The 56,239-nt window shown below is 68.6% G+C and carries 49 protein-coding genes and 1 tRNA gene (1 of these 50 running past the window's edge); 28 read left to right on the forward strand and 22 right to left on the reverse strand.

Annotation, left to right across the window (positions count from 1 at the left end; genetic code table 11):
- From ROJ8625_RS05840 to ROJ8625_RS05850, 3 genes are all read right to left on the reverse strand, one after another.
- On the reverse strand, positions 1 to 1,321 hold the 5' portion of the coding sequence (locus ROJ8625_RS05840; protein WP_085790945.1) for a cytochrome P450. Its footprint begins 71 nt before the window's first position; the window shows 1,321 of its 1,392 coding nt (coding positions 1-1,321); it begins with the start codon at positions 1,319 to 1,321; its stop codon lies off the left edge, out of view.
- Positions 1,318 to 2,571 (reverse strand): hypothetical protein, encoded by a 1,254-nt coding sequence (locus tag ROJ8625_RS05845; protein ID WP_085791342.1) that lies wholly within the window; start codon positions 2,569 to 2,571, stop codon positions 1,318 to 1,320. Before ROJ8625_RS05845 ends, ROJ8625_RS05840 begins: the two co-directional genes overlap by 4 nt.
- A gap of 70 nt (positions 2,572 to 2,641) precedes the next feature.
- Positions 2,642 to 3,394: a cytochrome c biogenesis CcdA family protein gene (locus tag ROJ8625_RS05850; RefSeq protein ID WP_085790946.1), complete on the reverse strand. Its 753-nt coding sequence runs from the start codon at positions 3,392 to 3,394 to the stop codon at positions 2,642 to 2,644.
- Between the two features lie 93 nt (positions 3,395 to 3,487).
- Between ROJ8625_RS05850 and ROJ8625_RS05855 the strand changes: the two genes are divergently transcribed.
- On the forward strand, positions 3,488 to 3,709 hold the full coding sequence (locus ROJ8625_RS05855; RefSeq protein ID WP_085790947.1) for a sulfurtransferase TusA family protein: 222 nt from the start codon (positions 3,488 to 3,490) through the stop codon (positions 3,707 to 3,709).
- 74 nt (positions 3,710 to 3,783) lie between these two features.
- Here the strand turns inward: ROJ8625_RS05855 and ROJ8625_RS05860 are convergent, their stop codons facing one another.
- Positions 3,784 to 6,549: an Rne/Rng family ribonuclease gene (locus ROJ8625_RS05860; RefSeq protein ID WP_085790948.1), complete on the reverse strand. Its 2,766-nt coding sequence runs from the start codon at positions 6,547 to 6,549 to the stop codon at positions 3,784 to 3,786.
- A 549-nt stretch (positions 6,550 to 7,098) separates the two neighbouring features.
- Complete coding sequence (locus ROJ8625_RS05865) at positions 7,099 to 7,971, reverse strand: NAD(P)-dependent oxidoreductase (RefSeq protein WP_085790949.1); 873 nt, start codon at positions 7,969 to 7,971, stop codon at positions 7,099 to 7,101.
- A gap of 131 nt (positions 7,972 to 8,102) precedes the next feature.
- On the opposite strand from ROJ8625_RS05865, the gene ROJ8625_RS05870 reads away from it, so the two are divergent.
- Complete coding sequence (locus ROJ8625_RS05870) at positions 8,103 to 10,571, forward strand: penicillin acylase family protein (RefSeq protein ID WP_085790950.1); 2,469 nt, start codon at positions 8,103 to 8,105, stop codon at positions 10,569 to 10,571.
- 10 nt (positions 10,572 to 10,581) lie between these two features.
- Here the strand turns inward: ROJ8625_RS05870 and ROJ8625_RS05875 are convergent, their stop codons facing one another.
- Together ROJ8625_RS05875 and ROJ8625_RS05880 are read right to left on the reverse strand one after the other, a co-directional pair.
- The gene (locus ROJ8625_RS05875) at positions 10,582 to 11,637 is read right to left on the reverse strand and encodes a hypothetical protein (RefSeq protein ID WP_085790951.1); all 1,056 of its coding nucleotides are present in this window, start codon (positions 11,635 to 11,637) and stop codon (positions 10,582 to 10,584) included.
- Positions 11,638 to 11,866: 229 nt separating this feature from the next.
- Positions 11,867 to 11,950 (reverse strand) — tRNA-Leu (locus ROJ8625_RS05880).
- A 150-nt stretch (positions 11,951 to 12,100) separates the two neighbouring features.
- Here ROJ8625_RS05880 and ROJ8625_RS05885 point away from each other — a divergent pair.
- Both ROJ8625_RS05885 and ROJ8625_RS05890 read left to right on the forward strand, forming a co-directional pair.
- Entirely contained in the window at positions 12,101 to 12,679 is a 579-nt protein-coding gene (locus tag ROJ8625_RS05885) for a YqaA family protein (protein WP_085790952.1), read from the forward strand.
- A 23-nt stretch (positions 12,680 to 12,702) separates the two neighbouring features.
- Entirely contained in the window at positions 12,703 to 13,170 is a 468-nt protein-coding gene (locus tag ROJ8625_RS05890) for a disulfide bond formation protein B (protein WP_085790953.1), read from the forward strand.
- Positions 13,171 to 13,181: 11 nt separating this feature from the next.
- Here ROJ8625_RS05890 and ROJ8625_RS05895 read toward each other — a convergent pair whose 3' ends face one another.
- Positions 13,182 to 13,625: an Lrp/AsnC family transcriptional regulator gene (locus tag ROJ8625_RS05895; protein ID WP_085790954.1), complete on the reverse strand. Its 444-nt coding sequence runs from the start codon at positions 13,623 to 13,625 to the stop codon at positions 13,182 to 13,184.
- Positions 13,626 to 13,745: 120 nt separating this feature from the next.
- Here ROJ8625_RS05895 and rocF point away from each other — a divergent pair, with 120 nt between their 5' ends.
- Genes rocF through ROJ8625_RS05910 form a run of 3 tightly spaced genes read left to right on the forward strand, consistent with a single transcriptional unit; the run spans position 13,746 to position 16,164 of the window.
- Entirely contained in the window at positions 13,746 to 14,669 is a 924-nt protein-coding gene (gene rocF, locus ROJ8625_RS05900; RefSeq protein WP_085790955.1) for an arginase, read from the forward strand.
- A gap of 8 nt (positions 14,670 to 14,677) precedes the next feature.
- A complete protein-coding gene (gene ocd / locus ROJ8625_RS05905) occupies positions 14,678 to 15,748 on the forward strand; it encodes an ornithine cyclodeaminase (RefSeq protein WP_085790956.1) in 1,071 nt (356 codons plus the stop codon).
- Entirely contained in the window at positions 15,745 to 16,164 is a 420-nt protein-coding gene (locus ROJ8625_RS05910) for a PPC domain-containing DNA-binding protein (protein WP_085790957.1), read from the forward strand. Before ocd ends, ROJ8625_RS05910 begins: the two co-directional genes overlap by 4 nt.
- A gap of 85 nt (positions 16,165 to 16,249) precedes the next feature.
- Here ROJ8625_RS05910 and der read toward each other — a convergent pair whose 3' ends face one another.
- The 3 genes from der to ROJ8625_RS05925 form a co-directional block, all read right to left on the reverse strand.
- Complete coding sequence (der, locus tag ROJ8625_RS05915) at positions 16,250 to 17,707, reverse strand: ribosome biogenesis GTPase Der (protein ID WP_085790958.1); 1,458 nt, start codon at positions 17,705 to 17,707, stop codon at positions 16,250 to 16,252.
- 79 nt (positions 17,708 to 17,786) lie between these two features.
- Positions 17,787 to 19,124, reverse strand: coding sequence for a PQQ-like beta-propeller repeat protein (locus ROJ8625_RS05920; RefSeq protein WP_234984181.1), 1,338 nt, complete (start codon positions 19,122 to 19,124; stop codon positions 17,787 to 17,789).
- Between the two features lie 74 nt (positions 19,125 to 19,198).
- The gene (locus tag ROJ8625_RS05925) at positions 19,199 to 19,852 is read right to left on the reverse strand and encodes a tetratricopeptide repeat protein (protein WP_085790959.1); all 654 of its coding nucleotides are present in this window, start codon (positions 19,850 to 19,852) and stop codon (positions 19,199 to 19,201) included.
- Between the two features lie 263 nt (positions 19,853 to 20,115).
- Between ROJ8625_RS05925 and ROJ8625_RS05930 the strand changes: the two genes are divergently transcribed.
- From ROJ8625_RS05930 to ROJ8625_RS05940, 3 genes are all read left to right on the forward strand, one after another.
- Positions 20,116 to 21,456, forward strand: a complete 1,341-nt coding sequence (locus ROJ8625_RS05930; protein ID WP_085790960.1) for an efflux RND transporter periplasmic adaptor subunit — start codon at positions 20,116 to 20,118, stop codon at positions 21,454 to 21,456.
- On the forward strand, positions 21,453 to 25,271 hold the full coding sequence (locus ROJ8625_RS05935) for an efflux RND transporter permease subunit (RefSeq protein ID WP_085790961.1): 3,819 nt from the start codon (positions 21,453 to 21,455) through the stop codon (positions 25,269 to 25,271). The genes ROJ8625_RS05930 and ROJ8625_RS05935 overlap by 4 nt, the downstream gene beginning before the upstream one ends.
- A 149-nt stretch (positions 25,272 to 25,420) precedes the next feature.
- Positions 25,421 to 25,681, forward strand: coding sequence for a VPEID-CTERM sorting domain-containing protein (locus ROJ8625_RS05940; protein ID WP_085790962.1), 261 nt, complete (start codon positions 25,421 to 25,423; stop codon positions 25,679 to 25,681).
- Between the two features lie 18 nt (positions 25,682 to 25,699).
- Here ROJ8625_RS05940 and xrtE read toward each other — a convergent pair whose 3' ends face one another.
- Complete coding sequence (gene xrtE / locus ROJ8625_RS05945; RefSeq protein ID WP_159456731.1) at positions 25,700 to 27,271, reverse strand: exosortase E/protease, VPEID-CTERM system; 1,572 nt, start codon at positions 27,269 to 27,271, stop codon at positions 25,700 to 25,702.
- A gap of 193 nt (positions 27,272 to 27,464) precedes the next feature.
- Here xrtE and ROJ8625_RS05950 point away from each other — a divergent pair, with 193 nt between their 5' ends.
- Positions 27,465 to 28,349: a DMT family transporter gene (locus ROJ8625_RS05950; RefSeq protein ID WP_085790964.1), complete on the forward strand. Its 885-nt coding sequence runs from the start codon at positions 27,465 to 27,467 to the stop codon at positions 28,347 to 28,349.
- On the opposite strand, the gene ROJ8625_RS05955 is transcribed toward ROJ8625_RS05950, so the two are convergent.
- The 3 genes from ROJ8625_RS05955 to ROJ8625_RS05965 all read right to left on the reverse strand — a co-directional run bounded on the left by ROJ8625_RS05955 (position 28,346) and on the right by ROJ8625_RS05965 (position 31,424).
- Positions 28,346 to 28,687: a hypothetical protein gene (locus ROJ8625_RS05955; RefSeq protein WP_085790965.1), complete on the reverse strand. Its 342-nt coding sequence runs from the start codon at positions 28,685 to 28,687 to the stop codon at positions 28,346 to 28,348. The genes ROJ8625_RS05950 and ROJ8625_RS05955 overlap by 4 nt on opposite strands.
- Complete coding sequence (locus tag ROJ8625_RS05960) at positions 28,684 to 30,522, reverse strand: ABCB family ABC transporter ATP-binding protein/permease (RefSeq protein WP_085790966.1); 1,839 nt, start codon at positions 30,520 to 30,522, stop codon at positions 28,684 to 28,686. Before ROJ8625_RS05960 ends, ROJ8625_RS05955 begins: the two co-directional genes overlap by 4 nt.
- Positions 30,523 to 30,650: 128 nt before the next feature.
- The gene (locus ROJ8625_RS05965; RefSeq protein ID WP_085790967.1) at positions 30,651 to 31,424 is read right to left on the reverse strand and encodes a 3-hydroxybutyrate dehydrogenase; all 774 of its coding nucleotides are present in this window, start codon (positions 31,422 to 31,424) and stop codon (positions 30,651 to 30,653) included.
- Positions 31,425 to 31,709: 285 nt separating this feature from the next.
- On the opposite strand from ROJ8625_RS05965, the gene ROJ8625_RS05970 reads away from it, so the two are divergent.
- The gene (locus ROJ8625_RS05970) at positions 31,710 to 33,533 is read left to right on the forward strand and encodes an extracellular solute-binding protein (protein ID WP_085790968.1); all 1,824 of its coding nucleotides are present in this window, start codon (positions 31,710 to 31,712) and stop codon (positions 33,531 to 33,533) included.
- Positions 33,534 to 33,671: 138 nt separating this feature from the next.
- On the opposite strand, the gene ROJ8625_RS05975 is transcribed toward ROJ8625_RS05970, so the two are convergent.
- Positions 33,672 to 34,295 carry a helix-turn-helix domain-containing protein gene (locus ROJ8625_RS05975; protein ID WP_085790969.1) on the reverse strand — a complete coding sequence of 208 codons (624 nt, stop codon included), beginning with the start codon at positions 34,293 to 34,295 and terminating at the stop codon, positions 33,672 to 33,674.
- Positions 34,296 to 34,362: 67 nt separating this feature from the next.
- Between ROJ8625_RS05975 and ROJ8625_RS05980 the strand changes: the two genes are divergently transcribed.
- The 10 genes from ROJ8625_RS05980 to ROJ8625_RS21160 all read left to right on the forward strand — a co-directional run bounded on the left by ROJ8625_RS05980 (position 34,363) and on the right by ROJ8625_RS21160 (position 44,379).
- Complete coding sequence (locus tag ROJ8625_RS05980) at positions 34,363 to 35,874, forward strand: class I adenylate-forming enzyme family protein (protein ID WP_085790970.1); 1,512 nt, start codon at positions 34,363 to 34,365, stop codon at positions 35,872 to 35,874.
- A 66-nt stretch (positions 35,875 to 35,940) separates the two neighbouring features.
- Positions 35,941 to 36,579 (forward strand): DsbA family oxidoreductase, encoded by a 639-nt coding sequence (locus tag ROJ8625_RS05985; protein WP_085790971.1) that lies wholly within the window; start codon positions 35,941 to 35,943, stop codon positions 36,577 to 36,579.
- Between the two features lie 218 nt (positions 36,580 to 36,797).
- Positions 36,798 to 38,015 carry a multidrug effflux MFS transporter gene (locus ROJ8625_RS05990; RefSeq protein ID WP_085790972.1) on the forward strand — a complete coding sequence of 406 codons (1,218 nt, stop codon included), beginning with the start codon at positions 36,798 to 36,800 and terminating at the stop codon, positions 38,013 to 38,015.
- Between the two features lie 170 nt (positions 38,016 to 38,185).
- The gene (locus ROJ8625_RS05995; protein WP_085790973.1) at positions 38,186 to 39,415 is read left to right on the forward strand and encodes an NADP-dependent isocitrate dehydrogenase; all 1,230 of its coding nucleotides are present in this window, start codon (positions 38,186 to 38,188) and stop codon (positions 39,413 to 39,415) included.
- A 118-nt stretch (positions 39,416 to 39,533) separates the two neighbouring features.
- Complete coding sequence (locus tag ROJ8625_RS06000) at positions 39,534 to 40,154, forward strand: YitT family protein (RefSeq protein WP_085790974.1); 621 nt, start codon at positions 39,534 to 39,536, stop codon at positions 40,152 to 40,154.
- Between the two features lie 56 nt (positions 40,155 to 40,210).
- Positions 40,211 to 41,554 carry an NADP-specific glutamate dehydrogenase gene (gene gdhA / locus ROJ8625_RS06005; RefSeq protein ID WP_085790975.1) on the forward strand — a complete coding sequence of 448 codons (1,344 nt, stop codon included), beginning with the start codon at positions 40,211 to 40,213 and terminating at the stop codon, positions 41,552 to 41,554.
- 103 nt (positions 41,555 to 41,657) lie between these two features.
- Positions 41,658 to 42,641: an aldose epimerase family protein gene (locus tag ROJ8625_RS06010; RefSeq protein ID WP_085790976.1), complete on the forward strand. Its 984-nt coding sequence runs from the start codon at positions 41,658 to 41,660 to the stop codon at positions 42,639 to 42,641.
- 89 nt (positions 42,642 to 42,730) lie between these two features.
- Positions 42,731 to 42,874 (forward strand): hypothetical protein, encoded by a 144-nt coding sequence (locus tag ROJ8625_RS21155; RefSeq protein ID WP_200813290.1) that lies wholly within the window; start codon positions 42,731 to 42,733, stop codon positions 42,872 to 42,874.
- Between the two features lie 117 nt (positions 42,875 to 42,991).
- Complete coding sequence (gene gap, locus ROJ8625_RS06015; RefSeq protein ID WP_085790977.1) at positions 42,992 to 43,996, forward strand: type I glyceraldehyde-3-phosphate dehydrogenase; 1,005 nt, start codon at positions 42,992 to 42,994, stop codon at positions 43,994 to 43,996.
- Positions 43,997 to 44,223: 227 nt separating this feature from the next.
- Positions 44,224 to 44,379: a hypothetical protein gene (locus ROJ8625_RS21160; protein WP_200813291.1), complete on the forward strand. Its 156-nt coding sequence runs from the start codon at positions 44,224 to 44,226 to the stop codon at positions 44,377 to 44,379.
- On the opposite strand, the gene coaD is transcribed toward ROJ8625_RS21160, so the two are convergent.
- The 3 genes from coaD to ROJ8625_RS06030 all read right to left on the reverse strand — a co-directional run bounded on the left by coaD (position 44,370) and on the right by ROJ8625_RS06030 (position 46,337).
- A complete protein-coding gene (coaD, locus tag ROJ8625_RS06020; RefSeq protein ID WP_085790978.1) occupies positions 44,370 to 44,870 on the reverse strand; it encodes a pantetheine-phosphate adenylyltransferase in 501 nt (166 codons plus the stop codon). The two genes, ROJ8625_RS21160 and coaD, sit on opposite strands and share 10 nt — an antisense overlap.
- Before the next feature lie 75 nt (positions 44,871 to 44,945).
- Positions 44,946 to 45,383: a CBS domain-containing protein gene (locus ROJ8625_RS06025; RefSeq protein WP_085790979.1), complete on the reverse strand. Its 438-nt coding sequence runs from the start codon at positions 45,381 to 45,383 to the stop codon at positions 44,946 to 44,948.
- 60 nt (positions 45,384 to 45,443) lie between these two features.
- On the reverse strand, positions 45,444 to 46,337 hold the full coding sequence (locus ROJ8625_RS06030) for a LysR family transcriptional regulator (protein ID WP_085790980.1): 894 nt from the start codon (positions 46,335 to 46,337) through the stop codon (positions 45,444 to 45,446).
- 172 nt (positions 46,338 to 46,509) lie between these two features.
- Here ROJ8625_RS06030 and ROJ8625_RS06035 point away from each other — a divergent pair, with 172 nt between their 5' ends.
- The gene (locus ROJ8625_RS06035) at positions 46,510 to 48,009 is read left to right on the forward strand and encodes a CoA-acylating methylmalonate-semialdehyde dehydrogenase (protein ID WP_085790981.1); all 1,500 of its coding nucleotides are present in this window, start codon (positions 46,510 to 46,512) and stop codon (positions 48,007 to 48,009) included.
- Positions 48,010 to 48,094: 85 nt separating this feature from the next.
- On the opposite strand, the gene ROJ8625_RS06040 is transcribed toward ROJ8625_RS06035, so the two are convergent.
- Both ROJ8625_RS06040 and ROJ8625_RS06045 read right to left on the reverse strand, forming a co-directional pair.
- Positions 48,095 to 48,544 carry a hypothetical protein gene (locus tag ROJ8625_RS06040; protein ID WP_143535058.1) on the reverse strand — a complete coding sequence of 150 codons (450 nt, stop codon included), beginning with the start codon at positions 48,542 to 48,544 and terminating at the stop codon, positions 48,095 to 48,097.
- Between the two features lie 167 nt (positions 48,545 to 48,711).
- Entirely contained in the window at positions 48,712 to 49,371 is a 660-nt protein-coding gene (locus ROJ8625_RS06045; RefSeq protein ID WP_085790983.1) for a hypothetical protein, read from the reverse strand.
- Between the two features lie 287 nt (positions 49,372 to 49,658).
- On the opposite strand from ROJ8625_RS06045, the gene ROJ8625_RS06050 reads away from it, so the two are divergent.
- The 5 genes from ROJ8625_RS06050 (at position 49,659) to ROJ8625_RS06070 (ending at position 54,300) form a co-directional block, all read left to right on the forward strand.
- Positions 49,659 to 50,801, forward strand: coding sequence for an acyl-CoA dehydrogenase family protein (locus ROJ8625_RS06050; protein ID WP_085790984.1), 1,143 nt, complete (start codon positions 49,659 to 49,661; stop codon positions 50,799 to 50,801).
- A complete protein-coding gene (locus ROJ8625_RS06055) occupies positions 50,798 to 51,850 on the forward strand; it encodes an enoyl-CoA hydratase/isomerase family protein (RefSeq protein WP_085790985.1) in 1,053 nt (350 codons plus the stop codon). The genes ROJ8625_RS06050 and ROJ8625_RS06055 overlap by 4 nt, the downstream gene beginning before the upstream one ends.
- Positions 51,847 to 52,719 carry a 3-hydroxyisobutyrate dehydrogenase gene (gene mmsB / locus ROJ8625_RS06060; RefSeq protein ID WP_085790986.1) on the forward strand — a complete coding sequence of 291 codons (873 nt, stop codon included), beginning with the start codon at positions 51,847 to 51,849 and terminating at the stop codon, positions 52,717 to 52,719. Before ROJ8625_RS06055 ends, mmsB begins: the two co-directional genes overlap by 4 nt.
- A gap of 244 nt (positions 52,720 to 52,963) precedes the next feature.
- The gene (locus ROJ8625_RS06065; RefSeq protein ID WP_085790987.1) at positions 52,964 to 53,419 is read left to right on the forward strand and encodes a c-type cytochrome; all 456 of its coding nucleotides are present in this window, start codon (positions 52,964 to 52,966) and stop codon (positions 53,417 to 53,419) included.
- Positions 53,419 to 54,300: a cytochrome c gene (locus ROJ8625_RS06070; RefSeq protein ID WP_085790988.1), complete on the forward strand. Its 882-nt coding sequence runs from the start codon at positions 53,419 to 53,421 to the stop codon at positions 54,298 to 54,300. The genes ROJ8625_RS06065 and ROJ8625_RS06070 overlap by 1 nt, the downstream gene beginning before the upstream one ends.
- A 30-nt stretch (positions 54,301 to 54,330) precedes the next feature.
- Here the strand turns inward: ROJ8625_RS06070 and ROJ8625_RS06075 are convergent, their stop codons facing one another.
- The gene (locus ROJ8625_RS06075) at positions 54,331 to 56,160 is read right to left on the reverse strand and encodes an ABC-F family ATP-binding cassette domain-containing protein (protein ID WP_085790989.1); all 1,830 of its coding nucleotides are present in this window, start codon (positions 56,158 to 56,160) and stop codon (positions 54,331 to 54,333) included.
- Between the last annotated feature and the right edge of the window lie 79 nt (positions 56,161 to 56,239).

The raw sequence follows: 56,239 nt of genomic DNA on the forward strand, positions 1-56,239 counted from the left end.
GGTGCGCGACCGGCGCCGGGACCTTGCCCGGAACGGGCGCGACGGTGATGTCGCGCAGGATCCGCGCCAGCAGGAGGGGTCCCTCCGCCATCGCGAATCCCGCCCCAGGACAGACCCGTGCCCCGCCTGAGAACGGGATGAACGCATAACGCGCCGCGGCCCGTCCGGCGTCGGTCGACCAGCGCGCGGGATCGAACCCGTCGGGGTCAGGCCAGTGCCGGTCGTTGCGATGCAGGTGCCACGGGCTCAGCACGATCTGCGCGCCGCGCGGCACGGCGCGGTCCCGGAACCGCTCCGGGCAGGCCGCCTGCCGCACCATCATCGGCACCGGCGGATAGAGACGCAGCGCCTCGCGAAAGACGTCGCGCGCAATGCGCAGCCGGCCGAGATCGTCCGGGGCGCCGGTGACCGCCGTAGCCTCGGCCGCCACCTTGGCCTGCCACTCGGGATGGGTGGCGAGGAGGTAGAGCGCCCAGGACAGCGCCGAGGCCGAGGTCTCGTGCCCCGCAAGAAAGAAGATCGCGACCTGGTCGACCATCTCTTCGGTGGTGAAGGTCTCGCCGGTTTCGGGATCGGCCGTGGTCATGATCTTCGTCGCGAGATCGTCGGGCGCCGTGCCGGCCCGGATCTCGGCCATCCGGCGCGCGGTCAGCTCGGTGATCCGGGCCCGGATCCGGCGCGCGGCGCGCTTCGTGTCGCGCCGGAAGAACCGCGGGATGGCGCGCGGCAAAGGAATGAAGGCGGCAAGGTTCAGGATCGGCTGGCTGCGCTGATAGGCGCGGAACTCGGTGAACACGGCCTGCGCCAGATGATCCTCGATCGGGATCGAGAACAGCGTGCGAAAGATGACGTCGGCGGCGGCATGGCTGGCCTCGGCCTCGATCTCCACCTCCGCGCCGGCCGCGGCCCGGTCGGCCAGCCGCTCTGCCGCGGCCTCGGCCGCCGCCCACATTGCCGGCCATGTGTCGCGCAACCGCCCGCCCTCAAAGGCCGGGTCGATGATCCGGCGCTGCCGTTCCCACAGCGCGCCATTGGTCAGGAACACGCTGTTGCCCAGAAGTGGGCGCAGCCCCTCGCCGATCCTGTCGGATTTCGGAAAGTCGCGGGGCCGCTCCTTCAGCACCGTGCGGATCAGCGCGGGCTCGTTAACCATGAAGGAACGGAAGAACGGCGTTCGGAACTCGGCCATTTTCGCGCGATAGAGACGCTCTGGCTGCGCCGACAGGATATCGGCGCGAAAGAGCCGCGCATACCGCCAGAGCGACACTCGTTCGGCGCGCGATGGCGGCTTCGGCGGGCGCGGCCGGTCGGCGTCGCTCATGCCGCCATCGAGGTGAACTTGGACACCGGCACGTCGATCCGGCTCGCCGACGGCGGCCGGTCGGCATAGCGTGTCCCGAGGCTGAGCGGGCCAGCGGTGATCTGGAAATAGTCGTAGTCCAGCGGGCGATCGAACGCGCAGAGATACTGGAAGTGCAGCCGGAAGAAGCGCCAGCGCAGGCTCCGCCACAGCTCGGGGCTGAGCGAGCGTGTGAACTGCGCCGAGAAGACCAAAGGCCAGCGCTTGCGCTCCGGCGCGACGCCCGACACCGCGACCGGGTCGCAGAGCGCGAAGGCGCAGCCGTCGCCGGGCGCCGTCACGTCGACCCACGTGATCTCGTCGCGCGTCGAGAGGAAATGCAGATCCGCCCGCAGGCGATGAGCCCCGGGCAGGAACGACACCATCGGCACCACCTGCCCGAGCGAGAGGAAGGCGAGGCGCGGACCGTTGGCCGGCGCGCGGCCCGCGCGGATCAGGTCGGCGAGGATCGACACAGCGAGATGCGCGCCGGACGAATGGCCCACGATCAGCACCTCGTCCACGTCATCGGCCAGCGCGGCAGCGATCTCGGCGCCGAATACGGCCATCCGCGCCTCGAGCGCGGGCGGGTTCGCCCCCCGGCAACTCGCCGAATAGGCGTAGTCGTGCATCAGGTAGTAGGCGAACAATCGGTTGTCCTTCGCCCGGAACCAGCGCAGCGCGGCGACCGCCGCCGCCCCCCCGGCGCCGTAGCCGACGATCCGGGCGAGAACGCCCGAGACAGGGCCGAGGAGCGCGCCAGCGACCGCGACCGCTGCCCAAAGGAGACCCAGCGCCACGCAAAGCTGCAGCAACAGCATCCCAACCGGATAGAGCGCGGCGATCACTGGGCCCTTGCGCAGCAGCATCAAGCGGCGCAGCGCGCCCGAGGCGATGTAGATCCACGCCGTCCGGACGAGCTGCAGGTAGGTGCCGGGGATGCTGTTCGACATGCTGTCGCGCACGATGTCCGACCAGACCAGAACCTCGATCTCCGCAGCAGTGCGCGCGCCGGCGATATCGGTCTCGACATGCCAACCGTAGCGCCCGCCGCCGTTGCGCGGCCGAAGCGCGAGCGCGTATCCGGAGATCCCGGCCTGCGCCGCGCCCTCGCGGCGATAGAGCTCGCGATAGCGCCGGGGATGGATCGGGTCGTAGCCCGGGATGTAGAACACCCGGCGCCGCCGCACCTCCTGCGCAGTCTTTTCGCTGTCCGGTGTCGTCTCGGTCATCGCCGGATCGTAGCCCGGCAAGCCGGCCAGTTTAAGGCGCCAAGCAGGGCGAAAATCCGGCGTGCGCCGCTCAGCCCAGCATCGCCAGCGCAGGGAACGTCTCGAGCAGCCAGAACGAGAAGGCGGAGAACGCCCCGGTCAGAAGCGCGAGCCCGACCCCGACGAGCAACAGGCCCATGACCCGCTCGATCGTCTTCATGTGCCGCTTGATACGGTTCATCACGCCCATCGCGCGGCTGAGGAAGAATGCTGCGAGCAGGAACGGTATGCCGAGGCCCGCCGCATAGACCCCCAGAAGAACGGTGCCGCGCGCGACGTTGGCCTCCGATGCCGCGAGCGACAGGATCGCGCCGAGCTGTGGACCTATGCAGGGCGTCCAGCCGAAGGCGAAGGCCAAGCCCAGAAGGTAGGCGCCGAAGGCGGAGCCGCCGCTTTCGCCGGCGTCGATCCGCGCCTCCCGGTCGAGGAACGGGATCCGGAAGACCCCGAGGAAATGCAGGCCGAACACGATCACCACGACGCCCGCGGCCCGCGCCAGCCAGATCTGGTTCTGCAGGAAGAACGCGCCGAAGGCCGACGCGGTGAACCCCAGGAGGATGAACACGGTCGACAGTCCGAGAACGAAGAACAGCGCGGCGATCCCGGCCTTGGCGCGCGCCGAGCCGCCGGCGCGCATCTCGGTCACCGACACGCCGGACATGAAGGCGAGATAGGGTGGCACGATCGGCAGGACGCACGGGCTGAGAAAGGAGATCACGCCCGCGGTCAGCGCCACGAACATGCCGGGCAGCAGACCCGCATCGATGATCTCGATTCCGAACATGGCCAAGGCTTAGGTCATCCGTGGCGGCGCGTCACGGCTCTACCGGTCACAGGAGCGTGGACAAGCTGACATAATCGCCCTAGCCCTTCGCGCATGACACGTGAACTCGATGCCACCGGCCTGCTCTGCCCCCTGCCCGTTCTCAAGGCGCGCAAACGTCTTTCGGCGCTTGCCGCGGGCGAGATCCTCGTGGTCACGACGGACGACCCGGCCGCGATCGTGGACATGCCGCACTTCTGCACGGAGTCCGGCCACGCGCTGGAGGACAGCCGAGAGGACGGCGCCCGCATGATCTGGACGATCCGCAAGGCCTGAGCCGGCAGATACGCAGACGCCCCGCGACGGGGTCGCGGGGCGCTTGATCGTGTCGCTGTATCTTGGTCGGGCGCTCAGAGACCGAGCGACCACCAGCCACGTTTCTTGGGCTTGCGCGCCTCGTCGGCCTCCGAGTTGTCGTCCGCGGACGAGCCGTCCTCCGTGCCGGCACGCTCCTCCGTTGCGACGGCGGCGCCGTTGCCGGACTGGGTTTCGGTCGTCGGTGCGTCGCCCGGCTCGGTAGGAGCATCGGTCTCGACTTCGGCCTGCGTCGCCGCGGCTTCGGCCGGTGCGGGCGTCGGCTCCGGCGCGTCGGCCGGGGCGTCAGGCTCCGGCGTTGCCACCTCGGCCGCGGTCGCGGCGGCCGCCGCTGCCGGCGCGGCATCGGTCTCAGCCGATTCTTCGGCCTTCGCAGCGTCTTCCGATGCTTTCTTCGACGCCGAAGAGCGGCTGCGCGACCGGCTGCGCGTGGGCTTCTTCTTCGGCTTCGGCGCCGCGTCTTCGGACGCCTCGACGTCCGTCGCGTCCTCCGCTGCCGCCGCATCGGCGGGCTCGGCCGCCTCGGCATCCTCCGTATCGGCGGCCTTCTTCGCAGCAGCGGGCTTCGCCTTCGGCTTGGCCGGTGCGCTGTCGTCATCCTCGTCGGACGCGTCCAAGGTTCCGGTGTCCTGCGACTCGGCCGATTGAGTTTCGCCATTGGCGGACTTGGACTTGCGCCGCCGGCGGCGACGGCGCTTTTTGGGCTTCGGCGCCTCGTCCTGGGTGTCGGCCTCGGCCGAGACCTCGGAGTCGGTATCCGCGCCGGGCGCTTCGGGGGCCTCCTCCTCGTCGACCTCGTCAGGCACGTCGGAGTCGATTGCGTCCATGATCGCGGCATCGCCCACGACCACCGGTGCCGCCACTTCGGGCACAGAGCGGGTCGCTGTCTTGAACTTTTCCATCGAGAAGTCGGGGCTCACCAGCGCGGTGTCGCCCTCGACCCGAACGGCCATGCCATAGCGCAGCTCGATACCAGCAATGTGCTCGCGCTTCTGATTGATGAGGAAGTTCGCGATGCCCACAGGGCACTTGACCAGCACCTCGCGAGAGCGGTTGCGCACGCCCTCTTCCTCGATCTGGCGCAGCACCTGCAGCGCCATGTTGTCGTCCGAACGGATCAGGCCGGTGCCATGGCAGGACGGGCACGGCTGCGTCGTCGCCTCGATCATGCCTGGACGCAGGCGCTGCCGGCTCATCTCCAGAAGGCCGAAGCCCGAGATGCGGCCCACCTGGATCCGCGCGCGGTCGGTCTTCAGCTTTTCCTTCAGCTTCTTCTCGACCGACGCGTTGTTCTTGCGCTCGTCCATGTCGATGAAGTCGATCACGATCAGGCCGGCAAGGTCGCGCAGACGCAACTGGCGGGCCACCTCCTCGGCGGCCTCGAGGTTGGTCTTGAGCGCCGTCTCCTCGATCGAGCCCTCCTTGGTGGCGCGGCCGGAGTTCACGTCGATCGCCACCAACGCCTCTGTCACGCCGATCACGATGTAGCCGCCCGACTTCAGCTGAACCGTCGGGTTGAACATCGAGGACAGGTAGCTTTCGACCTGATAGCGCGCGAAGAGCGGCATCGGGTCGGCGTAGTGTTTCACGTTCTTCGCGTGGGACGGCATGATCATCTTCATGAAGTCCTTGGCGATGCGGTAGCCGCGGTCGCCCTCCACGAAGACCTCGTCGATGTCGCGATTGTAGAGGTCGCGGATCGACCGTTTGATCAGGTCGCCTTCCTCGTAGATCTTGGCGGGCGCGATCGACTTGAGCGTCAGTTCGCGGATCTGCTCCCACAGGCGCTGCAGATACTCGTAGTCGCGCTTGATCTCGGTCTTGGTCCGCTTTGCGCCGGCCGTCCGGATGATGAGCCCCGCACCGCGCGGCACGTCGATCGACGTCGCGATCTCCTTGAGCTTGGAGCGGTCGGCGGCATTGGTGATCTTGCGCGAGATGCCGCCGCCTCGTGCGGTGTTCGGCATCAGAACGCAGTAGCGCCCGGCGAGCGACAGGTAGGTGGTCAGCGCCGCACCCTTGTTGCCGCGCTCTTCCTTGACGACCTGCACCAGCAGGATCTGCCGGACCTTGATGACCTCCTGGATCTTGTACTTCCGCGGCCGCGGCTTGCGCGGCGGGCGGATGTCCTCCTCGGTATCGTCGTCGGCGACGGACTCGATGCTGTCGTCCTGGGCGCGGGTCGGCTCGGACGGCGCGTCGTCCTCCGTTTCTGCGGACGCGTCGGCATCGCCGGACGCGGCGTCGTCGGTCGGCTCCTCGACGGGCGTTTCCGGCACCGTCTCCATCGGCGACAGGCCTTCGCCGGTCTCGTCGGCTTCGGCCACGGTGGTGTCGGCACCGCCGTCGTCTTCGCCCTCGCCATCGCCGAGATCAATCGTTTCCATCCCGGAGATCGTGTCGGGATCCTTCGACGCGACCTGATCGTCAGCCTTCGCGGCCTGCGCCTTGGACGACGACCGCCGCGAGCGCGAGGTTCGCTTGGGCTTTTCGTCCTCTTCCTCGGCGCGGGCCTGCCGCTCCTCTTCCTCCATCAGCGCCTGACGGTCGGCGACGGGGATCTGGTAGTAATCCGGATGAATTTCCGAGAAGGCGAGGAAGCCGTGCCGGTTGCCGCCGTAATCGACGAACGCCGCCTGAAGCGACGGTTCGACCCGCGTCACCTTTGCGAGGTAGATGTTCCCCGCAAGTTGCCGCTTGTTCTCGGATTCGAAGTCGAATTCCTCGACCTTGTTGCCGTCCACCACCACGACGCGGGTTTCCTCCGCGTGGGTGGCGTCGATGAGCATCTTCTTTGCCATGTAATCCGTGTGCACGCGACGACGCCCCCCGGCCCTGGCGGGTGGATGGCGCGGTCTGCATGTCTTGTCAGGGCGATGCGCGGCAATCTGTCGGCGACAGGAACGCACCGGGCTCTGGGCCGGTCGGTCCTTTGTCGCTGTGTCGTCGCGGGCGTCATCGCGGTTCTTCTCCGACGCGAGCCGCGGCACCGTCCGGAGCCTGCGTTCGCGCCCGTTTCATGCCCGTCGCGATCGCGCGGTCCGGGCGGGTCTGCTGGCCCCGAAAGCGGAGCCGGATCGGTCTGGCGAGGGGCGGGAAAGGGTCGCTTTCTCCGGGCCGAACGCCAGCGAAACTCGAGAGGCCATGCGCAACTCGGACGGATGGCGCGGCCTGACGGTGACCTTAGCCCGCGTTAGCGGCCAAACACAATGGGAAATCGCGTGTCCGGCGAGCGCCAGGTCCGGGTCGTCGCATCCTCGTTCGCCGCCCGGTCGAAGCCGGGCGCTCGATACAGTTTTCCCAGGAAATCCCGATACCTGTCCCGCACGCTTGATGTTTGTCGATCCCGGTCAGCCGAGCTTGCGCAGCCGCGCGAACAGGCTGGATGTGTCCCAACGACCGCCGCCCATTTTCTGCACATCCTTGTAGAACTGGTCGACCAGCGCCGTCACCGGCAGCGACGCGCCGACGCGATCGGCCGCCGACAGGCAGATGCCGAGGTCCTTGCGCATCCAGTCCACCGCGAAACCGTGCTCCCACTTGTCGTCCAGCATCGTCTCGTAGCGGTTCTGCATCTGCCACGACCCCGCGGCGCCCTGGCTAATGACCTCGACCACGGCCCGGCCGTCGAGGCCGGCCTTCTCGGCCATGTGGAGCGCTTCTGACAACCCCTGCACGAGTCCGGCAATGGCGATCTGGTTGCACATCTTGGTGGTCTGGCCGGCGCCGCTTTCGCCGATCCGGCGGCAGAGCTTGGCGTAGATGGACATGATCGGCTCGGCCGCATCGTAATGCGCGGCATCGCCGCCGCACATGATCGACAATTGCCCGTTCTCGGCACCGGCCTGACCGCCCGAGATCGGCGCGTCGACGAAGCCGGCGCCCTTTTCGGCAAAGGCCGCGTGCAATTCATGTGTGACCTCGGCCGATACGGTGGTGTGATCGACGAAGATCGCGCCGTCCTCCATGCCGGCCAGCGCGCCGTCCTCCCCGAGACAGACCGCGCGCAGGTCGTCGTCGTTGCCCACGCAGGCCATCACGAACGCGCTGCCGCTCGCGGCCTCGCGCGGGGTGGCGGCGTGCGCTCCGGCGTTTTGCGCGACCCAGTCCTTGGCCTTGGCCTCGGTGCGGTTGTAGACCGTCACCTCGTGTCCCGCCTTCGCGAGATGCCCGGCCATGGGATAGCCCATCACCCCCAGCCCCAGGAACGCCACTTTCGCCATGTCCGTCTCTCCCTCGCGATCTCTTCGGATCGTGTTGTGGCAGGGGCCGCAACGGCTTGGCAAGGGCGCGCCGGCCGGGTTAGGTCCGACGGACAGCACAGGCACGGAACGGCAAGAGAGGTGAACGCGGCATGCGGCTGGTCTTTCGCTGGCTGGTGAGGCTCGCCTCGGCAGCGATCCTGCTGACGGTTCTCGCCGTCGCTCTCGTCTACTACCTCGCGAGCCGGTCGCTGCCGGACTATGCGAAGACGCTGACGGTGCCGGAGATCACCGCCGACGTGGAGATCGTCCGGGACAATTCGAACGTCCCCCACATCTTTGCCCGCGCCGATCGCGACGCGTTCTTCGGGCTGGGCTACGCCCACGCGCAGGACAGGCTGTGGCAGATGATGATTCTGCGCCGCACCGCGCAGGGCCGCCTGTCGGAACTGTTCGGCCGTCGCACGGTCGAAACCGACACGCTGATCCGGCGGCTCGACCTCTACAACCTCGCCCGCGCGAGCGTGGAGCATCAGACGCCCGAGACGCTCGATGCGCTCGATGCCTACGCCGCGGGGGTGAACGCCCGCATCGACGAGATCAACGCCCGTTCGCTTGGGCGTGGCGCACCAGAATTCTTCCTGTTCGACGCGCGCCTGCCGCCCTGGCAGCCGGCTGACTCGCTCGCCGTCATCAAGGTCATGGCGCTGCAGCTCTCCGGCCACCTGTCCGAAGAAGTTCTGCGCGCACGCACGTCGCTTGCGCTCGACGACGCCGACCGGCTCGCCGACATCCTGCCCGACATTCCCGGCGACGGCGTTGCGGCACTGCCCGAGTACGCGGCCCTGGCCCCCGGCGCGTCGCGGCACGCCGCGCGCGCGCCCTCCGAGGCGCGCAGGGCATTCCTCAGCCCGCTGCCCGAACGCGGCCTCGCCGGCGCGTCGAACGCGTGGGCCGCAGCGCCCGACCGCTCGGCATCGGGCAGCACGCTCCTGGCCGGCGACCCGCACCTTCAGTTGACCGCGCCGTCGATCTGGTACCTCGCCCGGCTGCAACTGTCCTCCGGTGGCGTGATCGGCGGCACGATCCCGGGAATTCCCGCGATCATGGTCGGCCGGTCCGAACGGCTCGGCTGGGCGATCACGTCGTCCTATCTCGACGATCAGGATCTGCATCTCGAAGAGCTCGACCCCGAGGATCCGCAACGCTACCGCACGCCCGATGGATGGGCCGAGTTCGAGACCCGGCGCTCGATCATCGAGATCGCGGACGACCAGCCGATCACCGTCACCCTGCGCTGGACCGAGAACGGTCCGGTGCTCCCGGGTTCGGTCTACGACCTGGGCGCGATCACGCCGCCGGGGCACGTGATGTCGCTCGCCTGGACCGCGCTGTCCGGGCGCGACACGTCGATGAGCGCGGCGGTCGGGCTGATGAGCGCCGAAAACGTCGACAGCGCGATCGAGCTATCCGACATGTTCGTCGCGCCGAGCCAGAACCTCACGCTGATCGATGACGAAACTGTCGCGATGAAGACCGTGGGCGTCATGCCGCGCCGCAACGCAAACCATCAGAGCAAGGGCCGCCTGCCGAGCCCCGGGTGGATCGAGAACAATCGCTGGCAGGGCCGCCTGCCCTTCGCAGAAAACCCCGAATTCGTTGCACCGGCGGGCGGGATCGTCGGCAACACGAACAACAAGGTGATCGACCGCGATTTTCCGCGCCACATGAGCTTTGAGTGGGGCGACAGCCAGCGCGTGATGCGCTGGCAATCGATGATGCAGGGCCGCGAGGTGCACACCCGCGACAGCTTCATCGAGGCGCAGCTCGACACGGTTTCTCCCGCCGCGCGCACTCTCCTTCCGTTGATCGGGGCCGACTTGTGGTTCACCGGCGAAGCCGCCCCCGAAGGCACGCCCGACCGGCGCCGCGCCGAGGCGCTGAACCTCTTGGCCGACTGGAACGGCGAGATGAACGAGCACCTGCCGGAACCGCTTATCTACGCCGCTTGGCTGCGGGCGCTTCAGGACCGGCTGATCCGCGACGAGCTCGGACCCCTTGCCGACGAGTACGACCACGTCGAGCCGCTCTTCATCGAGCGGGTCTTCCGCGACGTTGACGGGGCGGCGGTATGGTGCGACGTCGTGCGGTCTGCCCGCGAGGAGACCTGCACCGACATCGCGCGCCTCGCGCTCGACGACGCGCTGGTGTGGATCGATGAGACCTACGGCACCCAACTCGGGTCGCTGCGCTGGGGCGACGCGCACCAGGCCACCCATGACCACCCTGTGCTCGGCGAGGTGCCGGTGCTGCGGTATTTCGTGAACATCCGGCAATCGACGAGCGGCGGCGACCACACGCTGTTGCGCGGGCGCACCTCGGGCCGCGATCCCGACCCGTTCCGCAACGTCCACGGCGCGGGATATCGCGGCGTCTACGATTTCGCCGACCCGGACTCGTCCGTCTTCATCAATTCGACCGGACAGTCGGGGCACTTCCTGTCGCGTCACTACGACGATCTGGGGCAGCTGTGGCGGCGCGGCGAATACATCCCGATGTCGCTCGATCCCGAGCTGGCGCGCGCCGCCTCGGTGGGAATTACGCGCCTCGTCGCCGACTAGGCATCGGACGCTACTTGCGGCGGATCATCGAGCCGGTCATGCGGTGCCACAGCGGCCGGCGCACCTGCTGCGGCGCGTCCGCGGCATCCGGATCGCGCAGCGCCCCGTTTGCCAAGGTCGCCAGGAGGTCTGCGGCCTCCTCGGTCAGGGACATCCCGGGCTCGGCCTCCGCCTCCTCCTCGAAGGGATCGAAGGGCGGCGTGCCATCGAGGAATTCGCGCGCGAGCCGCGCGTTCGAGCGCTCGTACCGCGACAGCAGTTCGCGCCGCGTGTCGGCGTCGAGTAGGTAACGCCGGGTCGGCACAACACCCTTGCGAAGCGCGTCCTCGATGAATTGCGTGACGCGGAACGTCGCCGCTTCCGCGTCCAGCCCCTCGCGCAGCGCCGCGCGCTTGACGAAGCGCGCCGCCTCGATCAGCCCGGCCGGCGGGCTGACGTTGCGCGGCTCTGTGCTCACCCGCTCGTCCGGCGGCGGCGGCACCTCGAGCAGTTCGAAGAACCGGCGCGCCGGATAGAGCGGATCCTGGCCGCGGTTCAGCGGAACCACCGACACGTTCTCGCGTCCAACGAACCGCGCCCAGTTGCGCATGACCCAGTGATAGTCGAGCGTGCGCCGCTCGATCCGGCTCTCGATCAGGTCGTCCAGCGTGCCGGTCCAGAGATTCTGGCTCTTCACGTGCTGCTTGAAGTCCGATTCGATCCAGATGTCCTGCCGCCGCAGGTAGACGATCACGTGCAGCCGGAACCCACGCTTCGCCACCTCGTCAACGAACCACTGGAAGTGACGCGCACGGGCACACGCGATCAACACCTCGCTGCTGAGGATCACGTCGCCGTCGCCGCGCAGGAAAAAGTTCAGGAGCCGGCGGGCCTTCGCCTGCTGGTTGTGCAGGAGGTGAGAGCCGAGCACCGCGGCGTTGCCCTCGCCCTCGGTCCAGTCATCGGCGTGCCGCTCGTAGGCGACCCCGTGCTCGGCCAGCCAGTCCGCGTTCTCCGCGAGAACGTCCTGTACTGTCGTTGTCGCGCATTTGGGCATGCCGACGTGAAGGTGGATGATACGCGCCAAGAGAAGTCGTCTTTCCGAAAGGTCCGGCGTCCGTGTCCCCGGATGGCAGGAATGTCAACGACATGCCGACCGGTCTGTCGCCGCGCCCGGTGCGGCCCGCGCGCGTCGGTGCGTTGCCGCCGTCTGCACCCGCCCGGGGGGCGGACGCGGACGCGGTGCGGCGACATGCCCGACCCGGCTCAGGTCGCACAGCCACGCCGCCGCGCGCCTTCGGATCGCATGAGGCCGGTGGTGCCCAAGGTGGGAATCGAACCCACACGCCTTGCGGCGGGGGATTTTGAATCCCCTGCGTCTACCGTTCCGCCACTTGGGCCCGGTTTTCGGTCCTAGCCTTTCAACCGGGGCGCGTCCAGTGTCCATGCGCGAGCGGCACGCGGTATGTTGACCGGCACCGCACGGCGTGGTCAACGGATCCGACCACGGTTCGGCCCGGCCCGGCCTGCCACTTCCCGACGAGACCCGGATGCTCCAGACGCTGTACGACCGCACGATCTCCTACGCGGAGCATCGCCACGCGATGTGGGTCCTCGCCTTCGTCGCCTTCATCGAAAGCTCGGTCTTCCCGATTCCGCCGGACGTGCTGATGATCCCTATGATCCTGGCGCGGCCACACGCGGCGTGGCGCATCGCGCTCGTGGCGACCGCCGCGTCGGTGGCCGGCGGTGTCGCGGGATACGCCATCGGCTTCCATTTCTACGACCAGATCGGCGCGCCGGTGCTCGAGGCGCTCGGCAAGGGCGACAAGATGGTGGCCTTCAACGCACGGTTCCAGGAGCTCGGGATCTGGGCGGTGCTGGTCGCCGGGGTCACGCCGTTCCCGTTCAAGGTCATCACAATCATGTCGGGCTGGGCGGCGATGCCGCTCCTGCCCTTCGTCGCAAGCGCACTCGTCGCGCGGGCGCTGCGCTTTTTCGTGGTCGCCGCGCTCCTGCGCATCTTCGGCGCGCCGATCCGCGACTTCATCGAGCGTCGTCTCGGCCTCGTCTTCACGATCTTTTGCGTGGTCCTCGTCGGCGGCTTCCTGTTGGTCCGCTACCTGTGACCGCCGCGACCGGAGCTTTCACCATGCGCCCCAAGCCCCTGATCCTGCTCGCCTCCGCCGGCTCCGCGGCGCTCCTCCTCGGTGCGTTGGCGTTTCAGTACATTGGCGACATGCCGCCCTGCAAACTGTGTTACTGGCAGCGCTACCCGCACGTTGCTGCCGCGCTGGCCGGGCCGGTTGCACTGGTGGTGGCGACACCGCTGATCATCGCGTTCGGTGCCCTCGCGGCGCTGACGACCGCCGGCATCGGGATCTTTCACACCGGGGTCGAACGCGGCTGGTGGGAGGGACCGGCCTCCTGCTCGTCGACCGGGATCGACGGGCTGTCCACAGATCAGCTGATGGACCAGATCATGACCGCCCCACTCGTGCGCTGCGACGAGATCGCCTGGCAACTGGCCGGCGTATCGATGGCCGGCTGGAACGCCATCCTGTCGCTAGGCCTCGTCGTGCTCTGGCTCGCGGCCTGGCGCGCAGCACGCCGGGACTGAGTCGGCCCGCCTCACCCGCCGAGGCGGCCCTGCGCGCTCTTCTTCGTCGACAGCAGCAGTGACGTCTCCGACGTCGCCACACCGTCGAGCCGGCGGATCCGCGACAGTACGCCATCGAGCGCCTCGAGGCTGTCGGTGCCGAGCTCGGCGATCACGTCCCAGCGTCCGTTCGTGGCGTGCAGTGCTCGCACCTCGGGAAACCCGCCCAGCTGGCGCAGGATCCGGTCCGTGCCACGCCCCTCGATCCCCAGCATCATGAGCGCGCGAACGGCATCGCGACCGGCGTCCTCCTTCAGAACAACCGTGAAGCCCAGGATGTCGCCCGAGGCGCGCAGCTTGTCGATCCGCGCCCGCACCGTCGTGCGCGACAGCCCGAGCGCCGCGCCAAGCTCCGACAGGGAGGCCCGCGCGTCGCGCCTCAGCGCGGCGATCAGCCGGTGATCGGTGTCGTCCATTTCGGAACCTCGCGCCTGCGTTTCGACGAAGGCTCACCCGTTTCGGCCGCAATGTCCACTGGACCATGAGCCGAAGCGCCGCATACTCCGGGCAAACAAGTCGCAGTCAGCGAGGTCTCGATGAGCCACCGCAGGATCCTTCTCGTCGGCGCACCGGTCGATTCGGGCAAGCGCCGCGCCGGCTGCCTGATGGGCCCCGACGCCTATCGCACGGCCCGCCTGCCGGGCGCGCTGGCCGATCTCGGCCACGACGTGCACGACCTCGGCAACGTCACCCCCGACCCGGTCGAGGCGCCCGACACCGAACGTCTCTTCGCCCTGCCGGAAACGATCGGGTGGACGCAGGCCCTGTCCCGGGCCGCGCAGGAGGCGCTGGCCGAGGGCGCGGCGATCTTCCTCGGCGGCGACCATGCGCTGTCGCTCGGGACGGTGCACGGCGCCGCGGCCCACGCGGCGCGGCGCGGTCGCCCGCTCTTCGTGCTGTGGCTCGACGCCCATTCCGACTTCCACACCTGCGACACGACCGACAGCGGCAATCTCCACGGCACGCCTCTGGCCTACCTGACCGGGCGCGGCGGGTTCCCGGGCTTTCCCGACGTGCCGCACCCGATCCCCGAGGCGCAGGTCTGCATCATCGGGCTGCGCTCGGTCGACGGCCCCGAGCGCGCCGCGCTCGAGGCGACGGGCATCCGCCGCCACGACATGCGCGACATCGACGAAAACGGCATCGTGGCGCCCCTGCGCGCCTTTCTCGCCGCGGTCGAGGCCGCCGGCGGCGATCTTCACGTGTCGCTCGACGTCGATTTCCTCGACCCGGCGGTCGCGCCCGCGGTCGGCACGACGGTACCGGGCGGCGCCACGGTGCGTGAGGCGCATCTCGCGATGGAGATCCTGCACGATTCTGGACTACTGACCTCGCTCGACCTCGTGGAACTCAATCCCATGCTCGACGAACGCGGCCGCACCGCGCAGCTGATGGTCGATCTCGCCGCCTCGGCCTTCGGTCGCCGCGTCTTCGACCGCCCGACCCCCCGCATCCTCTGAGGCCCGCCATGCTCTCCTCCGCTCCCGATCCCTCCGACAAGGCGCTGGTGCCCTTCGTTTCGGTCGCCAACATGATGCGGCTCGTGCATCACCTCGGGCTCGACGCGGTGATCCGCAGCCTGACCGGGCACATCGAGGAGGATTTCCGCCGCTGGGAGCGCTTCGACAAGACGCCGCGCGTGGCCTCGCACTCGCCCGTCGGGGTGATCGAGCTGATGCCGACTTCGGATGGCGAGGCCTACGGCTTCAAGTACGTCAACGGCCACCCCCGCAACACGCGCGCGGGCCTGCAGACAGTCACGGCCTTCGGGCTCCTGGCCGACGTGGCGACGGGATACCCCGTTCTCCTGACCGAGATGACGCTCCTCACCGCGCTGCGCACGGCGGCGATGTCCGCCCTCGCCGCGCGCCACCTGGCGCCGGAAGGCGCACGCACCATGGCGATGATCGGCAACGGCGCACAGGCCGAATTCCAGAGCCGCGCGATGCAGGCGCTCGTCGGCATCGACACGGTGCGGCTGTGGGACATCGACGGCGCCGCGACAGAGAAATGCGCGCGCAACCTCGCCGGCAGCGGACTCGCGATCGTGCGCTGCACCAGCGCGCAGGACGCGGTCGAGGGCGCGGACATCATCACCACCTGCACCGCCGACAAGCAGTACGCCACGATCCTGTCGGACAACATGGTCGGCGCCGGAGTGCACATCAACGCGATCGGCGGCGACTGCCCCGGCAAGACCGAACTCGCGCCCGCCATTCTCGGGCGCGCCTCGATCTTCGTGGAATATCCCGAACAGACCCGCATCGAGGGCGAGATCCAGCAGCTCGATCCCGACCACCCGGTCACCGAGCTCTGGCAGGTCTTCGCCGGCGCCGCGCCCGGCCGCCGGTCCGCCTCAGAGATCACCCTCTTCGACAGCGTCGGCTTCGCGATCGAGGATTTCTCGGCGCTGCGTTTCGTTCAGCAGGCGATCCGCGGCACGCCCTTTTTCGAGCCGCTCGATCTTCTCGCCGATCCCGACGATCCGCGCGACCTCTACGGCATGCTGGCCCGCGCCGGCGGAGCGGCGGCGGCATGATCGCGACCGACTGGCCCGCCACAGCGACGCGCTTTCTCGCGCTGCGTCTGCCGCCCGGCGCGGATCTCCGCGGCGCGATCGAGTCGGCCTTCGCCGCCGAACCCGAGGCCGCGGGCTTTCTCGCCGCCGCCGTCGGCTCGCTCGAGCTCGCGCGCCTTCGTCCCGCCGGCCGCGACGACGCCATCGAGGTCGCGGGCCCGCTCGAGATCGTCGCGCTCTCGGGCACGGTCTCGGCCGACGGCCCGCATCTCCACCTCGCGGTTTCGGATTCCGCCGGCACGATGACCGGAGGCCACCTGCTGACCGGCGCGCGCATCCGCACCACCGCCGAGCTCGTGCTCGCCCTGGCCGCGGGGCAGCGGTTCCACCGCCCGCACGATCCCGCGACCGGCTACAACGAGCTCGCCTTCGACTGACGGCGCGCCGCGCGATCCTTCATCTTGCCGGATACCCCGGGGGTCCGGGGGCAGAGCCCCCGGCGCGCGCCGCCGGCGGGCCGGGTCAGTCCCGGCGCTTGTCGAGGTGTTTCTTCAGCGCGCCGGCGTTCTTCTCGCGTCGCCCGCGATACGGGTTGCGCGCGCCCTGCCCGCGCATCACCAGCCGGATCGGCGTGCCCGGCATGTCGAAATCCGATCGCAGACCGTTGACGAGATACCGCGTGTAAGCGTCCTGCATCTTGTCGGGATGCGAGCACATCACCACGAAATGCGGCGGACGCGTCTTCGCCTGGGTCATGTAGCGCAGCTTGATCCGGCGCCCGCCCGGCGCCGGCGGCGGATGCGCCTCGACCATGTCGCCCAGCCAGCGGTTGAGCTGCGCCGTCGGCACCCGGCGGTTCCAGACGTCGTGGGCGCGCATCACCGCGCCGCGCAGCCGGTCGAGCCCGCGCCCGGTCCGGGCCGACACCGTCACCAGCGGCGCGCCCCGAAGCTGCGGCAGCAGCCGGTCGAAGGCCTCGCGCAGCTGCGCGAGCTTGGCGCCCTTGTCCTCCTCGAGATCCCACTTGTTGACCGCAACGACCACCGCGCGGCCCTCACGCTCGGCAAGGTCGGCGATGCGCAGGTCCTGGCTTTCGAACGGAATCGCCGCGTCCAGCAGGACGACCACGACCTCGGCGAACTTGACCGCCCGCAGCCCGTCGGCGACCGACATCTTCTCGAGCTTTTCCTGGACCTTGGCCTTCTTGCGCATCCCCGCGGTGTCGAAGATCCGCGTCGGCACCCCGTCCCAGTCCATCGTCACCGAAATCGCGTCGCGCGTGATCCCCGCTTCGGGCCCGGTCAGAAGCCGATCTTCGCCCAGCAGCGCGTTGATGAGTGTGGACTTGCCCGCGTTCGGCCGGCCCACGACCGCGATCTGGAGCGGCTTGTCGAGCGTGGGCGCCGGCGCGGCCTCGTCGGCCTCTTCGGACACCGGCAGGGACAGCTCGGGTTCCTCGGGCGCGCGCTCGGCGGCGGCGGCAAAGCCCTCCGACAGCGGCAGCAGCGCCGCGTAGAGATCCGAGAGCCCCTCGCCGTGCTCGGCCGAAAGCGCGATCGGCTCGCCGAGGCCCAGACCCCACGCCTCGAGCGCGCCGGCCTCGCCGGTCCGTCCCTCGGCCTTGTTCGCGGCCAGAAGCACGTGATCGGCGCGCTTGCGAAGGATCTCGGCGAAAATCTCGTCGGTCGGCGTGATCCCGGTGCGCGCGTCGACGAGAAACAGGCACACGTCGGCCATGTCGACCGCCCGCTCGGTCAGTCGCCGCATACGGCCGGGCAGGCTGTCGTCGGTCGCATCCTCGAGCCCCGCGGTGTCGATCACGGTGAAGTTCAGGTCGCCCAGGCGCCCCTCGCCCTCGCGCAGGTCGCGCGTCACGCCCGGCTGGTCGTCGACGAGCGCGAGCCGCTTTCCGACGAGCCGGTTGAACAGCGTCGACTTGCCCACGTTGGGTCGGCCGACGATGGCGAGGGTGAAGGACATGGATGAAGGCTCCGGGTCGCTGCGAAGCGCCCCGTTACCCTATCGTGCCGCCGATGGAAAGAAGCCCTGCCCGACCGCGCTAGCGATAGGCCGCCAGCGCGCCGTCACCCGTCACGACATACAGCGTGCCGCCCGCAACGATCGGTTCGGTCGTGGCGCCGCCGTCGACCGGTACCTGCGCCGCGAGACGCCCGTCCGTCGGGGCGAAGCCGCGCAGCGCCCCGTCCGTAGAGGCCACCCACAACAGACCGCCGGCGAGGACGGGCCCGTGGTTCGCGACCGACTGGTCGCGCCGGCGCGCCGGCCGGGCGACAGGCCGCCAGCCGGGCAGGTCCACGGCCCAGATCTGCGCGCCGGTGGCCCGATCAAGCCGCACGAGCTCATTTAGATCGCTGACGAAGTAGACGGAATTGCCGACCACGGCCGGCCGGTCCAGCGCGCCCTTCTCGACGGTCCAGCGCGCCTCGCCGGTGGCCTGGTCGCGCGCGGTGAAGCGGCCCGAGTGCGTGCCGATATAGACCGTGTCGCCGGCCAGGGTCGGATCGCCGGTGACGTCGTCGATGCGCGCCAGCACGCGCCCGCGGCGCGACCCGGCGATGATCTCGCTCCAGACCGTGTCGCCGCCCTGGCGGAAGCGAGACTGGACGGTGCCGTCGCCGAAGGCGAACACCACGCGCTCGGGGCCGATGGCCGGCGCCGGCGCTCCGGCCACGTTGCCGACATCCGGCACGCCGTCGACGCGCCAGCGCACGCGGCCGTCGCGCGCCTCGATCGCCCAGCCGACGGAATCACCCGACGTGATGTAGACGAGCCCGTCGCGGAAGCTCGGCGCGCCGGTCGCGGTGTCCTGCAGGTCCTGCCGCCACACCTCGCCGCCCTGCGCCGGATCGAGCGCCACGAGCTCGCCGAAGCCGGAAGCCACGAACAGAAGTCCGCCGCCGAGCGCGAGGCCGCCGCCCTGTGCCTGGAACGCGGCGTCGCGCGCCGGGACGATCTGCCGTTGCCACAGCACCGCGCCGTTCGTCGACACGGCCGAGACGACGAAATCCGAGGACAGCGTATAGACGCGCGCGCCGTCAGTCACCGGATCGGCGTTCAGGCGCTGGCGCTTCACATCGCCTTGCCCGATGTCGACGCTCCAGATCCGCTGCGGCGCCGACGACAGGGCCGCGTGATCGGTCCGGATGTGCGGGCTGACCGGGCTCTGCGTCCAAGCGCCGTTCTGAACGGGCGCCGGCAGGGCCGCGGGCGCAGCACGGTTGACCGGCGCCCCGGGGTCGCCGTCGCGGGTGTCGAGCACCTCGCGGATGCCCAGCCGTTCGCCCGGCAGGATGACTTCGCGCTCGCCGCAGGCGGCGAGCGCCGCGATACCCGCCAGCGCCGCCAGCCTCAGAACCTTCGACCCGTCCACGTTCACCTTCCGCGTCCCTGTTCCTGCCCGTCGCGTCGACCGGCGTTCGGCCCGGCCGGCGGATTGCCCGGATCCGGCGTTCAGGCGCCGTCCTCGATCGAGCCGCCGAGCGCCACAATCAACTGCGATGCGCGCAGGCGCAAGCCTTGGCTGGCCGCGGAATCCTGACGGATCGTCTGCAGCCGCTCGATCGCGGCCTCGGTGTCACCTGCCTCGATGTCGAGTAGCGCCAGCTGCTCCTCGGCCATCAGTTGCAGCGGCCCGCCCTGCGCCATCGCCTCGAAGCCGATGCGCCGCTCCTCGGCCGAGACGCCTTCGCGGGTCAGCGCCTTGTAGCTCGCGATCTGGCGGTAGACCGCCTCGGCCTGCATGTCGCCGACGGCGTTCAGCGTCTCGGCGACCACCGCGGGATCGGCGTCCTCGGCCGCGGCCTGCTCCGCCGCGCGCAGCATGGCGAGGATCGCCGCGGCGGATCCCTCCGGCGCCTCGATCGCGGCGAGATCGGCCGCGCGCGCCGCCGGTGTCTCGGCCTCCAGGGCTTCCAGCACCGCAGTGCCGAACGCGCGGGCGCGCTCCGTTTCCTGCGCGGCGCTCCATTCGCGCCACGCCGCACCGCCGACGATGCCGATGACGATCAGGACGGCGATCCAGCCGTAGCGGCGCAGATAGCCATAGAGGCGGTCGCGCCGGACCTCCTCGCTCACCTCGTCGATGAAACTGTCGGGATTGCTCACCCGCGCCCCCTTTCCTGTCCTGCCGGACGCTGCCGTTGCCGCTCCCTTATCGGACCGGGACTTGCCTGCCAAGCAGGCGCCGCGCGCGCCGGTTTCCGCCGCAAGCGTGCGATTTTCGCAATCCCGCCTTGAAGTCTGCGCAACAGGCCCCAATCTGAACTACCGAGTTCAGTTTTTTCGTGCCATATGGTTCCAGCACCGGGAATGTTCTTGCGTTCCGCGACGGGTTCGCGGCAAGTGCGGAGGCGGACAGGAAGAATTCGATGCGCGTATTTCCGCTTCTCCTCGCCGCGCTCGTCGCCGGCTTACTCTATCTTCTCGTGATCGAGCGCGACCGGGTGGTCGCGACGCTCGCCCCGGTGACGGCCGATCCTGCGCCGACCGAGAACGCGCCTGCCGACACGGCGGCGTCACCGGAGACCGACACCGCCGAAACCACCGACCCCACGCCCGATGAACCCGCTGCCGATGGCACCGACGCCGTGCGTGTCATGGCCATGCGCAGCGTCGCGCAGGATATCGACAGCGCCGTCCTCGTCCGCGGCAAGACCGAGGCGCTGCGCGAAGTCGACGTGATGGTCGAGACGACGGGCAAGATCGTGTCGGACCCGCTGCGGCGCGGCACCTTCGTGTCCGAGGGCGATGTCCTTTGCGAGCTCGACCCCGGAACCCGGCGCATCACGCTCGAGGAGGCGCGCGCGGCGCTTGCCGAGGCGCAGGCGAGCGTGCCCGAAGCCGAGGCGCGTGTGCCCGAGGCCGAGGCCCGCGTGGCCGAGGCCGAAGCTGCGCTGGAGGAGGCGGAGATCAATGCGACCGCCGCAAACGCGCTGTCTGGCTCGGGCTACGCGTCGGAGACGCGTGTGGCGCAGACGCGGGCCGCCGTGCGCGCCGCCGAGGCCGCAGTGTCCAGCGCGAAGGCCGGGCTCGAGGCCGCGCGATCCGGGCTCGAAAGCTCTGCCGCGCGCATCCGCTCGGCAGAGGCGGCGGTCGCACGCGCGGAGGACGAGATCGAGAAGCTGACCGTGCGCGCACCGTTCGACGGCCTGCTCGAAACCGACACGGCGGAACTCGGCGCGCTGATGCAGGCCGGCGGCATGGGCGGCGATCCCTGCGCGACGGTTCTGCAACTCGACCCGATCAAGCTCGTGGGCTTCGTTCCCGAAACCGCCGTCGCCCGCGTCGCCGTCGGCGCGCCGGCCGCGGCGCGCCTGACCGAAGGCGGCGAGGTGCAGGGCGAGGTCACTTTCGTGTCGCGCCGTGCCGACGAAACGACGCGGACGTTCCGTGTCGAGATCCTCGTGGAGAATGACGACCTCGCGCTGTCGGCGGGCCAGACGGCCGAGATCCGCATCGCGAGCGACGGCGTCGCGGCGCATCTGGTGCCGCAATCGGCGCTCACGCTCGACGACGACGGCGCGCTCGGCGTGCGGCTGGTCGGCGACGGCTCGACGGCCCGCTTCGCGCCGGTCGAGATCGTGCGCGACACGCCCGAGGGGCTCTGGGTGCTGGGCCTGCCCGAGACCGCAGACATCATCACGCTGGGACAGGAATACGTCACCGACGGCGTCGCGGTGGCGCCCTCGTTCGAGGACATCATCCAGTGACCGGGATCGTCGACTGGGCGGCCAGCCGGGCGCGGATGGTTCTGGCCTTCATCGTGCTGTCGCTTGTCGTCGGCACAACGGCCTATATCGCGCTGCCGAAGGAAGGCGAGCCGGACATCGAGATCCCGGCGTTGTTCGTGTCCGTTCCGTTCCCCGGCATCAGCGCCGAGGATTCCGAGCAGCTTCTCGTGCGTCCGATGGAAACCGAGATGCAGGATCTCGACGGGCTGAAGGAGATGTCGGGCACCGCGGCCGAGAACTATGCCGGCCTCGCGCTCGAATTCGAGTTCGGCTGGGACAAGACCAAGGTCATGGCCGACGTGCGCGACGCCATGACGCGCGCCGAGGCCCAGTTTCCCGAGGGCGCCGAACAATACTCGATCAACGAGATCAATTTCTCGGAGTTTCCGATTGTCGTGGTCAACCTGACCGGCCCCGTGCCGGAGCGCACGATGGCGCGTGTCGCCAAGGATCTGCAGGACAGGATCGAGGGGCTCGACGCGGTGCTGCAGGCCGGTATCGCCGGCAATCGCGACGAGATGCTCGAGGTGCTGATCGACCCGCTCCGGCTCGAGAGCTACAACGTCACAGCGGCCGAGCTGATCAACGTCGTCCAGAACAACAACCAGTTGATCGCGGCCGGCGAGGTCGAGACCGCGCAGGGCGCCTTTGCGGTCAAGATCCCGTCCTCGTTCGACGAGGCGCGCGATGTCTACGACCTGCCGGTCAAGGTGAACGGGGACCGCGTCGTCACGCTCGGCGATCTCGCCACGATTAACCTGACCTTCGAGGACCGTACCGGAACGTCGCGCTTCAACGGCGAACGCTCGCTCGCCCTGCAGGTGGTGAAGCGCAAGGGTTACAACCTGATCGACACCGTCGACGAGGTCGAGCGGCTGGTCGCGGAGGCCGAGGCCGACTGGCCGGAAGAGCTGCAGGCGGCGGTGACCATCGGCACGTCGAACGACCAGTCGCGGCAAGTCGCCTCCATGATCAGCCAGTTGCAGGGCTCTGTTCTGACGGCCGTGGCGCTGGTGATGATCGTGGTGCTGGCCGCGCTCGGCCTCCGGCCGGCGCTGCTTGTCGGGTTCGCGATCCCGACCTCGTTCCTGCTGTGCTTCGCGTTCCTCGCGCTGATGGGTGTGTCGATCTCGAACATCGTGATGTTCGGACTGATCCTCGCTGTCGGCATGCTGGTCGACGGCGCGATCGTGGTCGTCGAGTACGCCGACAAGCGCATCGCCGAGGGCGTCGGACCCATGCACGCCTATACCGACGCGGCCAAGCGCATGTTCTGGCCGGTCGTGTCCTCGACCGCGACGACGCTGTGCGCCTTTCTGCCGATGCTGTTCTGGCCCGGCGTTCCGGGCGAGTTCATGGGCATGCTGCCGGTGACGCTGATTTTCGTGCTGTCGGCGTCGTTGATTGTCGCGCTTGTCTACCTGCCGGTGATGGGCGGTGTCGTCGGCCGGCTGGAGCGGTGGCTCTCCGGAATGACCGGTGCGATCTCGCGGCTTCCGTTCCTTCTGAACCTCGCGCTCTTGCCGGTCTGCATCATCGCGATCGGGGCCGGCGCGGCGGGCATCCCGCTGCTGTTGCAGCTCGCCTCCGGCACCTACGCGGGCATCGACTCGGGTGACATCTGGGGATCCGTCGTGCCCACCTTCGCCGGGATATTCATTCTGCTGCTGGGCGGGCTGATCCTCTTGGCCTTCGCGCTTGTGGGCGGGATGTTCCTCGTCCTGGCGCTCGCTGCGTTCTTCGGCCGGATCGGGCGCGGTGCGTCCGCGCTGCGGCGTCGGCTGACCGGCGGCGCCGGCGAGGACCGGATCAAGTCGGGCTACCGTCGTTCGCCATTCGGCCGGTTCATCGCGCTGATCGCAAAGAATCCGCTCGGGCCCATCGTGGCCGCCGGCGCGATCTTCGTCTTCGTCGGGACGACGTTCATCTACTACGGCGAGAATCAGAACGGAGTGGAGTTCTTCGTCGAGAGCGAGCCGGAATTCGCCCTCGTCTACGTCCGCGCCCGCGGCAATCTGAGCCTCGAGGAGAAGGACGCACTGGTCCGGCGGGCCGAGGACATCGTGTTGGCCCATCCGGGCGTGCTGTCGGCGTTCGCCTTTGCCGGCGAAAGCGGGCTCGACAACAACACCGGCGGCGCGGAAGCGCCGAAGGACACGATCGGGCAGGTCCAGTTCGAGACGATCCCGTGGGAGGACCGGATCGGCGATCCGGCGCTCGACGGCGACGTGGTGATCGCCGAGCTGACCGACCAGCTCGATACGATCCCTGGGATCGAGACCGAAATCCTGAACCTCGCGCAGGGCCCGGCCGCCGCGAAGCCGCTGCACCTGCGGATCACCGGCCAGAACTGGGATGATCTGCTTGCCGTAACGACCGCGGCACGCGCGCGCTTCGACGACATTCCGGGCCTGCGGCTGGTGGAGGACACGCGGCCCCTGCCCGGCATCGACTGGCAGATCGACGTGGACGTGGAAAAGGCCGGACGCTACGGCGCCGACGTCGCAACCGTGGGCGCGATGGTGCAGTTGGTGACGCGCGGCATTCTCCTCGACACCATGCGGGTCGACACCTCGGACGAGGAGATCGACATCCGGGTGAGGCTGCCCGAAGAGGATCGGCTTCTCTCGACGCTCGACACACTTCGGGTGCGCACGTCGGACGGTCTGGTGCCACTGTCGAACTTCGTGACCCGCCGGCCGGTCGATACGCTGGCGGAGATCAATCGTGTCGACCAGAAACGGCATTTCGACGTGAAGGCGGACGTGGCCCCCGGTCTCGCCAAGGCGGTGGACGCGGACGGCGCGATCGCCGCGACCCTGCGCCTTGCGTCCGGGGGCGACGGAGGCGGCGGGCCGCGCATCGAGGGCCCGGACGGCAGCTACACGATCGTCTCGGCCGCCGAGGGGGTAACGCCTGGCTCGCTCGGCGCGGACCTCCGCGCCGGCGCGCTCTCGGTCGAGCCTGTGAACGCGAACGAGCGGATCGCCGTCCTGACCGAATGGCTCGAGGCGCAGGACCTGCCGGCCGGCATCGGCTGGGAATGGACGGGCGATCAGGAGGATCAGGCCGAGAGCACGGCGTTCCTCGGTCAGGCTTTCGGTGCCGCGCTCGGCCTGATGTTCATCATTCTGCTCGCGCAGTTCAATTCGATCTACAACGCCGGTCTCGTGCTGCTTGCCGTCGTCCTGTCGACCGCCGGCGTGCTGATCGGCATGCTCGTCATGGGGCAGACCTTTTCGATCATCATGACAGGCACCGGCATCGTCGCGCTGGCCGGGATCGTGGTGAACAACAACATCGTGCTGATCGACACCTACCAGGAATACGAACGCTACATGCCGCGCGACGAGGCGGTGGTGCGCACGGCCGAGGACCGGATCCGCCCTGTCCTTCTGACCACGATCACGACGATGGCGGGCCTCGCGCCGATGATGTTCGGGCTCAGCCTCGATTTCTTCGGCGGCGGCTATACGATCGACAGCCCGACCGCGCTCTGGTGGAAACAGCTGGCGACTGCCGTGGTGTTCGGCCTCGGCATCGCGACGGTCCTGACGCTTGTCTTCACGCCGGCCATGCTGGCCGCGCGCGTGTGGGTCGCGACCTACGCAACGTGGATCGGCCGCGCGCTGTCGGCACTGTCGCTCGGCCGGGCCAGCCGCGCCGCGCAGGATTGGGCGGTGACCGCCCGCGCCCGCGACCTTCCGGCCCCGACGATCATCTGGGACGACGAGGATGCCGGTCCGCGCCTCGAATCGACGGACACAATTCCGCCGCTGCGCGCCGCCGAGTGAGCCCGGCCGCGGGCCGTCCGGGCGGGCTGTCGGCGACAATGCCTGCATGCCGCGGAGATTGTCCGTCGTTTCTCATCAAATGCGACTAAACCTTGGCGCAGCCGCCTGAAATCGCTAGTGTCCCCATGGTTGGATTAGGGACGTGACAGATGCTCAACACATTTTACAAAGCGCTTAGCGCCGTCGCCGTTTACGCGATGTTCACCGCACCGGCCCATGCGCAGTCCGCGGGCGGCTGGTATTCGTGGTTCCGCAGCTGGGTCGATGGTGCCGTCGGTGGTCGTACCTCCGGGCGCGAAGCCAACGCCGTGCCGGAAATCGACGCATCGACCGGCCTGCTGACGCTCGCCGCCGTCGCGGCGGCTCTGGCGCTCGCCTACGAGATCAACCGCCGGCGCAAGTCCGCCTGAGCGGATCCGGCGCGGGGCTCAGATCAGCGACCAGTCGCCCGACAGCAGCGCCGCGCCCGCGATCACGAGGTTCGCGCTCGCATGGGCGACGATGGCGTCGGACAGCCGGCCCTGTCGCAGCATGACGAGCGCGAAGACCAGACCGGCGACACCGGCGGCCACAGGCCGCCCGTGGAGCGCCGCAAACAGACCGGCCGAGGCGGCGACGGCGCCGGCACGGCCCCACCCTGTCCCGGGATCGAGACGGGTCAGCACGTATCCGCGAAAGAACGCTTCCTCGACCACCGGCACCAGGAGGCCGGTGCCGATGACGCGTGCCGCGATCCAGAGCGCGAGCGCCGCGCCCGACAGCGCCCCGATTCCGATATCGCCGCCGGGGCCCGCCGTGATCAGCCAGACCGCCCCGACCCCGATGCCAGCCGCCAGGGCGACAGGGTCGATCCGCCAGTCGATGGCCATCAAGGGACGCCGCACGTACCACAGAGCCGCCGCGATCGCCGCGGCCTGCAACGGATAGCCCACTGCCGGCGCGGTGAACGCCATGTGCACGATGATCCCCGAGAGCATGCAGACGATGAACGGCAGGATCCGGGCAACGGCCCAATCCTCGCGCATCGTGCCCTCATCGCTGCCGCGCGGCCTCGGATCGCGGTGCAGCCACGGCACCGCCTGTACGCCCGCGATCACGCCGAGCGCGAGGATGGTGAAGTAGAACCAGCCGGCGAAACTGTGAAAACCGTTGACCGCGAGCTCCGGCGACACGTGCGCGCCGATCAGGATCAGCGCCGCGATCCGCACGACGTTGAGCGCCCATGACAGCAACAGGCCCAGCGGCCAGACCACCAGCCAGAACCGCCCCCAGCGGATGATATCGCGAAAGATCACCGCGTAGATGGCGAGAAAACCGGTCAGCAACGCGAAGCCCTCGATGCCCGAGCATTGGCTTGCGACGATCACCGCGAAACCGTCGAGCCCGATCGTCGCCATGCCCGGATCGACGTTCACCGCAGGCGCGATCAGGCGCAGGAGGCCGGCCGTCGCACCGAACGTGCCCTCGACCAGCGGATCGAGCGCCCAGAGCGGGGCGAGCAGCGCCGCGAGATCGGGAATCAGCAACGCGAGCACGCAGACACCAAGGATCGACGTCCCGTCGCGGCGCAGCCAGTCGCGCCATGCGCGTGCCGGCATCACCCAAAGCAGTCCGGCGACGGCGGCGAGGAGACCGCCGCCGAGCAGGCCCGCGAACACGCGCGCGAAGCCGTCGTGGATCGTCGCCGGTGTCACCGTCAGAAGCGGGGCGAAGATGGCGAGCACGCCGATGCCGTGCAGGAGCGGCCACACCCACCGGCGCGCCACGACCTTGCCCGAGGCTCCGACGAAGCGGTGGCGCAGGTCCGGCTTGGCCCAAAGCAGCACCGCAACGCCCGAGCCGAGACTGATCGCGCGCACCAGCGCACCCCGCAGCGCCCGGCAGGCGCCTTCGATATCGGTCAGCCGACACTCGACCGAGGCCAGCACCTGGAAGACCAGCACGATCAGCACGGCCTCGAGGGCGAAAAGCGTGGCGATGAAGGCGAGGCGTCGACCCATGACTGTCCCATTCGTCCGTTCCGGGCCGTGGCGATACCGCGCAAACGTGGTCATGTCATGCCCAAGGTGGCACCGTTTCGTGATCCCGTGCCAACGCTGCCGCGCACCGCGGCGTCGCGAGCCTCGCTCGAGTCGGTCTTGTGCGCGTGACCCCACGATTGCATGCCGCCGGCGTTAGCGCTATCAGCTGGACATGCATCGGACCCGAAACCTCTCCGGCAGCGTGCTCGATGGCGTCGGCCTGCGCCTGCTCGCGGTCTTTCTGCTGACGGCGATGTCGGCTGCTGTCCGCGAAGCGAGCCAGACGGTGCCGGTCGGCCAGATCGTGTTCGTCCGGTCGGCGCTGGCGCTCTTGCCGATCCTTCTCTGGCTTCGCTGGCGCCATGGCCTGCGCGCCGGGCTGACCACCGAACGGCCGGCCGCGCACCTCTTGCGCGGGCTTCTCGGCGCGGTCTCGATCACGTTGTCCTTCATCTCTCTGGCCGCGCTGCCAGTGACCAGCGCCAAGGCGCTTTCGTACCTCGCACCGGTCCTGTCGGTGCCGCTCGCCGCGATGGTGCTGCGAGAGCGCGTGGGCGCTGCGGCGCTCGTGGCGCTGGCCGTCGCGCTCGCCGGAACGGCGGCAATGCTGCACGGCGCACTTGTCCTGCCCGGCCCCGGCGCCGCAATCGGCATCGCGGCGGGGCTCGGCTTCGCGCTCACGATGGCGGTCGTGCGCGTGCTGGTGCGCGACATGACCCGGACCGAGGCGCCGGCGGCGATCGCGGCCAGCATGGCGGCGATTTCGGCGCTCTGTGCGCTGCTGTCGCTGCCATTCGGATGGGTGATGCCCGAAGGTGGTGCCTGGGTGTCGCTGCTGGCGACGGGCCTTCTCGGTGGCTTCGCGGCCATCGCGGGAACGGAGGCGATCGCCCGCGCGCCGGTGGCGGCGCTGGCCCCGGTCGAGTATTCGGGTCTTGTCTGGGCCCTGCTCTTCGACGTTCTGCTGTTTGCGACCCTGCCCGACCGCTGGGCGCTGGCGGGCGCGGGCCTGATCCTCGTCGCTGCGCTGATCGTGACGCTGCGCGGCGCGCGCTAGCCGCCGGCCGCCGCGCGCGCAGCGGGGTCGAGCGCCTCCCACCAATCGGCGTAGCCTGTGTTCTTCGGGTGCTTGCCGCCCTCGTCCGGCGCGCCGTCGCTCCACCAGACCGGGCCGCGCTCTCCGAGGCGCCGCTTGGCCGCATCGACCGCGTCGCGCGCCTCCCGTTCAGCGGCCGCCTCCGTGGCCTGCCCGACCGCGCGCCGGGCCTGCATCAGCGCCTTGATCGCCGCCCGGCGTTCGCTGTCGTCGAGCCGCGGGTCGGTCTTGCGCCAGAGCCGCCCCTTGGCCACGAAGTAGCGTCCGTCGGGCGTTTCGGGATAGTCCTTGCGGCTCACGCTGCATCCTCGCGTTCCGCCGCCTGCCGCGCCCAGAGCCCGGCATACCGGCCGCGCCGCGCGAGAAGCTCGGTATGGGTGCCCTCTTCGACCACGACGCCAGCCTCCAGCACCACGATCCGGTCGGCATCCGCGATGGTCGACAGCCGGTGCGCAATGGTAAGGACGGACCGGCCCTCGGCGGCGCGGGCCAGCGCGCCCTGGATCTCCTGCTCGGTGTCGGTGTCGAGCGCGGAGGTCGCCTCGTCCAGAAGCAGGATCGGCGGGTCCTTCAGAAGCGTCCGGGCGATGCCAACGCGCTGCTTCTCGCCACCCGACAGCTTGAGCCCGCGTTCGCCCACCTGCGTGTCGTAGCCGTCTGGCAGCGACGCCACGAAATCGTGGATCTGCGCCGCCCGCGCCGCCGCCTCGATCTCTTCCTGCGTCGCGTTCTCGCGACCGTAGGCAATGTTGTAGCGGATCGTGTCGTTGAACAGCACCGTGTCCTGCGGCACCACGCCGATCGCGGAATGCAGGCTCTCCTGCGTCACGTCGCGGATGTCCTGCCCGTCGATGCGGATCGCGCCGTCGGAGACGTCGTAGAACCGGAAGAGCAGCCGCCCGATCGTCGACTTCCCCGATCCGGACGGCCCGACGAGCGCGACGCTCTCGCCCGCCCCGACGGTCAGCGATACGCCCTTCAGGATCGCCCGATCGCTGTCGTAGCCGAAGCGGATCGCGTCGAACTCGACGACGCCGTCGCTCACCCGCAGCGCCGGCGCGCCCGGCTTGTCGGCGACCTCCGCCGGCTGCTCCAGCAGGTCGAACATCTGGCCCATGTCGACGAGGCTCTGGCGGATCTCGCGGTAGACCGTGCCGAGGAAGTTCAGCGGCATGGTGATCTGGATCATGTACGCGTTGACCATCACGAAGTCGCCGACGGTCAGCGTGCCCGCCGCGACGCCCCGCGCGGCCATCACCATGACACCGACGAGCCCCGAGGTGATGATGAGCGCCTGCCCGAAATTGAGCGCGGCGAGCGACACCTGCGTCTGGATCGCCGCCCGCTCGTAGCCCCGCATCGCCATGTCGTAGCGCGCCGCCTCGCGCGCCTCGGCGCCGAAATACTTCACGGTCTCGAAATTCAGCAGCGAATCGATCGCCTTCTGGTTCGCGTCGGTGTCCTGATCGTTCATCCGGCGCCGCAGGCGGACCCGCCACTCGGTGACCTTGAAGGTGAACCCCACATATGCCGCGATCGTCGCCGTCACGACCACGAGGTACCACGGATCGAACAGCACGAAGAGGACACCCGCGATCAGCACCAACTCCAGAACCAGCGGCCCGATCGAGAACAGAAGGAAGCGCAACAGGAACTCGACGCCCTTCACGCCGCGCTCGATGATACGGCTGAGCCCCCCGGTGCGCCGTGTCAGGTGGTAGCGCAGGCTGAGCCGGTGGATGTGGCGGAAAGTCTCGAGCGCGATGGTCCGCAGGGCGCGCTGCCCGACGCGCGAAAACACCGCGTCGCGCAGCTGCTGGAACCCCGTGTTCATGAGCCGGGCCATGCCGTAGGCCACCGTCAGGGCGACCGCCCCGGCCCCGAGCGCCCAGGCGGGCGTGATCTCGCCCTCGGTCAGCGCATCGACCGCGGCCTTGTAGAACAGCGGCGTGCCCACCGCGATGATCTTGGCGATCACCAGCAACGACAGCGCGACGACGACCCGCCGCTTCACCCAGGGCTGACCGTCTGGCCAGAGATAGGGGGCCACGCGCCGGATCGTACGCAGCCCCGAGCGCCGCTCGCCGGCGGCGAGGGCGCGGTCATCGTCGGACTGGCTGGCGTCGGGCGGCATCGGGGCTCCGGGCTGGCGGTCGGCGCGCGGGGGCTGGCCTGCGCGATGTTCCGCTTACCTAGCCGCCGACGCGCCGCTTGGCCAGCAGCGGCCGGGCCGGCCCCCGCACCCCGGTGGCCGCAGCCTGGTCAGAGCGCCGTCCAGCCGCCATCGACGCTGATCGTCGTGCCTGTGATCTGCGCTGCCGCGTCCGAGCACAGGAATACGGCGGTCCCGCCGATCTGCTCGGTCGTCGCGAACTCCTTGGAGGGCTGGCGCGCGAGAATCACCTGCTCGACCGCCTCCTCTTCGCTCATGTCGTATTCCTTGGCCGTGTCGGGGATCTGTGCCTCGACGAGGGGCGTCTTCACGTAGCCCGGGCAGATCGCGTTGACCGTGATCGGCTCCTTCGCGGTCTCGAGCGCGACCACCTTGGTCATGCCGACGACGCCATGCTTGGCTGACACGTAGGCGACCTTGTAGGGCGATGCCGTCAGCCCGTGCGCCGACGCGATGTTGACGACCCGGCCCCAACCGGCCTTGCGCATCAGCGGCAGCGCCGCGGCGGTGGTGTGAAACGCGGCAGACAGCATGATCGCGATGATCTGGTCCCATTTCTCGGTCGGGAAATCCTGGATCGGCGCAACGTGCTGGATCCCGGCATTGTTCACGAGGATGTCACAGGCTCCGACCGTTTCGATCAGGCCGCGCGCCTCCTCGGGCTTCGACAAATCGCCCTTGACGTAGCGCGCGGTCACGCCGTGCTCGGCGCCGAGATCCTTGGCGATCTGGTGATCCTCCTCGCGGTCGGTGAACGAGTTCAGCACGACGTCCGCCCCGGCCCGGGCCAGTTCGTGCGCGACGCCGAGCCCGATCCCGGAATTCGATCCGGTGATGATGGCGGTCTTTCCCTTGAGCGACATGAGGTGCCTCCGTTTCGCGGTCGCGGCGAGAGTTGCCGCAAGTGCGAAAGAGTGCAAGCCTGCGGGCCGTCGACCCGCGCACCAGAAATCGGCACAAAAAAAACGCCGGCACAAGGCCGGCGTTCAGTTATTGAGGCAGGTTTCATACAGGCAAGAAACCTATCGAGCAGTACGTCTTACATAGCCCCTCTACCTCAGGAAGCCAAGCTAAAAGTTTGATGTCGCTCCCTGCCGCGCTTAGAAACGGGGTCAGGCAGACACGGGCAGAGAAGGAATGTCGCCATCATGGACCCCCGGATTTTCCGTGCGATCGCCATCGGCGCCGCCGCTCTCTCGTTCGCCCTGGCCGGATCGGATGCGGCCGCCGAACCGCGCCATGGCATCGCTATGTATGGCGAGCCCGCGCTGCCACCCGATTTTGTGTCGCTGCCCTACGCCAATCCGGACGCGCCCAAGGGCGGCCGGATCGTCGTCGGCGAGGTCGGCAGCTTCGACAGCCTCAACCCCCACATCCTGAAGGGCGTTGTGCCGTGGCAATGGCGCTTTCTCGGCTACGAGAGCCTGATGGGGCGCAGCTACGACGAACCCTTCACGCTCTACGGCCTGCTCGCCGAATCGATAGAGGTCGCCGAGGATCGCTCCTGGGCGGAGTTCACCCTGCGCGAGGAGGCCGCGTTCTCCGACGGCACGCCGGTCACGATCGAGGACGTGATGTGGTCGTACGAGACCCTCGGGACCGAGGGGCATCCGCGCTATCTCGGCACCTGGAACCTCGTCGAGACGATGGAGCAGACCGGCCCCCGGTCGGTGCGCTTCACCTTCGCAACGGACAACCGTGAACTGGCGTTGCTGATCGGCATGCGCCCGATCCTGAAAAAGGCGCAGTGGGCGGACAAGGACTTCACCCGCTCGGGCCTCGACACCATTCCCATCGGCACAGCGCCCTACGTGGTGAGCGACTACGAGGCCGGCCGCTTCGTCGAACTCAGCCGCAATCCCGATTACTGGGGCAGCGACCTGCCGTTCATGCGCGGCCAGGCCAATCTCGACACGATCCGCATGGAGTTTTACGCCGACGCGCAGGTGCTCTTCGAGGCGTTCAAGGCCGGCCAGATCACGTCGATCCGCGAGACCAACGCCGAGAAATGGGCGACGCAGTACGATTTCCCGGCCGTGCGCTCCGGCGACATCGTCAAGTCCGAGATCCCGCACGAGCGGCCCACCGGCATGACCGGTTTCGTGATGAACACCCGCCGCTCGGCTTTCTCGGACTGGCGCGTGCGCGCGGCGATGATCCACGCCTTCAACTTCGAGTTCATCAACGAGACGCTGACCGGCGGACGCCAGCCGCGGATCACCTCGTATTTTTCCAACTCGCTGCTCGCGATGGCGGACGGGCCGGCGGACGAGGGCGTGCGCCGGCTGCTCCAGCCGCACGTGGACGCGCTCGTGCCCGGGGCGCTCGACGCCTACGCCCTGCCGCAGGGCGACGGGTCGGCGGCGAACCGGCGCAACCTGCGCACCGCCATGCGCCTGATGGAAGAAGCGGGCTTCACCATCGAGGAAGGCCGGATGACCACGCCCTCGGGCGAGCCCTTCGGCTTCGAGATCCTTCTGCCGCAATCGACGCCGGAGGCCGAGGTCGGTACCATCGTCGACCTGTTCCTCCCGGCGCTCGAGCGCATGGGCATCGATGTGCGCGTGGCCCGCGTCGACCGCGCTCAGTTCGAGGAACGCACCGATGCCTTCGATTTCGACATGACCTTCTACACGCGCGGCCTGTCGCTCAGCCCCGGCAACGAACAGAAGCTCTACTGGGGCTCGGCCGCCGCCGAAGCGCAGGGCTCGCTCAACTGGATGGGCGTTCAGTCGCCGGCGGTCGACGCGATGATCGACGCGATCCTCACCTCCGAATCGCGCGCCGATTTCGTGACCGCGGCCAAGGCGCTCGACCGCGTGCTCACCACCGGCCGCTACGTCATCCCGATCTACCAGTTCCGCGAAAGCCGGATCGCCCACGACGCCAACCTGCACTTCCCCGACGACCTGCCGATCTACGGCGACTTCATCAACTTCCACCCCGACGTCTGGTGGTACGAGCCGGACTGACCGGACCTCGCGCCCGCAGGCCGGCCCTGCCCCGGCTTCTTCTTGGCGCAGAATACTCCGGGGTGAATTGGCCGCGCAGCGGCCAAGAGGGGCAGCGCCCCTCCGACCATTCCCGTGGATCGCTCGAGACGGCGCAGGTCAGGCCAGCGAGGTGACCCACAGGATCGTGGCATCATCCTCGCTGACCGAGATGACGTTATGGCCCATCGTGGCGTCGTAATAGGCGCTGTCGCCGCGGCGCATCTCGATCGGCTCGTAGAACTCGGTGTAGAGCCGGATCACGCCGGTCAGCACGTAGAGGAATTCCTCTCCGTCATGGCGCACCCAGCCGTCGAACTCGGCCATCGACCGAGCGCGGACGCGCGCGCGGTAGGGCAGCATCTGCTTCTTGCTCAGCGTCTCGGCCAGCAGCGTGTGCTCGTAGGTGGCCGTCGCCTGCGGCACGCCGGAGCCGTCCTTGGTGATCGACAGCCGCCCGTTCACCTTGTCGCGCGTTGGCGGGGTAAAGAGCTGCGGCACCGAGATCTCGAGCCCCGTGGCGAGCTTCTTCAGCGCGTCGTAGGTGGGCGACATCTGCCCGTTCTCGATCTTCGACAGCGTCGAGCGCGCGAGCCCCGCCTGCCGGGCCGCCTGTTCCAGCGTCCAGTCGCGCGCCTTGCGCAACTCGCGCACGCGTTCGCCGAGGTTGAGCGGCTCGCCCTCTTCCGACGGGCCCGCCTCGCGGGCGATGCGGATGAGGCTCTTGGGATCCTGACCGGACATGACCAAGCGTCTTAGGGCGCGGCCCGCCACCTTGCAAGGCGGGCGCGGGCGCGGATAACTCGCTGCCATGACCGCGATCTTCGATGCCGGGCGCCCGGCGCCCTGTCCCGCGCCGTTCAACCTCGCGCATCACGTGCTGACCGCGGGCGATCCCGATCCCGACCGGATCGCGCTGGCGGTGCTGGCGCCGACCGGCGCCGAACGCTGGAGCTATGCGCGGCTGACCGCCGCCGTGCGCGGCACCGCGACGGGCCTGCGGGCGGCCGGCCTTGCGCCCGGCGACCGGGTGCTCATGCGACTCGGCAACAACGTCGATTTTCCCCTCGCCTATCTCGGCGCAATCGCGGCGGGTCTCGTCCCGGTCCCGACCTCGGCGCAACTGACGGCGCCCGAGGTCGCGCGCGTCATCGCTCACCTCGCGCCCGCGGCGATCCTGCGCGCGCCGGATATCGCCTGCCCGGACACGTCTCGTCCGGTCTTCGGAACCGACGCGATGCGGGGCTGGCGGGATCTGCCGCCGGCCGAGTGGGACATGGGCGATCCCGAGCGCCTGGGCTACATCGTGATGACCTCGGGGACCTCCGGGCGGCCACGGGCCGTCGGCCATGCCCATCGCGCGATCTGGGCGCGGCGCATGATGATCGACGGCTGGTACGGGCTCGGGCCCGCGGACCGGCTGCTTCATGCCGGCGCCTTCAACTGGACCTTCACGCTCGGGACCGGCCTTCTCGACCCGTGGAGCGTCGGTGCCACCGCTCTCGTGCCGGCCTCCGGCGTGTCTCCAGCTCAGCTGCCGCTCTTGCTGCGGCGGCACGAAGCGACGCTCTTTGCCGCGGCGCCGGGACTCTATCGTCAGGTGCTGCGCGCCGCGCCGTTCACGGTGCCGAAGCTGCGCCACGGCCTCTCGGCGGGCGAAAAGATGCCGGCCCCGCTGCGACACGCCTGGGAGGAGACGACCGGCACCCAGATCTTCGAAGCTTACGGCATGTCCGAATGCTCGACCTTCATCTCGGCCGCGCCGGGCGCGCCCGCGCCGCCGGGCACGCTCGGACGGCCGCAGCCCGGCCGACGCGTGGCGATCCTCGGTCCCGACGGGCCGGTCGCGCTCGGCGTGGCCGGCGACATCGCGGTGGACCGGTCCGATCCGGGTTTGATGCTCGGCTATGTCGACGATCCGGAGGCGACCGCCGAGAAGATGCGCGGCGACTGGTTCGTGACCGGAGACCGCGGATCCATGGATGCGGACGGCCATGTCACCTTCCTCGGGCGCAGCGACGACCTGATGAACGCCGGCGGACTGCGGGTCGCGCCGCACGAAGTCGAGGATGCGCTGCTCGCCCATCCGGGCATCGCCGAAATCGGCGTGACCGAGGTCGAGGTGAAGGCCGACACTCGGGTGATCGCCGCGTTCTGGACCGGTCCGGACGACATTCCGGCGTCCGAACTCGACGCGTTCGCGGCCGAGCGGCTGGCCCGCTACAAGTGTCCGCGGCTCTGGCTCCGCGCCGAGGCCCTGCCCCGCAGCGCCAACGGCAAGCTCTTGCGCCGGCAGCTGCCAGCCCTCCTCGCGCGGCACTGAGCCGCCGGCGTGCATCTGCGGCGCGGCTTTGCTACACATTCCGAAACGCGACAAAGGAGAGCGCTCTTGGTCAAGCTCGACATCCTGTCCGACCCGATCTGCCCGTGGTGCTACATCGGCAAGGCGCAGCTCGATCGTGCGCTGGAGCAGACGCCGGATCACCCGTTCGAGATCGAATGGCACCCGTTCCAGCTCAATCCCGAGATGCCCGACGGCGGCATGGATCGCCGGGAATATCTCGAGGCCAAGTTCGGTGGCCGCGACGGCGCGCTCGAGGCCTACCGACCCGTGGTCGAACAGGCGGAGGCCGCCGGGCTCGACCTCGCGCTCGACCGGATCGACCGCACGCCCAACACGCTCGATGCGCATCGCCTGATCCACTGGGCGGGAATCGAGGGACGGCAGACCGCCGCGGTCTCTGCGCTCTTTCGGGCCTATTTCAAGGATGGTCGCGACATCGGCGATCGCGAAACGCTGGCCGACATCGCCGACGGCATCGAGCTCGACGCCGCAGTGATCCAGCGCCTGCTGGCCTCGGACGCTGACCGCGACGAGATTGCCGAACGCGACCGTGCTGCGCGCGAAATGGGCGTGCAGAGCGTGCCGACCTTCATCGTCGCCGGCAAGCACGCCGTGCCGGGGGCCCAGCCGCCCGAACTCTGGCTCAAGGTCATCGCGGAGCTGCGCGCCGGCGCGGAAACCTGAGCCCACCCGTCATGTCGTCGGTGCATGGCCGGGCTGCATCGGCCACGGCCAGGAAGATCCGCGTTGCGTAAGTCGCTGACGGCGCGCCATCTTTCGGTTCCGCAAAAGGTCTGCGCGCATGCGCACAGGCCAGACGCAGCGCACAGGTCGGGCGCGCGGCTGGCGGATCGTTGAACGGAGGTCTACGTCGTTCGGACAAGACCGAAAGTCCCGTCCGCATGTCCTCGCTCCCCATTCGCCGCACCGAACTCGTCGCACTCATAGCGATGATGTTCGCGACAATCGCCTTTTCCATCGACTCGATGCTGCCGGCCCTGCCGGAGATTGCCGAAGCGCTGACGCCGGACAATGTGAACGCGGCGCAACTCATCCTGACCGTCTTCGTCCTCGGCATGGGCGTCGGCACCTTCTTTACCGGACCTCTGTCAGATGCCTACGGGCGCAAACCGATGGTCCTCGGCGGCGCTGCGCTCTATTGCGTCGCGGCTGCCATCGCGGCGCAGGCGCAGACGCTCGAGGTTCTGCTCGCCGCGCGGCTCGTGCAGGGCTTGGGCGCGGCGGGGCCGCGGGTCGTGGCGCTGGCGATCATCCGCGACCTCGTGTCGGGGCGCGAAATGGCGCGCATCATGTCCTTCGTAATGATCGTCTTCACACTCGTACCGGCGCTGGCGCCAAGCCTCGGCGCGCTGATCATCGCGTTCGCCGGCTGGCGCGGGGTCTTTGGCGCCTTCGTGCTGTTCTCGGTGATCTCGGCGCTGTGGATGTGGGTGCGGCTGCCGGAAACCCACCCGCCCGAGATGCGCCGACCCTTCCGTCCGGGCGCCATCGCCGCGGCGGCGCGCGAGATGGCGAGCTATCCGATGGTGCGGCTGTCGATCGTGGTGCAGGCGCTGACCTTCGGCATGATGTTCTCGATGCTGTCCACCGTGCAGCCGGTCTATGACGTCACCTTCGGCCGGGGCGACGAGTTTCCGTTCTGGTTCGGCGCCGTCGCGATCTGCGCCGGGTCTGCCAGCTTCCTCAACGCCGTGATCGTGGTGCGTGTCGGCATGCGCCGGATCGTTACGGCGATCCTGGCCGTGCAGCTTGCGATGTCGGGCACGATGGTGGCGCTCAGCCTCGCCCCCCTGCCCGAGACGCTCTATTTCGCGGCCTTCGTGGCATGGCAGGGGACGGTCTTCTTCATGGCCGGGCTGTGCATCGGCAATCTCAACGCGCTGGCGATGGAGCCGCTCGGCCATATCGCGGGCCTCGCCGCAAGCCTGATCGGCGCGATCGCCACGGTCGCAGCGGTCCTGCTCGCGATTCCGGTCGGGCTGATGTTCGACGGCACGCCGTTGCCGCTCGCCGCGGCCATGTCCGTCGAGGCCGCGATCGCGTTGATCCTGATGCTGCAGATGCGGCACATGAGCCATACAGTGCCTGCCTCGGCCTGAGCCGCGAGACCGGCAGCGCTCATGGAACGGTCACAGCGCCCGGGCAGCGCGCACCTGCGGCACTTCGGTCCGGGCATTTTGGTATGCAACGGCATACACATATTTTCTTCACCCGGGACATGCGATAGAGCGCCGGTACGCCCACGCAGCCAGAAACGGAGCCGCGCCCGATGTCGAAGATCAAGGTCGACAATCCCGTCGTCGAGATGGACGGAGACGAGATGACCCGCATCATGTGGGACATCATCAAGCAGAAGCTGATCCTGCCGTATCTCGACATCGACCTGCTCTACTACGACCTCGGGATCGAGGAGCGCGACCGGACCGACGACAAGATCACCGTCGAAGCAGCCGAAAAGACACGTGAAATCGGCGTCGCGGTGAAGTGCGCCACGATCACGCCCGACGAGGCGCGGGTCGAGGAGTTCGGGCTCAAGAAGATGTGGCGCTCGCCCAACGGGACGATCCGCAACATCCTCGGCGGTGTGGTGTTCCGGGCGCCGATCATCTGCCGCAACGTTCCGCGCCTCGTGCCCGGGTGGACCCGGCCCATCGTGATCGGCCGCCACGCCTTCGGCGACCAGTACCGCGCGACGGATTTCCATTTTCCCGGCAAGGGTTCGCTGACCATGAAGTTCGTGGGCGAGGACGGCACGGTGATCGAAAAGGAGGTGTACGATGCGCCGTCGTCCGGCGTGTTCATGGGCATGTACAACCTCGACGACTCGATCCGCGACTTCGCCCGCGCCTCGTTCAATTACGGGCTCAAGCTCGGCTGGCCGGTCTACCTGTCCACGAAGAACACGATCCTGAAGGCCTACGACGGCCGTTTCATGGAGATCTTCCAGGAGATTTACGACGCCGAATTCGCGGAGGCGTTCGAGGCCAAGGGGATCGGCTACCAGCACCGCCTGATCGACGATATGGTCGCCTGCGCAATGAAGTGGAACGGCGGCTTCGTCTGGGCCACCAAGAACTACGACGGCGACGTGCAGTCGGACACCGTCGCGCAGGGCTTCGGGTCTCTGGGGTTGATGACCTCGCAGCTGATGACCCCCGACGGGCAGATCGTCGAGGCCGAGGCCGCGCACGGAACGGTCACGCGACACTACAGGCAGCACCAGCGGGGCGAGGCGACATCGACGAACTCCGTCGCCTCGATCTTCGCCTGGACCGGCGGGCTGCGCCACCGCGCCACGCTCGACGGCAACGCGGCTCTCACCGAGTTCGCCGAAACGCTCGAACGGGTCGTCGTCGACACCGTGGAGGCGGGGCACATGACCAAGGACCTGGCGCTTCTGGTGGGGCCCGAGCAGGGCTGGCTCACCACGACCGGCTTTCTCGAGAAGATCGATGCGAATCTCGACAAGGCGCTCGGCGGTGCGCGGGCCGGAGGCTGAGCCGATCCCGCGGAAAACGCCCCACGTTTGAGCATCGGCGCGCGGCGCCTGCCGATGCCGGCGCCGCGACGCCGGGTCGGCCCTTGCAATCCGGTGCGCACGATCCAGAACGCGTCCCATGATCATTCTCGACACGCCGCCGCCCGATCGCCACACCCTGTCCGAAGACGTGCAGGGCATGCTCATCGGCTGCACGCTCGTCGCGCTGTCGATCCAGTTCCTGCGCGCGTCCGAGCTGATTACCGGCCAGATCGCGGGCCTCGCACTCGTGGTGTCTTACCCGACCGGGATCAGCTTCGGCATCGCGTTCTTCGTGCTGAACCTGCCGTTCTACTGGCTTGCGATCCGGCAGATGGGCTGGCGCTTCACAATCAAGAACTTCGTTGCGGTCACGACCATGTCGGTGATGGCCGACCTCATGCCCTACGTGCTGCGGGTGGAGCCGCTGCACCCGGCCGTTGGCGCGGCGCTCTTCGGTTTGTGCGCCGGGATGGGTCTGCTCGGGCTCTTCCGGCACGGCGCCACGCTGGGCGGTGTCGGCATTGTCGCGCTGTGGCTGCAGGACACGCGCGGGATCAAGGCCGGCAACGTGCAACTCGCCTTCGATCTCTGCGTCTTCGCGCTCGCGCTGTTTCTGTTCCGGTGGGAAATCGTTGCGTGGTCGCTGCTCGGCGCGGTGATCCTGAACGTCATCATCACCATCAATCATCGCCGCGACCGCTACATCGCGCGATCCTGATCGGACCTGTCCGGCCGCCCGCGCGTTGACCGCGGAACCCGATTGAGGAGACCGAGATGGATCGACGCGACGCGCTGGTCGAAAGCTTCATGGAGGCGGTGCGCGCCCGCAATTCCGGCGAGGACGAATTCCTGCAGGCCGTCGAGGAGGTCGCGCGCGACGTCCTGACTGTCGAGAAGGCGCATTCCGGCTATACCGACGCCCGGGTACTCGAGCGGCTGACGGAGCCTGACCTCATGGTTCAGTTCCGTGTCGTCTGGGAAGGCGACGACGGCGCGACGCAGGTCAACCGCGGCTGGCGCGTGCAGATGTCGAACGCGATCGGGCCATACAAGGGCGGTATCCGCTTCCACCCGTCGGTGTCGCCGTCGGTCCTGAAGTTTCTCGCCTTCGAGCAGTGCTTCAAGAACGCCCTGACCGGCCTGCCACTCGGCGGCGCAAAGGGCGGCGCGGACTTCGATCCCTCCGGCCGCTCGCCGGCAGAGATCATGCGCTTCTCGCAGGCCTTCATGGCCCACCTCGCGCCGTTCATCGGTCCGGACCTCGACGTTCCCGCCGGCGACATCAATGTGGGTCAACGCGAGATCGGCTGGCTCTTCGGCGCCTACAAGCGCCAGCAGGGCGTGTTCAACGGCGCGTTGACCGGAAAGGGCGAGGCGTTCGGCGGTTCGGCCCTGAGGACCGAGGCAACGGGCTTCGGCCTCGTCTATTTCGTCTGCGCGATGCTCGCGCATCGCGGAGAGGAGATCGCCGGCAAGCGGATCGCGATTTCGGGCAAGGGCAACGTGTCGACCCATGCCGCGCTCAAGGCGATCGACGAGGGCGCGCGCGTGGTCACGCTGTCGGACACGTCCGGCACGCTCCACGCGCCCGACGGCTTCTCGCGCGAGGGCGTCGAATGGGTGATGGAGCGCAAGGCCGCAGGCGAGGATATCGCCACGCCGCCGGCCGCGCTGGGGCTTCAATGGCACGAGGACACGCTTCCGTGGGGAATGGAGGCGGACATCGCCCTGCCCTGCGCGACGCAGAACGAGATGGACGAGGACGCTGCCAAGGCGCTCGTCGATGGCGGCGCGTCGCTCCTCGCCGAGGGCGCGAACATGCCGCTGACCTCCAGTGCGATCTCCGTCCTCGATCGCGCCGGCCTGCTGCAGGGTCCGGGCAAGGCGGCGAACGCCGGGGGCGTCGCGGTGTCCGGCCTCGAGATGAGCCAGAACGCGCAGGGCCGTTTCCTGACACGCGAAGACGTGGACCGGAACCTGCGCGACATCATGTCGGACATTCACCGCACCGTCCTTGACGAGGCCGGGTCAGCCGACGCGCCGGATTACCGTCAGGGCGCCAACGTCGCCGGATACCGCCACCTCGCGCGGGCGATCGCGTCCTACGGGATCATCTGAGTCGGCGCCCATCGCGCCGGCGCCGCCGATCCGATACTCAGGGTGGGCCAGTGGCCCACCGCTGACCCGCGCGGGCGCCCGCATCGGCAGGAGGAAACATCGCATGACAGGACAGCTCGTCGGCCAAACGCCCGAGGGGCGCGAGATCCACGAGATCGGGATCGCGAGCGACGCGCTCGAGGCGCGGATCCTCACTTACGGCGCCTCCATTCGCGATCTGCGTCTGGCCGGCGTCGCGCATCCGCTCGTTCTCGGTTTCGACGATGCCGCGGATTACGCGCGCGAGATGCCCTACATGGGCGCCATCGTCGGCCGGGTCGCCAACCGCATCGCCGAAGGCACGGCCGAGATCGCCGGCGAGACCTGCCGGTTCGACCTCAACGAACGTGGCATGCAGACCTTGCACGGCGGCTCGGACGGCGCCGGTCGCCGCGTCTGGCGGATCGAGGAGACGGGCCCCGCTCACGCGGTTCTGGCCGACACCCTGCCGGACGGTCACATGGGGTTTCCCGGCGCGCTGGAGGTGCAGGTCCGCTACACGATCGAGGGCGGCACGCTGACGGTGGAGATCACGGCCACGACCGATGCGCCGACGCTCTGCGCCTTCGCGCCGCACTGCTACTTCAACCTCTCCGGGGCCGAGACGATCGACGACCATCTGCTGGAGATCGCCGCCGAGACGTTTCAGCCGGTCGATGCCCGCAAGATCCCCGACGGGCCGCCGATCTCGGTCGCGGACACCGGCTTCGACCTGCGAGAGCCGGCCACACCTCCGTGGGGCGTCGATCACAATTATTGCCTCGCGGAGATCCGCCGCGCGCCGCGCGACGTGCTGACGCTGCGCGCCGGCGGCGTGGAGATGCGGATCGAAACCTCCGAGCCGGGGATGCAGGTCTACGACGGCGGCGGCCTCGACATCACGGGCGCTCGCGGGCTCGGCGGGCGCAATTACGGCGCGCGCGGGGGCCTCGCGCTCGAACCGCAGGCGTGGGTCGACGCGGCGAACCAGGGCATGCGTGCGCAGGTCGACCTGTTTCCCGGCGAACCCTATCGCGCGCTGTCGCGGTTTGCCTTCGCGCGGGTCTGAGACGGTGAACATGGACAGCCCGCATGCGCTCTGCCATGTCTGTCGCGATCCGTTTTCCGCCGATCCAGCCCGGACAGGAGCGCGCCCGAATGACCAACGGTATCGCCCTTTTCCTCGGTCTCGCGGTGCTCACCGCGATCGTGGCCGACATGGTTCTGTGGCAGTCCGAACACCTGACGTTTCTCGCGCGCCGGTCGCTGGCGCTGATCGACTGGATCGCGGTCTGGCGTTGATCCGGGGGCGTCCGGGCCCACCTTGACTTGGCGCCGCGCGCGCCTGTAGCCAGAAGACGATTGTTAGCGGTAACGAACCAACAGAACCAGAGTCCACCGGAGCCAAGGAGACATGCCATGACCACCAAGGTCGCCATCAACGGGTTCGGCCGCATCGGCCGCAACGTGCTGCGCAGCATCGTGGAGTCGGGCCGCACCGATATCGAGGTGGTCGCGATCAACGATCTCGGCCCGGTCGAAACCAACGCCCACCTGCTGCAATACGACAGCGTTCACGGGCGCTTCCCGGCCGAAGTGAAGGTCGACGGCGACACGATCGACGTGGGCCACGGGCCGATCAAGGTTACCGCCATTCGTGAACCGAAGGACCTGCCCTGGTCGGATGTCGATGTCGCGCTGGAATGCACGGGCATCTTCACCGCCCGCGACAAGGCCGCGGTGCATCTCGAGAACGGATCGACCCGCGTCCTGATCTCGGCCCCCGGGGCGGATGCGGACAAGACGATCGTCTACGGGGTGAACCACGACATGCTCGGAGCCGACGACAAGGTCGTGTCGAACGCGTCGTGCACGACGAATTGCCTCGCCCCAGTCGCCAAGGTCCTGCACGATTCCATCGGGATCACGCGCGGCTTCATGACCACGATCCACTCCTACACCGGCGATCAGCCGACACTCGATACGATGCATAAGGATCTCTACCGCGCGCGCGCGGCGGCGCTGTCGATGATCCCGACATCGACCGGGGCAGCCAAGGCCGTGGGCCTTGTCATGCCCGACCTGAACGGCAAGCTCGACGGTGTCGCGATCCGGGTGCCGACGCCGAACGTGTCGGTCGTGGACTTCACGTTCGAGGCGTCGCGCGACACCTCGGCCGAAGAGATCAACGAGGCGATCAAGGCCGCGGCGGCCTCGGGCCCGCTGAAGGGCATCCTCGGCGTCACGGACCACAAACTGGTCAGCCAGGACTTCAACCACGATTCCCATTCCTCGATCTTTGCCACCGACCAGACCAAGGTAATGGACGGCAATTTCGTCCGTGTCCTGAGCTGGTACGACAACGAATGGGGCTTCTCGAACCGGATGGCCGACACTGCCGTCGTGATGGGCAAGCTCGGCTGACGGCAAACGCTCCTCGGGCTGGCGCCTCCACAAGATCGGCCAAAGGCGCGGAGGCTTCCCTCCGCGCCATTTTCATTTCATGTCAGGACCTTCCGCACCGCAAACGATGCCGAGGGCGATTGCGCCTTGCAAACCATGCATGGCGGCATCCGCACTTCCGTGATTGTGCTGCGGCGCAGCATGGCCAAGTTGAGTGGTGAAACGGTTACCGCTCACAGGAGGAAGCCATGAGCCTTCTAGACACCCTGACGACCCGCCTGCGCAAACACGGCGCCTATCGCCGCACCTACAACGAACTGCGCGCCCTGCCCCTCGACACCCGTCTCGACCTCGACATCGCCGGGGCCGAACGCGAGACCGCCCGCCGCGCCGTTTACGGCTGAGCGGCGAAGCGGCGCTCCAGCGCGTCGCGCACCGGTGGCGTGACGAAGTTCGACACGTCGCCCCCCAGCCGGGCGATCTCCTTCACCAGCTTGGAGGCGATCGCCTGATGCCGGGCCTCGGCCATGAGAAACACAGTCTCGATCGACTGATCGAGTGCACGGTTCATGCCGACCATCTGGAATTCGTACTCGAAATCGGCCACGGCCCGCAGACCCCGCACGATGATTTGCGCCCCGACGTCGCGGGCACAATCGATGAGCAGGTTCTCGAACGGGTGCACGACGATCTCGGTGCCGGTTTCCTCGCTCAGCGTCTTGCACTCGGCTTCGATCATCGTGACGCGCTCGTCGAGATCGAAGAGCGGGCCCTTGTCGCGATTGATCGCGACGCCGATCACCAGGCGATCGACGAGGATCGCGGCGCGGCGGATGATGTCGATATGCCCGAGCGTGATCGGATCGAACGTTCCGGGATAGAGTCCGGTCGTCATCGTCGCGCCTCCCTCTTGGCCGTCGCCGCACGCAACGATATTGCGCGAGCGATTTCAAGAGGGGGCGCAACCGTATCACCAGTTGCTGGTGATCATGCCCTCGAGCGCGTCCTTCTCCATCGCCAGCTCGGTCAGGCGCGCCTTCACCGCGTCGCCGATCGTGATAAGACCGACCATCTTGCCGTCCTCGACCACCGGCAGGTGACGGAACCGGCCCTCGGTCATGCGGGACAGAACGGCGTCCGCTGCCTCGTACCGGTCGCAGGTCTGAAGCTCGCGCGTCATGTGGGTCTCGACCGGCTCACTGAGGCAACTGGGCCCGGTCACCGACAGGCAGCGCACGATATCGCGCTCCGACAGGATGCCCTGCGCGGTGACACCGTCCGCCGACACCACGACCGTACCGATGCGTCGTTCCGCGAGGATCCGCGCAGCCTCCAGCAGGGTCGTTCCGGGTGTCACCGACACGACCCCATCGTCGGCTTTGCTCTTCAGGATGTGTTGAACCTGCATCGAAGGGCCTCCCATGTTCCTCGCCCGTACCGGCAGCGTCCCTGTGGCGGGCCGCTTCTGTCAAGCGCTACCTTCGAGGCGCGCGACCTCGCGGCGGAGTCCGCCAACCAGCGTCTCCGCGAAGCGGTTCATGCGCGGCAGGCGCCGGTCATCCGCGTGGCGGACGAGGTAGAACGCGCGCGTCAGCGCGATCGTGTCGGGCAGCACGCGAACGAGATCGGGCGCTGCAGGCAGAGCGAAGTCATGCACGATGCCGATCCCGGCACCCTGCCGCAACCACTGGAACTGCACCGCCACCGAGTTGGAGCCGAGCCGGACCGTCGACAGCCCGAGATCGGCAAGGTAGTCCAGTTCCTTGTCGAAGATCATGTCGGGGATGTAGCCGACGATCCGGTGCCCGCGCAGATCCTCGAGCGTCGCCACGGGGCCGTGCTCGGCCAGGTAGGCGCGGGTCGCGGCCAGGTGCAGCCGGTATTCCGTGATCTTCTGCACCGCGAGCCGCCCCGCCGTGGGCGGCGAGACCGCGATCGCCATGTCCGCCTCGCGCTTTGACAGGTTCACGACCCGCGGCAGCGCGACGATCTGCAGTTCGAGCGCCGGGTTGTCCGCCGCGATCGCGGCACAGACCTGCGGCAGGAGGAAGTTGGCGCACCCGTCCGGGGCGCCGATGCGAACCTGTCCCGAAAGCCCTTCCGTCGTGCCTGCCACCGCCTCGCCGGCCGCCTGCATGGCGGCCTCCGCCGTCTCGGCGTGCCGCAGGAGCCGATCCCCCGCCTCCGTCAGCGCGTACCCTTGCGGGCTCTTGGCGAAGAGCGGCGCGCCGAGATCCTGTTCGAGACGCGCCACGCGGCGCCCGACCGTCGCGGGATCCATCCGCAGCGCCCGGCCCGCAGCCGAGAGGCTCTCTCCCCGCGCGGTGGCGAGGAAGATGCGCAGGTCGTCCCAATCGGTCATCGTTTGCTTTCCCGACGCGCTCCGGGCCTGCGATCCTGCGACCAACCCGCAGGTCGGAGTTTGGGCGACGGAACCTCGTCACTCGATTTTCGCAAAGCCTTTTTGAGATATTGCCCCTGTATCCCGCATTTCTGCAAGCCTATGGTCCCGCCAGATCCCAAGGAGGAGTCTCATGCAGGAACTGACCCATTACCTGAACGGCGAACATGTCAAAGGCACGTCCGGCCGGTTCGCCGACATCTACAACCCCGCCACCGGCGAGGTGCAGGCCAAGGCGCCGCTCGCCTCGGCCGAAGAGCTGAACAAGGCGGTCGAGATCGCCACGGCGGCGCAGCCCGCCTGGGGAGCGGTCAACCCGCAGCGCCGCGCGCGGGTGATGATGAAATTCGTCCACCTGCTGAACGAGAACATGGACAAGCTCGCCGAGGCGATCAGCCGCGAGCACGGCAAGACCTTCCCCGACGCCAAGGGCGATGTGCAGCGCGGCCTCGAGGTCGTCGAATACTGCATCGGGGCGCCGGAACTGCTGAAGGGCGAATTCACCGACAGCGCCGGCCCGGGCATCGACATGTACTCGATGCGACAGCCGCTCGGGGTTTCGGCCGGCATCACGCCGTTCAACTTCCCGGCCATGATCCCGATGTGGATGTTCGCGCCGGCGATCGCCTGCGGCAACGCCTTCATCCTCAAGCCGTCGGAACGCGATCCGTCGTGCCCGCTCCTGCTCGCCGAGCTTATGGAAGAAGCCGGGCTGCCCAAGGGCATCCTGCAAGTGGTGAACGGCGACAAGGAGGCCGTCGACGCCATCCTCGATCATCCGGGCATCGCCAGCGTCGGCTTCGTTGGCTCGACCCCGATCGCCGAGTACATCTACGGCCGCGGCTGTTCCAACGGCAAGCGCGTGCAGTGCTTCGGCGGTGCGAAGAACCACATGATCGTCATGCCCGACGCCGACATGGACCAGGCCGCCGACGCTCTCGTTGGCGCCGGGTACGGCGCGGCGGGCGAGCGGTGCATGGCGATCTCGGTCGCAGTGCCCGTCGGCGACGAGACCGCGGACCGGCTCATCGACAAGCTCAAGCCGCGCATCGAAAAGCTGAAAGTCGGCCCCTACACCGCTGGCGACGATGTGGATTTCGGCCCCGTGGTGACCGCCGCCGCCAAGGAGAAGATCCTCGGCCTTGTGCAGTCCGGCATCGATCAGGGCGCAGAGCTCGTGGTCGACGGACGGGATTTCAAGCTACAGGGCTACGAGGACGGCTTCTTCGTCGGGCCGCATCTGTTCGATCGCGCGACCCCGGACATGGACATCTATCAGCAAGAGATCTTCGGACCGGTCCTGACCACTGTTCGGGCCGGCTCCTACGAAGAAGCCCTCAAGCTCGCGATGGATCACGAGATGGGCAACGGAACCGCGATTTTCACACGTGACGGCGACGCCGCCCGCAACTTCGCCAACCGCGTAAACGTGGGCATGATCGGGGTGAACGTGCCGATCCCGGTTCCGCTCGCCTATCACACGTTCGGCGGATGGAAGAAATCGGCCTTCGGTGACCTGAACCAGCACGGCCCGGACAGCTTCAAGTTCTACACCAAGACGAAGACGGTGACCGCGCGCTGGCCTTCGGGCATCAAGGATGGTGGCGAGTTCAACTTCAAGGCCATGGACTAAATGATTGACGGTGCGACAAAGTCGCGCCGCAGAAAAAAGGCGGGGCAATGGCCCCGCCTTTACTCGTTAAATCTATTGGACCGGATCAATCGCCCGTGTCGGGGCCTTCTAGCTCGCTCTCGGGCGACGCTGCGGTGCCGTTGCTGGGCGTGGTCGGGTTCGGCTGGCCTGCGCCACCGGTCACGTCGGAGCCTTCGCTGCCGACGACCGCGCCCGGCTCACCGACCGGATCGCTTGCGACGGTGCCGCCGCCGATGTCGCCATCACTGAACGTGCTCTGCTCTTCAAGCGCGTCCTCTTCGTCCGGCGCCTCGGCCATCGCGTCGGTTGCGAGGCCGTCCGGGTTCTCGGCGCAGTACTGATTGATTGCCGCGATGTTCATCTCGTCACCGAACATCTCCACCTGCTCTTCCGAGTCCATCAGGCGCAGGTCCGCGCAGCTGACGTCTTCGGACATGGCGTCTTGCGCCAGGGCGGACGTGCCGCCGAGGGCAACGGTGCCTGCGAGGACGAGTGCGAGTTTCGAACGGGTCATTTTGTTCTCTCCGTAGTCTGTCTCTGCTTCGACGCGCCGGCTGCGCATCGTATTGGGTAAACAACCGGGACAGACGAGCTTTCGTTCCTGTCGTACGCGATCCTCTCGCGCACGTGATAATTGGTGAGCGCGCCGGTCCCACTCGGGTCCGGCGCGCCGACGTTGCGTCAGCTGTCGCTGTCGCCGCCATCACCACCATCGCCGCCATCGCCGCCGTCGCTATCGCCACCGTCGCTGTCGCCGCCGTCACTGTCACCGCCATCCGTGTCGCCACCGGCGTCTGCATCGCCACCCGCATCGGTGTCCGAGTCGGCGCCATCGGAGTCGGGTCCGGCGCCGCCGCCTGCAGTGCCGTCGACGTCAGCGCCCGCATCGACGTCCGTGTCGCTGTCGACGTCCGTGCCGGTTCCGCCCGCGGCTCCGTCCACCGCGGGATCGTCGGAGCCATCGATGTCGGTCGTGTCAGTATCGGGGTCTTCTTCCGGCGCGTTCGACGCCTCGACCTCGGCTTCACCCGGCGGCACGCCACCGCTTTCGTCGTCATTGAAGATCTGCTCGGCGATCTCGGCCGTCGTGAGGTTCGGGTTGGCCTCGCACGCCGTGATGAGGCCTTCGACGGTGCCGACCGCGACGCCGCCCTCGACTTCGGTCGTGGTGGCGAGACCGCCCTCCGTCTCGACCAGTTCGAGCGCGATCATGCCTTGCTGCTGGTCGTCGAGCAGAAGGTAGTCGCTGCAGAGGATCTCTCCGCTCTGTTGCGCCGTCGCGATGGTGCCGGCGCCGGCAAGCGCGCCGGCCAAGGCCAGGATGGACGTGGTGCGTTTCATGGTCTTCTCCTTTCAAACTCGGGTCCGACGCGGCACCGCGCCGGGATTGTGCAGCGAACCGCCCTGGCGACCGGACCGTTCCCGTTCACGGCGCCGAGTCGCCGGTTCTGGCGGAAAGGCGCCCATGCGGGACGAGCCGCCTTCACGGCATGTTTCCGGACGGACATGCACACCCCTGGCGCGAAGGAGGCACGTCTCGGGCGTGACGCGCTTGCGAACGCTGCCTCCGCCTGAGACAAGCCTTTGAGGGAGATCGGAGCCGCGATGCCGAGGGAGGATGCTTACAGATGGATTTCAGTCTGACGGAGGAACAAGACGCCATCTTCGACATGGCGCGTGACTTCGGCGCGGCCGAGATCGCGCCGCACGCTTTGGCGTGGGAAAAGGACGGCACCATCCCCCGCGCACTCTGGCCGCAGCTCGCCGAGCTCGGCTTCGGCGGATTGTTCGTGTCCGAAGCGTCGGGCGGCGCCGGCCTCGGCCGATTGGACGGCACGCTCGTGTTCGAGGCGCTGTCGATGGCCTGCCCGTCGGTTGCGGCCTTCTTGTCGATCCACAACATGTGCGCGGCGATGATCGACCGCTACGGGTCCGAAGAGATGCGAGAGCGTGTCCTGCCGCCCGCGCTGTCGATGGACACGGTGCTGTCCTACTGCCTGACGGAGCCGGGATCCGGGTCGGACGCCGCGGCGTTGCGCACTCGCGCCGAACGGACGAATTCCGGCTGGCAACTCACCGGAACCAAGGCCTTCATCTCCGGCGGCGGGTATTCCGACACCTACATCGTTATGTGCCGCTCGGGCGGCGACGGCGCCGACGGGATCTCGGCGATGCTCGTGAACGACGGCACCGACGGCCTGACCTTTGGTGGGCTCGAAGACAAGATGGGATGGCGTGCGCAGCCCACCCGGCAGGTGCAGTTCGACGGCTGCGAGGTGCCGGCCGAGAACCTCCTCGGCGAAGAGGGCCGCGGGTTCCGCTACGCCATGGCCGGGCTCGACGGCGGCCGGCTGAACATCGCGGCGTGTTCGCTCGGGGCGGCCCAGGCCGCGCTGGACGCGACGCTCGCCTACATGCGCGAGCGCAAGGCCTTCGGACAGCCGATCGACCAATTCCAGGCACTGCAATTCCGTCTCGCCGACATGGAGATCGAACTGGAGGCCGCCCGTGTCTTCCTGCGGCAGGCGGCCTGGGCTTACGACACCGGCGCGCACGACGCGACGAAGCGCTGCGCGATGGCCAAGAAATTCGTGACCGAGGCCGGAAGCCGCGTGGCGGACCAGTGCCTACAGCTTCACGGCGGGTACGGTTATCTCGCCGACTACGGGATCGAGAAGATCGTCCGCGACCTGCGGGTGCACCAGATCCTCGAGGGCACGAACGAGATCATGCGCCTGATCGTGGCGCGCAAGATGCTGGAGGCGGCATGAGCCACCTGACGATCCGCAAGGACGGCCGTGCCGGCCGGATCACCCTGACGCGGCCCGAGGCGCTGAACGCGCTCGATCACGAGATGTGCCTCGAGATCACGCAGACGCTTCTGGATTGGCGGAGCGATCCGGAGATCGACCTCGTGATCCTCGACGCCGAGGGCGAGCGGGCCTTCTGCGCGGGCGGCGACGTCGCGCGTGTCTACCGCGAAGCGCAGGCCGGAAACGGCGACGCGGTGCGGCTCTTCTGGCGCGACGAATACCGGATGAATGCGATGATCGCGGAGTATCCGAAGGCCGTGTTCTCCTTCCTGCAGGGCTTCACGATGGGTGGCGGCGTCGGCCTGGGCTGTCATGGCTCGCACCGCGTGGTCGGCGACAGCTCGAAGATCGCGATGCCGGAATGCGCCATCGGGCTCGTGCCAGATGTCGGCGGCAGCTACCTGCTGGCGCGCTGCGAGGGCCGGCTCGGCGAATATCTGGGCCTCACCGGCGCGCGCCTGAGCGCCGGCGATGCCATCCAGACCGGCTTTGCCGAATTCTATGTGCCCGAGGACCGCTGGGAGGCGCTGAAGGCCCGACTGGCCGAAACCGGCCAGCCGGACAGCGTGACCGAATGGGCCGAGCCGGCGCCCGAAGCGTCCCTGCCGGCGCAGCGCGGCGACATCGACGCGCTCTTCGGCGGCGAGAGCCTCCGCGACATCGTGAACGCGCTGCGCACCGACGACAGCGCCTTCGCGGCCGAAACGCTCCCGGTGATCGAGCGGTCCTCGCCGTTGTCGATGGGCGTGACGCTCGACATCATTCACCGGCTGAAGCTCGGCTCCGCCGACATCCGCAAATCGCTCGATTTCGAGTATCGGTTCACCCATCGCGCGCTCGACAAGGCGGACTTCCTCGAAGGGGTGCGCGCGCAGATCATCGACAAGGACCGCACGCCCCGCTGGCGGCACGAGCTGGACACACTGCCGCTCGCCGATGTCGCCGCGATGCTGCAGCCCGTGCGCGAGGTGAGCCTCGACTTTCACGACTGGGAGACTGACACATGAAGATCGCGTTCATCGGGCTCGGGAACATGGGCGGGCCGATGGCCCGCAACCTTGCGACGGCCGGACACGAGGTCACCGGCTTCGACACCGCGGGCGTCAGCGTCGACGGCGTGACGATGGCCGCCAGCGCGTCGGAGGCCGTCGCGGGCGTCGAGGTCGCGATCACGATGCTGCCGAACGGCGACATCCTGCGCCGCGTCGCGGACGAGATCGTGCCCGCGATGACGGCCGACGCGGTGTTTCTCGACTGCTCGACCGTGGACGTGGCCAGTGCCCGCAAGGTCGGTGAGCAGGCGCTGGCCGCGGGCCTGTCGGCGCTCGACGCGCCCGTCTCCGGCGGTGTCGGCGGCGCAGAGGCCGGCACGCTGACCTTCATGGTCGGCGGCGATGCCGCGGGCTTCGAAAAGGCAAAGCCGCTCTTTGACATCATGGGCAAGAAGGCCGTGCATTGCGGTCCGTCCGGCAACGGCCAGGCGGCGAAGATCTGCAACAACATGATCCTCGGCATCACCATGATCGGCACCTGCGAAGCCTTCGCGCTCGCCGACAAGCTCGGCCTCGACCGGCAGGCGATGTTCGACGTGGTTTCGACGTCATCGGGGTCCTCGTGGTCGATGAACACCTATTGCCCCGCGCCCGGCGTCGGGCCGACATCGCCGGCCGACAACGACTACACGCCCGGCTTCGCCGCCGATTTGATGCTGAAGGACCTGCGGCTGGCCATGCAGGCCGCCGAAGAGGCCGACGCGGACACCCCGCTCGGGGCCGCCGCGGCGGACCTCTACCGCCGCTTCGTCGAGGAGGAGAACGGCGCGGGCCGCGATTTCTCCGCCATGCTCCCGCGCTTCGTCGACCGCGGGCGGGGCTGACCAGCGGCGCGGCACATTCACGTTCAGGTGAAGCATATGAGTACCCGTAGCTCGCCGAATGCGCGAGCTACGGGCCACAACGCGCTGTTTTAAAAAAATTTCAGCCTTTTGATCCGCACGCGGCGCCCGGGCCCCGCCACGTCGCCGAACCCGGCATGACGGCGCAAATCATTGCGCCGTTACGCATCGTCCGTAGCGTGAAAGTCCTGAGCCACGTGTTCTGATCCCAGCTACGGAGCCACACATGATCCGCACCAGTGCCGCCGCCGCCCTCGTGCTCGCCCTCGCGAGCCCTGCCGTCGCGCAGGATTTCGAGGGCCACATCAAGGCCCGTCAGGGCATGTTCCGCATCATGGCGATCAACCTCGGCATCATTGGCGACATGGCCAAGGGCGAAACGGAGTACGAGGCGGAGATGGCGCAGACAGCGGCCGACAACCTCGTCGCGGTGAGCGGGATCAACCCGCTGGTTCTCTTCCCCGAAGGCTCGTCGAACGAGGCGGTCGAGGGCACGCGCGCCCTGCCCGCGATCTGGGAGAACACCGGCGACGTCGGCGACAAGTGGGCCGCCTTCGGAACTGCCGCCAGCGATCTGCAGGCGGTGGCCGGCGACGGGCGCGAGGCGCTCGGTCCGGCGCTCGGCCCGGTCGGCGACGCCTGCTCCAGTTGCCACGACGAGTATCGCGAATCGAACGATTGATGCGGCGGACCGTCGGTGCCGCGCTGGCCGCGCTCCTCCTCGCGGGGGGCGTCGGGCTCTGGCTCACGCGGGCGACGCCCGCGGACGCCGCGTTGTACGAGGATCTGGACGGCGACGCGGAGGCGGGCGAACAGGTCTTCGTCGCCGCCGGCTGCGCCTCCTGCCACCATGCGCCGGACGCCGAGGGCGAGGCCAAGCGCGTTCTCTCCGGCGGCCAGCGGTTCGCCTCCGACTTCGGAACCTTCGTGGCGCCCAACGTGTCGCCACACCCCGAGGCCGGCATCGGCGACTGGAGCCTTGCGGAGTTCGCGAGCGCGGTCACGCGCGGCGTCTCGCCCGGCGGCGCGCATTACTACCCCGCCTTCCCCTACACCGCCTATGTCCGGCTCGAACCCGCAACCGTCGCCGATCTCTGGGCCTTCTGGCAGACGCTGCCGCAGGACGCGACGCCGTCCGAGACGCACGAGGTCGGTTTCCCGTACAACATCCGGCGTGGCGTCGGCCTCTGGAAGACACTCTACCTGTCGGAGGACTGGATCCGGCCCGCCGACACGCCGGAGCTGGAACGCGGCCGCCAACTTGTCGAGGCATTGGCGCATTGCGGCGAGTGCCACACGCCGCGCGGCGCGCTCGGGGCCCTCGACACCGATCGCTGGCTCGCAGGGGCCGAAAACCCCTCGGGCGACGGCCGGATCCCCTCGCTGCGGCCCGCCGACCTCGACTGGTCGAAAAGCGATATCGCCTACTACCTCGAATCGGGCTTCACGCCGGACTACGACACCGCGGGCGGCCACATGGTCGCGGTCGTGGAGAACTTCGCGCAGTTGCCCGCGGCCGACCGCGAGGCCGTCGCGGCCTATCTCGAGGCTCTGCCGGAGTGATCGCCCGAGCGCCCGGCGGTCGGGAATGTCTCAGGAGGCCTCTGCCTTTTCCGCCAGCGCCAGCCATTCCTCTTCGGCCGCGGTGAGCTTCGCCTCGCGTTCGGCCAGCGCCTCGGTCGCCTTGCGGAACTTGACCGGCTCCCGGTCATAGAGCCCGGGATCGGTCAGCAGCGCGTTGAGCTTGGCGATCTCCGCCTCCAGCCGCTCGATCACCGCCGGCAATTCCTCCAGACGGTGCTTCTCGGTGAAGCTGAGACCGGCCGACCCTCGGCCGGCCTTCGCGCCGCCGCCGGATGCCTTCTGCTTCGACGCCGCCCGCTTCGGCGCGGCGGCCTGCGCCGGCGCCTCGGAGGCCGCGCGCTGACTGCGATAGTCCGACCATCCGCCGGCATAGACGACGGCCCGGCCGTCGCCCTCCATCGCCACCGTCGTGGTCGCCGTGCGGTCGAGAAAATCCCGGTCGTGGCTGATCAAGAGCACCGTGCCGTCGTACTCGCCGATCAGGTCCTGCAGGAGATCCAGCGTCTCGATGTCGAGATCGTTGGTCGGCTCGTCGAGCACCAGGAGGTTCGATTCGGCCGCCATGATCTTGGCCAGCAGAAGCCGCGCCTTCTCGCCGCCCGAGAGCGAGCGCACCGGTGCCCGCGCCTGCCGCTCGTCGAACAGGAACTCCTTCAAATACGCGACCACGTGCTTTGGCTGTCCTCGCACAAGCACCTGGTCCGCCTTTCCCGAGACCCGCATCTCCGGGTCGCCGGTCAGGCTCTCCCAGAGCGTCATGTCCGGATCGAGCCGCGCCCGCGCCTGGTCGAACACCGCCGGCACGAGGTTGGTGCCGAGCGTCACCCGCCCGGCATCCGGCGCGATCTCGCCCGTCAGCATCTTGATCAAGGTCGTCTTGCCCACGCCGTTCGGCCCCACGAAGGCGACGCGATCGCCCCGCAGCACCCGCAAGGAGAAGTCGCGGACGATCGCGCGGTCGCCGAAACCCTTGGACAGCCCCTCGGCCTCGATCACCTTCTTGCCCGAGGCCGGCCCCGAGGCGAGCTCCATCGCCGCGGTGCCCTGGCGCCGGATCATCGCCGCGCGCTCGGCGCGCAGCGCCTCCAGCGCCCGCACCCGGCCCTGGTTGCGCTTGCGCCGCGCGCTGATGCCTTCGACCGCCCACCGCGCCTCGGCCCGAATCTTGCGGTCCATCTTGTGGCGCTGCTGATCCTCTTCCTGCCAGACCTTGTCGCGCCATGCCTCGAACGAGGCGAACCCCTCCTCGTTCCGGCGCACCGCCCCGCGGTCGATCCAGAGCGTCGCGCGTGTCAGGTCCGACAGGAACCGCCGGTCGTGAGAGATCAGCACGAACGCCTTGCGCGTCGCCGCGAGCTCGCGTTCGAGCCAGCCGATCGCCGTGATGTCGAGATGGTTGGTCGGCTCGTCGAGCAGCATCAGGTCCGGATCCTCGGCCATCAGCCGCGCCAGCGCTGCGCGCCGCCGTTCGCCGCCCGACGCCGCCGCGACCGGCGTCTCCAGATCGAAGGCCAACCCCTCGGAGGCCGCCTCGACCCGGTACGTCTCGCCGGGCCCCAGCGTGGCGGTGGCAAAATCGCCCAGCGTGTCGTGGCCCGACAGATCCGGATCCTGCTCCATATAGCCGATCGTCGCCCCGGGCGGCACCACGCGCCCCCCGCGATCGGGCTCGACGAGCCCCGCCATGACCCGCATCAGCGTCGATTTGCCAGAGCCGTTGCGCCCCACGAGCGCGACGCGGTCGCCGGGCTGCACGACCAGGGAAAGCGCGTCGAAGACCGGCTCACCGCCGAAGGTGAGCGAGACATCGGAGAGCTGCAGGAGCGGGGGCTGGGCCATGCGCCGCCGCTATCCCGCGCCGCGCGTCCCGTCAACGCCCGCGTCCCGTCCGCAGGCCCGCATGCCCACCCCGCCCCGC

This window comes from Roseivivax jejudonensis (assembly GCF_900172265.1).
Taxonomy (GTDB): domain Bacteria; phylum Pseudomonadota; class Alphaproteobacteria; order Rhodobacterales; family Rhodobacteraceae; genus Roseivivax; species Roseivivax jejudonensis.

Coding starts and splice junctions, on each gene's coding strand:
- ROJ8625_RS05910 (WP_085790957.1), top strand. CDS start 15,745: ATGATCGCGACCGACTGGCCCGCCACAGCGACGCGCTTTCTCGCGCTG.
- coaD (WP_085790978.1), bottom strand. CDS start 44,870: ATGACGACCGGACTCTATCCCGGAACGTTCGATCCGATCACGCTCGGG.
- ROJ8625_RS05965 (WP_085790967.1), bottom strand. CDS start 31,424: ATGTCGCTCAAGGGAAAGACCGCCATCATCACCGGATCGAATTCCGGG.
- ROJ8625_RS05845 (WP_085791342.1), bottom strand. CDS start 2,571: ATGACCGAGACGACACCGGACAGCGAAAAGACTGCGCAGGAGGTGCGG.
- gap (WP_085790977.1), top strand. CDS start 42,992: ATGACCACCAAGGTCGCCATCAACGGGTTCGGCCGCATCGGCCGCAAC.
- der (WP_085790958.1), bottom strand. CDS start 17,707: ATGTCCTTCACCCTCGCCATCGTCGGCCGACCCAACGTGGGCAAGTCG.
- ROJ8625_RS05865 (WP_085790949.1), bottom strand. CDS start 7,971: ATGGCGAAAGTGGCGTTCCTGGGGCTGGGGGTGATGGGCTATCCCATG.
- ROJ8625_RS05870 (WP_085790950.1), top strand. CDS start 8,103: ATGCGGCTGGTCTTTCGCTGGCTGGTGAGGCTCGCCTCGGCAGCGATC.
- ROJ8625_RS05970 (WP_085790968.1), top strand. CDS start 31,710: ATGGACCCCCGGATTTTCCGTGCGATCGCCATCGGCGCCGCCGCTCTC.
- ROJ8625_RS06030 (WP_085790980.1), bottom strand. CDS start 46,337: ATGACCGATTGGGACGACCTGCGCATCTTCCTCGCCACCGCGCGGGGA.
- ROJ8625_RS05975 (WP_085790969.1), bottom strand. CDS start 34,295: ATGTCCGGTCAGGATCCCAAGAGCCTCATCCGCATCGCCCGCGAGGCG.
- ROJ8625_RS05995 (WP_085790973.1), top strand. CDS start 38,186: ATGTCGAAGATCAAGGTCGACAATCCCGTCGTCGAGATGGACGGAGAC.
- ROJ8625_RS06055 (WP_085790985.1), top strand. CDS start 50,798: ATGAGCCACCTGACGATCCGCAAGGACGGCCGTGCCGGCCGGATCACC.
- ROJ8625_RS05950 (WP_085790964.1), top strand. CDS start 27,465: ATGCATCGGACCCGAAACCTCTCCGGCAGCGTGCTCGATGGCGTCGGC.
- ROJ8625_RS21160 (WP_200813291.1), top strand. CDS start 44,224: ATGAGCCTTCTAGACACCCTGACGACCCGCCTGCGCAAACACGGCGCC.
- ROJ8625_RS05940 (WP_085790962.1), top strand. CDS start 25,421: ATGCTCAACACATTTTACAAAGCGCTTAGCGCCGTCGCCGTTTACGCG.
- ROJ8625_RS05860 (WP_085790948.1), bottom strand. CDS start 6,549: ATGGCAAAGAAGATGCTCATCGACGCCACCCACGCGGAGGAAACCCGC.
- ROJ8625_RS06025 (WP_085790979.1), bottom strand. CDS start 45,383: ATGCAGGTTCAACACATCCTGAAGAGCAAAGCCGACGATGGGGTCGTG.
- ROJ8625_RS05930 (WP_085790960.1), top strand. CDS start 20,116: ATGCGCGTATTTCCGCTTCTCCTCGCCGCGCTCGTCGCCGGCTTACTC.
- ROJ8625_RS06075 (WP_085790989.1), bottom strand. CDS start 56,160: ATGGCCCAGCCCCCGCTCCTGCAGCTCTCCGATGTCTCGCTCACCTTC.
- ROJ8625_RS05895 (WP_085790954.1), bottom strand. CDS start 13,625: ATGGACGACACCGATCACCGGCTGATCGCCGCGCTGAGGCGCGACGCG.
- ROJ8625_RS05855 (WP_085790947.1), top strand. CDS start 3,488: ATGACACGTGAACTCGATGCCACCGGCCTGCTCTGCCCCCTGCCCGTT.
- ROJ8625_RS05990 (WP_085790972.1), top strand. CDS start 36,798: ATGTCCTCGCTCCCCATTCGCCGCACCGAACTCGTCGCACTCATAGCG.
- ROJ8625_RS06035 (WP_085790981.1), top strand. CDS start 46,510: ATGCAGGAACTGACCCATTACCTGAACGGCGAACATGTCAAAGGCACG.
- gdhA (WP_085790975.1), top strand. CDS start 40,211: ATGGATCGACGCGACGCGCTGGTCGAAAGCTTCATGGAGGCGGTGCGC.
- ROJ8625_RS06010 (WP_085790976.1), top strand. CDS start 41,658: ATGACAGGACAGCTCGTCGGCCAAACGCCCGAGGGGCGCGAGATCCAC.
- mmsB (WP_085790986.1), top strand. CDS start 51,847: ATGAAGATCGCGTTCATCGGGCTCGGGAACATGGGCGGGCCGATGGCC.
- ROJ8625_RS06045 (WP_085790983.1), bottom strand. CDS start 49,371: ATGAAACGCACCACGTCCATCCTGGCCTTGGCCGGCGCGCTTGCCGGC.
- ROJ8625_RS05885 (WP_085790952.1), top strand. CDS start 12,101: ATGCTCCAGACGCTGTACGACCGCACGATCTCCTACGCGGAGCATCGC.
- rocF (WP_085790955.1), top strand. CDS start 13,746: ATGAGCCACCGCAGGATCCTTCTCGTCGGCGCACCGGTCGATTCGGGC.
- ROJ8625_RS06000 (WP_085790974.1), top strand. CDS start 39,534: ATGATCATTCTCGACACGCCGCCGCCCGATCGCCACACCCTGTCCGAA.
- ROJ8625_RS05850 (WP_085790946.1), bottom strand. CDS start 3,394: ATGTTCGGAATCGAGATCATCGATGCGGGTCTGCTGCCCGGCATGTTC.
- ROJ8625_RS06050 (WP_085790984.1), top strand. CDS start 49,659: ATGGATTTCAGTCTGACGGAGGAACAAGACGCCATCTTCGACATGGCG.
- ROJ8625_RS06040 (WP_143535058.1), bottom strand. CDS start 48,544: ATGACCCGTTCGAAACTCGCACTCGTCCTCGCAGGCACCGTTGCCCTC.
- ROJ8625_RS05980 (WP_085790970.1), top strand. CDS start 34,363: ATGACCGCGATCTTCGATGCCGGGCGCCCGGCGCCCTGTCCCGCGCCG.
- ROJ8625_RS06065 (WP_085790987.1), top strand. CDS start 52,964: ATGATCCGCACCAGTGCCGCCGCCGCCCTCGTGCTCGCCCTCGCGAGC.
- ROJ8625_RS05890 (WP_085790953.1), top strand. CDS start 12,703: ATGCGCCCCAAGCCCCTGATCCTGCTCGCCTCCGCCGGCTCCGCGGCG.
- ROJ8625_RS21155 (WP_200813290.1), top strand. CDS start 42,731: ATGACCAACGGTATCGCCCTTTTCCTCGGTCTCGCGGTGCTCACCGCG.
- ocd (WP_085790956.1), top strand. CDS start 14,678: ATGCTCTCCTCCGCTCCCGATCCCTCCGACAAGGCGCTGGTGCCCTTC.
- xrtE (WP_159456731.1), bottom strand. CDS start 27,271: ATGGGTCGACGCCTCGCCTTCATCGCCACGCTTTTCGCCCTCGAGGCC.
- ROJ8625_RS05960 (WP_085790966.1), bottom strand. CDS start 30,522: ATGCCGCCCGACGCCAGCCAGTCCGACGATGACCGCGCCCTCGCCGCC.
- ROJ8625_RS06070 (WP_085790988.1), top strand. CDS start 53,419: ATGCGGCGGACCGTCGGTGCCGCGCTGGCCGCGCTCCTCCTCGCGGGG.